This is a genomic window from Micrococcus sp. 63XJN7_6_ISO-PGPR-S23-444 (assembly GCF_058072765.1).
This window is the reverse complement of sequence record NZ_CM176516.1, coordinates 2,309,004-2,364,285: the sequence shown is the minus strand read 5'-3', so window position 1 is coordinate 2,364,285 and position 55,282 is coordinate 2,309,004. Positions and strand designations below refer to the sequence as shown.

The 55,282-nt window shown below is 72.2% G+C and carries 50 protein-coding genes, 1 pseudogene and 1 CRISPR repeat array (1 of these 52 running past the window's edge); of the genes and pseudogenes, 36 read left to right on the top strand and 15 right to left on the bottom strand.

Going from position 1 to position 55,282, the window contains the following annotated elements; translation table 11 throughout:
• Positions 1-143: 143 nt before the first annotated feature.
• A pseudogene (locus AC3RJ9_RS10895) lies at positions 144-428 on the bottom strand (IS481 family transposase); the annotation flags it as partial.
• A 187-nt stretch (positions 429-615) separates the two neighbouring features.
• Here AC3RJ9_RS10895 and AC3RJ9_RS10890 point away from each other — a divergent pair.
• Positions 616-1,290, top strand: coding sequence for a MerR family transcriptional regulator (locus AC3RJ9_RS10890; RefSeq protein ID WP_095346750.1), 675 nt, complete (start codon positions 616-618; stop codon positions 1,288-1,290).
• A 141-nt stretch (positions 1,291-1,431) separates the two neighbouring features.
• Here the strand turns inward: AC3RJ9_RS10890 and AC3RJ9_RS10885 are convergent, their stop codons facing one another.
• Entirely contained in the window at positions 1,432-1,992 is a 561-nt protein-coding gene (locus tag AC3RJ9_RS10885; RefSeq protein ID WP_010079833.1) for a hypothetical protein, read from the bottom strand.
• A 124-nt stretch (positions 1,993-2,116) separates the two neighbouring features.
• Here AC3RJ9_RS10885 and AC3RJ9_RS10880 point away from each other — a divergent pair, with 124 nt between their 5' ends.
• The 3 genes from AC3RJ9_RS10880 to AC3RJ9_RS10870 are packed head-to-tail and all read left to right on the top strand — an operon-like array spanning position 2,117 to position 4,318.
• On the top strand, positions 2,117-3,091 hold the full coding sequence (locus tag AC3RJ9_RS10880) for an asparaginase (protein ID WP_010079834.1): 975 nt from the start codon (positions 2,117-2,119) through the stop codon (positions 3,089-3,091).
• Between the two features lie 20 nt (positions 3,092-3,111).
• Positions 3,112-3,999, top strand: a complete 888-nt coding sequence (locus tag AC3RJ9_RS10875; protein WP_095346752.1) for a polysaccharide deacetylase family protein — start codon at positions 3,112-3,114, stop codon at positions 3,997-3,999.
• 7 nt (positions 4,000-4,006) lie between these two features.
• Positions 4,007-4,318 (top strand): hypothetical protein, encoded by a 312-nt coding sequence (locus AC3RJ9_RS10870; protein ID WP_095346754.1) that lies wholly within the window; start codon positions 4,007-4,009, stop codon positions 4,316-4,318.
• Positions 4,319-4,395: 77 nt separating this feature from the next.
• Here AC3RJ9_RS10870 and AC3RJ9_RS10865 read toward each other — a convergent pair whose 3' ends face one another.
• The gene (locus tag AC3RJ9_RS10865) at positions 4,396-5,118 is read right to left on the bottom strand and encodes a DUF6226 family protein (protein ID WP_158184085.1); all 723 of its coding nucleotides are present in this window, start codon (positions 5,116-5,118) and stop codon (positions 4,396-4,398) included.
• A gap of 42 nt (positions 5,119-5,160) precedes the next feature.
• Positions 5,161-6,663, bottom strand: a complete 1,503-nt coding sequence (locus AC3RJ9_RS10860) for a long-chain-fatty-acid--CoA ligase (protein ID WP_489727666.1) — start codon at positions 6,661-6,663, stop codon at positions 5,161-5,163.
• Between the two features lie 265 nt (positions 6,664-6,928).
• On the opposite strand from AC3RJ9_RS10860, the gene AC3RJ9_RS10855 reads away from it, so the two are divergent.
• From AC3RJ9_RS10855 to AC3RJ9_RS10830, 6 genes are all read left to right on the top strand, one after another.
• Complete coding sequence (locus AC3RJ9_RS10855) at positions 6,929-7,990, top strand: zinc-binding dehydrogenase (protein WP_095346760.1); 1,062 nt, start codon at positions 6,929-6,931, stop codon at positions 7,988-7,990.
• 89 nt (positions 7,991-8,079) lie between these two features.
• Complete coding sequence (locus AC3RJ9_RS10850) at positions 8,080-8,976, top strand: MerR family transcriptional regulator (protein WP_489727665.1); 897 nt, start codon at positions 8,080-8,082, stop codon at positions 8,974-8,976.
• 139 nt (positions 8,977-9,115) lie between these two features.
• Entirely contained in the window at positions 9,116-10,660 is a 1,545-nt protein-coding gene (locus AC3RJ9_RS10845; protein ID WP_489727664.1) for an alanine/glycine:cation symporter family protein, read from the top strand.
• A gap of 98 nt (positions 10,661-10,758) precedes the next feature.
• A complete protein-coding gene (locus AC3RJ9_RS10840; RefSeq protein WP_010079843.1) occupies positions 10,759-11,349 on the top strand; it encodes a DinB family protein in 591 nt (196 codons plus the stop codon).
• A gap of 11 nt (positions 11,350-11,360) precedes the next feature.
• A complete protein-coding gene (locus tag AC3RJ9_RS10835) occupies positions 11,361-11,888 on the top strand; it encodes a hypothetical protein (RefSeq protein ID WP_036315583.1) in 528 nt (175 codons plus the stop codon).
• Positions 11,889-12,076: 188 nt separating this feature from the next.
• Positions 12,077-12,907, top strand: a complete 831-nt coding sequence (locus AC3RJ9_RS10830; RefSeq protein ID WP_123243966.1) for an alpha/beta fold hydrolase — start codon at positions 12,077-12,079, stop codon at positions 12,905-12,907.
• Between the two features lie 7 nt (positions 12,908-12,914).
• Here AC3RJ9_RS10830 and AC3RJ9_RS10825 read toward each other — a convergent pair whose 3' ends face one another.
• Positions 12,915-13,652, bottom strand: a complete 738-nt coding sequence (locus AC3RJ9_RS10825) for a Pr6Pr family membrane protein (protein ID WP_020627044.1) — start codon at positions 13,650-13,652, stop codon at positions 12,915-12,917.
• A gap of 104 nt (positions 13,653-13,756) precedes the next feature.
• Here AC3RJ9_RS10825 and AC3RJ9_RS10820 point away from each other — a divergent pair, with 104 nt between their 5' ends.
• Positions 13,757-14,206, top strand: a complete 450-nt coding sequence (locus AC3RJ9_RS10820; RefSeq protein ID WP_020627043.1) for an SRPBCC family protein — start codon at positions 13,757-13,759, stop codon at positions 14,204-14,206.
• A 45-nt stretch (positions 14,207-14,251) separates the two neighbouring features.
• Here the strand turns inward: AC3RJ9_RS10820 and AC3RJ9_RS10815 are convergent, their stop codons facing one another.
• Positions 14,252-16,000 (bottom strand): ABC-F family ATP-binding cassette domain-containing protein, encoded by a 1,749-nt coding sequence (locus AC3RJ9_RS10815; RefSeq protein WP_036315586.1) that lies wholly within the window; start codon positions 15,998-16,000, stop codon positions 14,252-14,254.
• 61 nt (positions 16,001-16,061) lie between these two features.
• Here AC3RJ9_RS10815 and AC3RJ9_RS10810 point away from each other — a divergent pair, with 61 nt between their 5' ends.
• From AC3RJ9_RS10810 to istB, 11 genes are all read left to right on the top strand, one after another.
• Positions 16,062-17,240 (top strand): cystathionine gamma-lyase, encoded by a 1,179-nt coding sequence (locus tag AC3RJ9_RS10810; RefSeq protein ID WP_020627041.1) that lies wholly within the window; start codon positions 16,062-16,064, stop codon positions 17,238-17,240.
• A gap of 171 nt (positions 17,241-17,411) precedes the next feature.
• Positions 17,412-19,043, top strand: a complete 1,632-nt coding sequence (locus AC3RJ9_RS10805) for an amidohydrolase (RefSeq protein ID WP_123244417.1) — start codon at positions 17,412-17,414, stop codon at positions 19,041-19,043.
• A gap of 211 nt (positions 19,044-19,254) precedes the next feature.
• Positions 19,255-20,175 (top strand): SDR family oxidoreductase, encoded by a 921-nt coding sequence (locus AC3RJ9_RS10800; protein WP_101967771.1) that lies wholly within the window; start codon positions 19,255-19,257, stop codon positions 20,173-20,175.
• Positions 20,176-20,731: 556 nt separating this feature from the next.
• Positions 20,732-21,976: a type I-G CRISPR-associated RAMP protein Csb1/Cas7g gene (gene cas7g, locus AC3RJ9_RS10795; protein ID WP_123244418.1), complete on the top strand. Its 1,245-nt coding sequence runs from the start codon at positions 20,732-20,734 to the stop codon at positions 21,974-21,976.
• A 2-nt stretch (positions 21,977-21,978) separates the two neighbouring features.
• Positions 21,979-23,544, top strand: coding sequence for a type I-G CRISPR-associated protein Csb2 (gene csb2 / locus AC3RJ9_RS10790; protein WP_158604225.1), 1,566 nt, complete (start codon positions 21,979-21,981; stop codon positions 23,542-23,544).
• Complete coding sequence (gene cas3g / locus AC3RJ9_RS10785; RefSeq protein WP_123244420.1) at positions 23,541-26,357, top strand: type I-G CRISPR-associated helicase/endonuclease Cas3g; 2,817 nt, start codon at positions 23,541-23,543, stop codon at positions 26,355-26,357. The genes csb2 and cas3g overlap by 4 nt, the downstream gene beginning before the upstream one ends.
• Before the next feature lie 2 nt (positions 26,358-26,359).
• Entirely contained in the window at positions 26,360-27,373 is a 1,014-nt protein-coding gene (locus AC3RJ9_RS10780; RefSeq protein ID WP_123244421.1) for a hypothetical protein, read from the top strand.
• A gap of 34 nt (positions 27,374-27,407) precedes the next feature.
• Positions 27,408-28,991, top strand: coding sequence for a CRISPR-associated endonuclease Cas1 (gene cas1 / locus AC3RJ9_RS10775; RefSeq protein WP_313958679.1), 1,584 nt, complete (start codon positions 27,408-27,410; stop codon positions 28,989-28,991).
• On the top strand, positions 28,901-29,299 hold the full coding sequence (cas2, locus tag AC3RJ9_RS10770; RefSeq protein WP_489727663.1) for a CRISPR-associated endonuclease Cas2: 399 nt from the start codon (positions 28,901-28,903) through the stop codon (positions 29,297-29,299). The genes cas1 and cas2 overlap by 91 nt, the downstream gene beginning before the upstream one ends.
• A 198-nt stretch (positions 29,300-29,497) precedes the next feature.
• On the top strand, positions 29,498-31,021 hold the full coding sequence (locus AC3RJ9_RS10765; protein WP_031943827.1) for an IS21-like element ISMlu14 family transposase: 1,524 nt from the start codon (positions 29,498-29,500) through the stop codon (positions 31,019-31,021).
• Positions 31,018-31,803 (top strand): IS21-like element helper ATPase IstB, encoded by a 786-nt coding sequence (gene istB / locus AC3RJ9_RS10760; RefSeq protein WP_010078636.1) that lies wholly within the window; start codon positions 31,018-31,020, stop codon positions 31,801-31,803. Before AC3RJ9_RS10765 ends, istB begins: the two co-directional genes overlap by 4 nt.
• A gap of 335 nt (positions 31,804-32,138) precedes the next feature.
• A CRISPR array of direct repeats spans positions 32,139-32,968; the repeat unit is 36 nt; unit sequence GTCTCCGCTCCTTTGGGGAGCGGACTTCGTTGAGGC.
• Between the two features lie 491 nt (positions 32,969-33,459).
• On the opposite strand, the gene AC3RJ9_RS10755 is transcribed toward istB, so the two are convergent.
• Together AC3RJ9_RS10755 and trpB are read right to left on the bottom strand one after the other, a co-directional pair.
• Positions 33,460-34,161 (bottom strand): ZIP family metal transporter, encoded by a 702-nt coding sequence (locus AC3RJ9_RS10755; protein ID WP_165381391.1) that lies wholly within the window; start codon positions 34,159-34,161, stop codon positions 33,460-33,462.
• A gap of 54 nt (positions 34,162-34,215) precedes the next feature.
• Complete coding sequence (trpB, locus tag AC3RJ9_RS10750) at positions 34,216-35,517, bottom strand: tryptophan synthase subunit beta (protein WP_199727643.1); 1,302 nt, start codon at positions 35,515-35,517, stop codon at positions 34,216-34,218.
• Between the two features lie 246 nt (positions 35,518-35,763).
• Between trpB and AC3RJ9_RS10745 the strand changes: the two genes are divergently transcribed.
• From AC3RJ9_RS10745 to AC3RJ9_RS10735, 3 genes are all read left to right on the top strand, one after another.
• Positions 35,764-36,339 (top strand): hypothetical protein, encoded by a 576-nt coding sequence (locus AC3RJ9_RS10745; protein ID WP_069941221.1) that lies wholly within the window; start codon positions 35,764-35,766, stop codon positions 36,337-36,339.
• Between the two features lie 92 nt (positions 36,340-36,431).
• Positions 36,432-36,995, top strand: coding sequence for a GNAT family N-acetyltransferase (locus AC3RJ9_RS10740; protein WP_044659345.1), 564 nt, complete (start codon positions 36,432-36,434; stop codon positions 36,993-36,995).
• 17 nt (positions 36,996-37,012) lie between these two features.
• Positions 37,013-38,044 carry a DMT family transporter gene (locus AC3RJ9_RS10735; protein WP_082067598.1) on the top strand — a complete coding sequence of 344 codons (1,032 nt, stop codon included), beginning with the start codon at positions 37,013-37,015 and terminating at the stop codon, positions 38,042-38,044.
• Between the two features lie 39 nt (positions 38,045-38,083).
• On the opposite strand, the gene AC3RJ9_RS10730 is transcribed toward AC3RJ9_RS10735, so the two are convergent.
• On the bottom strand, positions 38,084-39,319 hold the full coding sequence (locus tag AC3RJ9_RS10730) for an MFS transporter (protein ID WP_123244466.1): 1,236 nt from the start codon (positions 39,317-39,319) through the stop codon (positions 38,084-38,086).
• A 24-nt stretch (positions 39,320-39,343) separates the two neighbouring features.
• On the opposite strand from AC3RJ9_RS10730, the gene AC3RJ9_RS10725 reads away from it, so the two are divergent.
• Positions 39,344-39,853 (top strand): MarR family winged helix-turn-helix transcriptional regulator, encoded by a 510-nt coding sequence (locus AC3RJ9_RS10725; protein ID WP_123244465.1) that lies wholly within the window; start codon positions 39,344-39,346, stop codon positions 39,851-39,853.
• A gap of 15 nt (positions 39,854-39,868) precedes the next feature.
• On the opposite strand, the gene AC3RJ9_RS10720 is transcribed toward AC3RJ9_RS10725, so the two are convergent.
• Positions 39,869-40,687 (bottom strand): spermidine synthase, encoded by an 819-nt coding sequence (locus AC3RJ9_RS10720; RefSeq protein WP_145951564.1) that lies wholly within the window; start codon positions 40,685-40,687, stop codon positions 39,869-39,871.
• A gap of 35 nt (positions 40,688-40,722) precedes the next feature.
• Here AC3RJ9_RS10720 and AC3RJ9_RS10715 point away from each other — a divergent pair, with 35 nt between their 5' ends.
• The 3 genes from AC3RJ9_RS10715 to AC3RJ9_RS10705 all read left to right on the top strand — a co-directional run bounded on the left by AC3RJ9_RS10715 (position 40,723) and on the right by AC3RJ9_RS10705 (position 42,549).
• The gene (locus tag AC3RJ9_RS10715; protein ID WP_160311879.1) at positions 40,723-40,890 is read left to right on the top strand and encodes a hypothetical protein; all 168 of its coding nucleotides are present in this window, start codon (positions 40,723-40,725) and stop codon (positions 40,888-40,890) included.
• A gap of 215 nt (positions 40,891-41,105) precedes the next feature.
• The gene (locus AC3RJ9_RS10710; RefSeq protein ID WP_123244452.1) at positions 41,106-41,990 is read left to right on the top strand and encodes an Ltp family lipoprotein; all 885 of its coding nucleotides are present in this window, start codon (positions 41,106-41,108) and stop codon (positions 41,988-41,990) included.
• A gap of 79 nt (positions 41,991-42,069) precedes the next feature.
• Positions 42,070-42,549: an SRPBCC family protein gene (locus AC3RJ9_RS10705; protein WP_078025646.1), complete on the top strand. Its 480-nt coding sequence runs from the start codon at positions 42,070-42,072 to the stop codon at positions 42,547-42,549.
• Between the two features lie 42 nt (positions 42,550-42,591).
• Here the strand turns inward: AC3RJ9_RS10705 and AC3RJ9_RS10700 are convergent, their stop codons facing one another.
• Both AC3RJ9_RS10700 and AC3RJ9_RS10695 read right to left on the bottom strand, forming a co-directional pair.
• Entirely contained in the window at positions 42,592-43,671 is a 1,080-nt protein-coding gene (locus AC3RJ9_RS10700) for an ABC transporter ATP-binding protein (RefSeq protein WP_020624545.1), read from the bottom strand.
• An 82-nt stretch (positions 43,672-43,753) separates the two neighbouring features.
• Entirely contained in the window at positions 43,754-44,773 is a 1,020-nt protein-coding gene (locus AC3RJ9_RS10695) for a LacI family DNA-binding transcriptional regulator (protein ID WP_049158353.1), read from the bottom strand.
• Between the two features lie 340 nt (positions 44,774-45,113).
• Between AC3RJ9_RS10695 and AC3RJ9_RS10690 the strand changes: the two genes are divergently transcribed.
• From AC3RJ9_RS10690 to AC3RJ9_RS10680, 3 genes are all read left to right on the top strand, one after another.
• Positions 45,114-46,436, top strand: a complete 1,323-nt coding sequence (locus AC3RJ9_RS10690) for a sugar ABC transporter substrate-binding protein (RefSeq protein ID WP_044659341.1) — start codon at positions 45,114-45,116, stop codon at positions 46,434-46,436.
• A 119-nt stretch (positions 46,437-46,555) separates the two neighbouring features.
• Positions 46,556-48,193, top strand: a complete 1,638-nt coding sequence (locus AC3RJ9_RS10685; protein WP_095695106.1) for an ABC transporter permease subunit — start codon at positions 46,556-46,558, stop codon at positions 48,191-48,193.
• Between the two features lie 86 nt (positions 48,194-48,279).
• Entirely contained in the window at positions 48,280-49,176 is an 897-nt protein-coding gene (locus AC3RJ9_RS10680; protein WP_225348928.1) for a sugar ABC transporter permease, read from the top strand.
• A 40-nt stretch (positions 49,177-49,216) separates the two neighbouring features.
• Here AC3RJ9_RS10680 and AC3RJ9_RS10675 read toward each other — a convergent pair whose 3' ends face one another.
• Both AC3RJ9_RS10675 and AC3RJ9_RS10670 read right to left on the bottom strand, forming a co-directional pair.
• The gene (locus AC3RJ9_RS10675; RefSeq protein ID WP_044659333.1) at positions 49,217-50,494 is read right to left on the bottom strand and encodes a fatty acid desaturase family protein; all 1,278 of its coding nucleotides are present in this window, start codon (positions 50,492-50,494) and stop codon (positions 49,217-49,219) included.
• 67 nt (positions 50,495-50,561) lie between these two features.
• Positions 50,562-51,614 (bottom strand): ferredoxin reductase, encoded by a 1,053-nt coding sequence (locus AC3RJ9_RS10670; protein WP_044659332.1) that lies wholly within the window; start codon positions 51,612-51,614, stop codon positions 50,562-50,564.
• A gap of 90 nt (positions 51,615-51,704) precedes the next feature.
• On the opposite strand from AC3RJ9_RS10670, the gene AC3RJ9_RS10665 reads away from it, so the two are divergent.
• From AC3RJ9_RS10665 to AC3RJ9_RS10650, 4 genes are all read left to right on the top strand, one after another.
• Positions 51,705-52,934: a PucR family transcriptional regulator gene (locus AC3RJ9_RS10665; protein WP_020624876.1), complete on the top strand. Its 1,230-nt coding sequence runs from the start codon at positions 51,705-51,707 to the stop codon at positions 52,932-52,934.
• A gap of 99 nt (positions 52,935-53,033) precedes the next feature.
• Positions 53,034-53,378, top strand: coding sequence for a DUF8129 domain-containing protein (locus AC3RJ9_RS10660; RefSeq protein ID WP_041104120.1), 345 nt, complete (start codon positions 53,034-53,036; stop codon positions 53,376-53,378).
• A gap of 267 nt (positions 53,379-53,645) precedes the next feature.
• Entirely contained in the window at positions 53,646-54,761 is a 1,116-nt protein-coding gene (locus tag AC3RJ9_RS10655; protein WP_036314529.1) for a type I restriction endonuclease, read from the top strand.
• 135 nt (positions 54,762-54,896) lie between these two features.
• The gene (locus AC3RJ9_RS10650) at positions 54,897-55,109 is read left to right on the top strand and encodes a hypothetical protein (RefSeq protein WP_010079881.1); all 213 of its coding nucleotides are present in this window, start codon (positions 54,897-54,899) and stop codon (positions 55,107-55,109) included.
• 35 nt (positions 55,110-55,144) lie between these two features.
• On the opposite strand, the gene AC3RJ9_RS10645 is transcribed toward AC3RJ9_RS10650, so the two are convergent.
• Positions 55,145-55,282 carry the final stretch of a GNAT family N-acetyltransferase gene (locus AC3RJ9_RS10645; RefSeq protein ID WP_020624710.1) on the bottom strand. The gene runs 408 nt beyond the window's last position, so the window shows 138 of its 546 coding nt (coding positions 409-546); its start codon lies beyond the right edge, outside the window; it ends in the stop codon at positions 55,145-55,147.

Sequence of the window (55,282 nt, the reverse complement as noted above, 5' to 3'; positions counted from 1 at the left end):
GGGGCCAGGCGAGGGTGCCGGGGGACGTGCTGGGGGAGGGGCGCATCGCACGCCGCCACCGGTGCCGCAGCCTGGTTGGCCCTCACGGGCGGGTTCTCGCCGGCGGACGCCGGCAGGGGACGCACTCGTTGAATCGGGATCGCCGCGTTCACGGCGGCGGGGCGCTCGTCCTCCAACGCTTCGGTGTAGGCCAGCCGGGTGTGCCCATCGATCGCCGAGTGCAGGGAGGTGTACCCCACCTTCGCGCCGGGTCCATGCTTGGCGGCCCGTACGGCCCGTGCGGCCTCGGTGCCCCGCCCGTGGGCGCGCGGGCCGCCCCCGTCGGGGATCTTGCCGATCTTCTTCACGTCCAGGTGCACCATGTGTCCCGGGGCCCGGGCGGTGATCTTCTGCGGTGGCTGGCGCAGGTCTTCCCCGGTGGGGGTCAGGGGTGCGTGAGCGTGGGTCACGAGCGGGCTCTGTTCTCCGTGGATGTGGTAGTTGAGGAACTTCCATCCCGCGGGACGGGGCCCGCTCGTCTCATCTCAGGCCGCTGGTCATGCCAAGAACCTCATGACCCACAACATCTAGACCCGGCCTTGACCCTTCCACCGTGTCACCCCACACGCTGTTGCCATGGTCACGCACACGGACCTCATGACGATCGGCGAGTTCAGCTCGCTCTCCCGCCTCTCCGTGCGGATGCTCCGCCACTACGACGCCCACGGCGTCCTGGTGCCGGAGCACGTCGACGCGCACAGCGGGTACCGCCGCTACGCCCCCGCCCAGCTGCGGGACGCCGCGGACATCCGGAACCTGCGCGACGTCGGCCTCGGCGTCTCGGCCATCACCGCCCTCCTCGCCGCCCGCGGCACCTCGACCTGGACCGATGCGCTCGCCCTGCAGCGGTGCACCCTGGTCGAGGAGCTGCACGCGGCCCGGGAACGGCTTTCCCTCATCGACCGCATGCTCACCCCAGGAGAGATCCCCATGACCATCCAGCTGAACCGCACCGCCGTCCCTGCCATGACCGTCGTCGCCCTGCGCGGCACCGTCCCGTCTTACTCCGACGAGGGCCGCCTGTGGGAGAGGCTCATGCCCGCCCTGCAGCAGCAAGGCATCAGGCCCGTCGGCCGGTACACGCAGATCTCGCAGGCACACGACCTGATCGTCCAGCGCATGGAGGCCGAGGGGCTGGCTGCCCGGCAGGACGGGACCCTGGCCTCCAAGGTATTCAACCGCTATCTCGTGACGCCGGACCAGGCCGCGCCTGAGGATCTCGTGACGGAGGTGTGCAGGCCGCTGGCGTGAGGCCCTGGTGACATGCACCAAGGGCCGCGGGGGGAGACCCCGCGGCCCGTCGATTTGCAACCTGCGAGGGCTCGCAGTCTCTGACGAGCTGGCCCTTTACATGAGCCGGTAAAAATGGGGTGGGGCGCGTCAGGTCACGGCCTACGGCGCGCTGGACTCCCACCTGATCCGCTCGGCTGAGGTCTTGCCCTCAATCCCGTACACTTCAACCGTGTATGAGTCGCCGTCAATAGCTCTGAATGAGAACTCCCAATGGTCAAGTCTCTCAGCCTCTGACCGCAACTTCAGGTCTTTCCGACGATCTGTGGCATATCGGCGGAGAACGGCAGCTTCAGCTCGTCTCCGCGCCGAAAGGCGGTCGTCCAGGGGTGGGTTTTCTCTCCGCAGTTGCTTTAATAACCAGGCAACACTCGGGACCATTTTTGTGACGCCGAGAGCTACGGAGAGAGTGACCGGCCCGTCCGCACCGATGCCGCCTGCTCCCTTGCGGTATTGCTCTTCTATGCCGGTGTACCACTGCTGGTCATCCCGCAGGTGTTCAGTGAGTTCCTCCAGGGCCCCGAGCGACCAGCCCTCCCCCGGGGTGCAGATCAGGATCTCGTCTTCCGGGGTCTGACCCAGATGCCCCAGGTAGATTTGATAATCGAGGAAGGTGTTTGCGAAGTCGTGAACGGATGTCTCGAAGCTCTCTGACATGCCCATGACCGCAGGGTAGGTGTCGGTGTCTGACTTGTCCAGCGTCGTTGCGCAGGGTGGAGACCCCCATCCGTTGACCCACCTCTCCCGCCCTTGTCACGCTGGCACGCATGAGCCCAGGAGCCTCCCGATGACCCGCGTCCACGTCCTCGCCACCGGCGGCACGATCGCCTCGCGCTCCGGCGAGGGCTCCGGCGCCACGGCCGGAGACGCCGCGGAGGCAATTCTCGCGGGCATGGACGCGACCGCCGACGTCGAGATCACCGGCGAGGACGTGATGACGGTCGGCAGCTACCGGCTCGGGCTGCCGGAGCTGGCCACGATCGCCCGCACCGCACGTGAGCGCGCGGCGGACCCCGGCATCGACGGCGTTGTGGTCACGCACGGCACAGACACCATGGAGGAGACCGCGTTCCTCGCGGACCTGCTGAACGGCACGGACACCCCCGTGGTGTTCACGGGCGCGCAGCGCGCCGCCGACCACCCGGACACCGACGGCCCCCGCAACCTGCGCCAGGCCGTCCTCGCCGCCGCCCAACCGGACGCCCGCGGGCTCGGCGTCCTCATCGCCTTCGACGGCGCGCTGCTGTCCGCACGCGGCACCCGCAAGGGGCACACGATGGCCAGCCAGCCGTTCACCGGCGGCACGCTCGTGGGCACGACGCACGGGGACGGGTTCCACCTGCACGCCCGCCCGCATCGCCCCGGCACCCTCGACCTCCCGGACTCCGGACTGGACGGCACGCGCGTGGACCTCGTGACCGCCCACCCCGGCGCCGACCCCGCCGCGCTGACCTGGGCGGCGGACCGGGGCGCCGACGTCGTGGTGCTGGCCGGCACCGGCCTGGGCAACGCGGGCCCCGGGCACGCCGAGGCGGTGGCGGAGCTGGCGGACCGCGGCGTGCCGGTGGTGCTCGCCACCCGCACGCTCGCCGGGCCGGTCCTGGGCGTCTACGGCGACGGCGGCGGAGCGGACATCCTCGCGGCCGGCGCCGTGCCCGCCGGGGAGCTGACCCCCTTCCAGGCCCGGATCCTGGCGGCCACCGTCGCCGCCTCCCACCCCGACCCCCCAGAGTTCAGGGCGCAGTTCGAACGGCTGCGCTGACCCGAGAGGAAGGCAGGACCATGACCAAGAAGATCTACGTGAGTGTGGGCATCGACGTCGACGCGGTCGGCGGCTGGCTCGGCTCCTACGGCGGCGAGGACTCCCCCGGGGACATCTCCCGCGGCATGTTCGCCGGAGAAGTGGGCGTGCCCCGCCTGCTGCAGCTGTTCCAGCGCCGCGACCTGCCCGTCTCCTGGTTCTGGCCCGGGCACTCGATCGAGACGTTCCCCGAGCAGTTCGACGCCGTGGTCGAGGCCGGACACGAGATCGGCGTCCACGGCTACTCCCACGAGAACCCCATCGCCATGACCCGCCAGCAGGAGACCGAGATCCTCGACTACTGCACCGAGCTCATCGAGAAGCGCTCCGGCACCAAGCCGGTGGGCTACGTGGCGCCCTGGTGGGAGTTCTCCAAGGTGACCAACGAGATCCTGCTGGACCGCGGCTTCCTCTACGACCACTCGCTCATGCACGACGACCACACCCCGTACTACGTGCGCAAGGGCGACACCTGGACCAAGATCGACTACGACGCCGACTCCGCCCACGCGTGGATGAAGCCGCTCGAGCGCGGCGAGGAGACCGACCTCATCGAGATCCCCGCGTCCTGGTACCTGGACGACCTGCCGCCCATGATGTTCATCAAGTCCAGCCCCAACAGCCACGGCTTCGTCTCCCCGTGGGACATCGAGCAGCTGTGGAAGGACCAGTTCGACTGGGTGCACCGGGAGATGGACTACGCCGTCTTCCCCATCACCATCCATCCGGACGTGTCCGGGCGCCCGCAGAACCTGCTCATGCTGGAACGGCTCCTCGACCACATCCAGGACCACGACGGCGTCGAGTTCGCCTACATGAAGGACGTCGCCACGGACTTCGCCCGGCGCCGTCCGCGCACCCAGGGCTGACGCGGCGGTGTGCGGAGCCTGCGGCCGCGCCGTCGCCTCCCCGACGACGGCGCGGCTGAACGCGTCCGGGCTCAAGCGGCGCGCCCTGGCCCGACTCCGCGCCGGCCTCGCCCCCGGGTGCCGGCTCAGCCTGGACGGGGACGGCTGGACCCTGACCCGCCGCTCGGGACGCGGTGAGCACCACGCCGACGTCGAGGGGTTGATCGCCAGCCTCGAGGGTGGCGCCGCGGGGGACTGGGCCGGGGCCGAGCCGCCACGGGAGGTTGTCGCGGCTGTGACGGCGGGGATGGTGGCCCGCGCCCGAGACAGGTCGGCCTGACGGCCGCGACACGACCTGGGGTCTGCCGTCAGGTCATGTCGCGATCGACGGGTCATCCCGAATCCACCACCGCCCCCTCACGCCTCCGGGAACCACCCCGCCCGCACGGTTGCCTCGGTCCCGCGCGGCAGCCTTGGGCGGCCGCCGGCGGCCAGGTCCCGGCAGGCGTCCGTGAGCGCCTCGAACGGCCATCCCGGGACCCGGCCCAGCCCCTCGGCCGTGCCGTCCGAGCGCCAGTGCACGTGCCAGTCCCGGCGCCGCAGCCCATGACGGCCCCGCAGGCTCACCCCCGCTCCGACCGCGCGCACGGCCGCCTGGTCCACGGCCTCGAGCAGCTCATCCGACCCGGGGTCGCAGGCGTCGCATCCGCAGTCCGGGAGCACCGCGTGCACCTGCCCCGGGGCGCCGACCGCCACCCGAAGCACCGGCAGGACCCCGCCGTCGTCGTCCTGGGGCACGTCCGTCTCCAGCAGCCACCAGGGGGAGGCGCCGTCGACGCCGGCCGGCGGCGCCACACGCAGCGCTCGGTCCACGGGGACCGCCAGGTCGGCGCGCCCGGCCTCGTCGAGCGGGATGCCACGCACCGGGTCCGGCGCGACGACGGCACCCGCCTCCGCGAGCACCTCGGCCCACACGCGGGCCCGGGCGGCCGCGATCCGATACCGCGGCGGGTCGGTCACCCGGGAGTACTCCTCCTCTCTCGGCGGGGCGCCGTCCGGGTGCGGGGCGGGCCAGGCGGGCAGGTCGAGGCCGGCGTACCGCCGGGCCACCTCCGCCCGCAGGCGCGGCAGGGTCGTCATGGGAGGCTCACCGTGTGCCCGGCCCGGGCGGTCACCCCGAGCTCACTCCGCCGGCGTCAGTTCCCGCTTGAGGATCTTGCCGGTGGCGGTCTTGGGCAGTCCGTCCCGCACGTTCACGGTGCGCGGGTACTTGTAGGGGGCCACCTGGGACTTCACGTGCTGGATCAGCTCCTCCTCCGTGGCGTGCGCGCCGGGGGCGAGCACCACGTGCGCGGCGACCTCCTGGCCGAGCTCCGGGTGGGGCACCCCCACCACGGCGGCCTCCGCGACGGCCGGGTGCTCGTAGAGCACCTCCTCGATCTCGCGCGGGTACACGTTGAGCCCGCCGCGCAGGATCATGTCCTTCGTGCGGTCCACGATGTAGTAGTTGCCCGCGGCATCGCGCCGGGCGAGGTCGCCGGAGCGGAACCAGCCGTCCTCGGTGATGGCCTGGGCGGTGGCCTCCGGCTTGCCCCAGTAGCCCTTCATCACGTTCTCCCCGCGGATCCACACCTCGCCCAGGGTCTCCTCGTCGCCCTCGGGCACGACGGCCCCGTCCGGCGTCACCAGCTGCAGTTCGCACCCGCGGACGGCACGTCCGATCGAGCCCGGCTGGTGCTCCTCACCCGGATGGTTGAAGCACGCCACAGGGGAGGTCTCGGACAGGCCGTAGCCCTCGAGGATCTCGCAGTCGAAGGTGGCCTCGAAGCGGCGCAGCAGCTCCACGGGCAGGGCGGATCCGCCGGAGACGCCCAGGCGCAGGCTGGCCAGGTCCTCCGGACGGTCCTTGGCCGCGGCCAGCACGGCCCCGTACATGGTGGGCACACCGATGAACACGTCCACCGCGCACTCCCGGACGGTCTGCGCGGCCACGGCGGGATCGAAGCGGGGGATCAACGCCAGGCTGGCGCCCATCGTCACGGGCGCCATGAGCGCGCACGTGAGGCCGAACACGTGGAACAGCGGCAGGCAGCCGAGCACGGTCTCCCCGTGCTGGAGCTGGATCAGCGTCTCCGCCGCGGTGTCCGCGTTGGTGCCCATGTTCCGGTGGGTCAGCTGGGCCCCCTTGGGGCGGCCGGTGGTGCCGGAGGTGTAGAGGATGACGGCGTCGTCCTCGAGGTCCCGCTCGACGGTCTCGGTCACCGGGCCGGGGCTCGCCGCGAGGTGCGGGGCGAGGCCGTCCTCGCCGAGGGTGCGCAGCGGCACACCGCGCTCGCGGGCGCCCTCCACGGCTTCCTCGGACGGCACGGACCACAGCATCGACGCGCCCGAGTCCTCCAGGTAGTACTCGATCTCGCGGCGCTTGAACAGCGGGTTCATGGGGACGACGACGGCGCCCAGCTGCAGGGCCGCGAAGAACACCACCGGGAACGCCGGGATGTTCGGCACCATGAGCGCCACGCGGTCCCCGGGGCCGATGCCCTCCTGCCGCATGAGCCCGGCCAGACGCTGGGACTGGTCCTGCAGCTCCGCGTACGTCATGCGGTTCTCGCCGAGGATCAGGGCGGTGGAGTTCGGGTGCCCGGCGGCGGTGCGCTCGAGACGGGCGGGCAGGGTGAGGGTCACGACGGGCCTCCGAGGGGAGTCGGATGTGATGGGAACCACAGCGTAACGCCCGGCGTCGCTCGTTCGCTGTGAGCCGAGCGGGGTGTGTCGGCCGACCTCACCCCAGCGACATCACCGCGGTTCTGCCCTGCGGTGATGTCGCTGGCGCGCGGTCATCCACCGGCCCCGCCTGCGACGCCGATCTGTCGTCTTCACGGCCCAGGGGCGCAAGACTGTTCCCCGCACACCGCCGCCCGGACCGCCGGGCCAGACCGGAGGACAGACCATGACCGCACAGACCCCCGCCACCGCGGCCATCCCCGAGACGATGAAGGCCGTCATCATGCGCGCGCCGGGCGACGTCGTCGTCGAGGAGGTGGACACCCCGCGCGTCACCCAGCCCACGGACGTGGTCCTGAAGCTGGCCGCCGCATGCGTGTGCGGCTCGGACCTGTGGCCCTACCGCGGCCACAACGACGTCGACCACCGGCGCATGGGCCACGAGTACGTCGGCACGATCGTGGAGAAGGGCGAGGACGTCGCCACCCTCGAGGTCGGCGACTTCGTGATCGGCTCCTTCATGCTCTCGGACAACACGTGCGAGATCTGCCAGGCCGGCTACCAGTCCCGCTGCGTCAACGCCGGCGAGTACACGGGCAGCCAGGCGCAGTACATGCGCGTCGAGCTCGCCGACGGCTCCCTCGTGAAGGTGCCCGGCGGCGAGCCCGCGGACCCGGACCGCCTGGCCGACTACCTCGCCGCCTCGGATGTGCTCGGCACCGGCTGGTACGCCGCCGTCGCCGCACAGGCCGGCCCCGGCAAGACCATCGCCGTGGTCGGCGACGGCGCCGTCGGCCTGTGCGCCGTCCTGGCCGCCAAGACCCTCGGGGCGGAGCAGGTCATCGTGTTCTCCCGCCATGAGGACCGGGCCGCGCTCGCCCGGGAGTTCGGCGCGGACGTCGTGATCGCCGAGCGCGGCGAGGAGGGCGCCGCCCAGGTGCGCGAGCTCACCGGCGGCTACGGCGCGCACGGGGTGTGCGAGGCCGTCGGCACCCAGGGCTCCATGGACCAGGCCCTGGCCTCGGTGCGCCCCGGCGGGTACGTCGGGTTCGTGGGCGTCTCCCACGACCAGACCCTCGACGGCTCCGACCTCTTCGGCCGGCAGATCCACCTCGAGGGCGGGCCCGCCCCCGTCCGCCGCTTCCTGCCCGAGCTGATCGAGCGCATCCAGTCCGGTGAGATCCAGCCCGGCCGTGTGTTCACCGCGCGCATGCCGCTCGACGCCGCCGCCGAGGCGTACCGGGCCATGGACGAGCGCCGCGAGATCAAGGTGCTGCTGGAGGTCTGAGGCCGCCGGTCTCGAGCAGGCTGGGCGACGCTTGACCCTCCCCTTGGGGGAACGCCCACGCTGGGATCACCTGAGAGAAAGGTCGCCCCATGAGCCCCCTGATGACCGTCGGCGAGTTCGCCCTCGCCACCGGACTGAGCGCGAAGGCGCTGCGCTTCTACGACGAGCGCAGCCTCCTCGCCCCCGCCGACGTCGACGCCCACTCCGGCTACCGCCGCTACGCACCCGCCCAGATCCGGACGGCCGCACAGATCCGCGTCCTGCGGGCGGCCGGCCTCACGGTCGACGACGTCCGGTCCGTCCTCGCGGACCCCGCCTCCCTGCCGGCGCGGCTCGAGACACACGCGGCCGAGCTGCGACGCCGCCGCGACCTCGAGGACCGCGCGCTCGCGCTCGCGGCCGCCGGTGTCTACGCGGCCCCGGATCCCGACGACGACGGCGGCCCCGCCCGTCCCGGCCCCGTGGCGGAACGCACGGTCGGGCCGACGCCGTGGGCCGGCGTCGTGCAGCGGGTGGCCCTGGACGAGGCCGGTGAGGAGGGGACCACCGAGCGCGCGAACGCCGCCTTCGCGATGCTGTTCCAGGCGCTCGCGGAGGCGGGGCCGGCACCGGCCGGGCCGCTGTGGACGGCGCTGCGTCCGGTGCCGGGCGCCGCCGACGTCGTGGAGACCGTCCTGGCGGTCCCGCTGAGCGGTCCGGCTCCCGCGGGCCTCAGGGTCGACGGGCACGAGGTGGTGACCGGGACACTGCCACGCCGTGTGGAGCGGTACGTGGACGTGCGGGCCGATGCGGGCGACGTCGACCTCCTCGACGACGCCCCCGGCGGCGCGCTGCCCCATCCGGATCTGCTGGGACTCATGGACGCGTTCGACGTGGACGACGCCGGCGCCGCGCCGGAGATCCGCCAGATCCTCGTGGACCCGGAGGCCGGACACGTCGAGTTGGCGGTGACGGTGCGGGAGGAGGCGGGAGCGGGGCAGGGGTGAGCCGGTGCGGGGGCGGCACGGCGTGTCTGGCCGGCCGACCCTGCCGGTCTCACACAGACCCCCCGGGGGCTCAGGGGTGCCCGGGGTGGCCCGAATGTGATGGAGTGCACGGATCCTGTCCGCGACCTGGGAAGAAGCCATGGAGCAGTTCGTCACCGCCGCCAACTCGATCATGTGGAGCCTGCCCATGGTCGTCGGGCTCCTCGCCCTAGGCCTGTACTTCACGATCCGCATGGCGGCTCCCCAGGTGCGGCTGCTCAGGGACATGGTGGGCCAGCTGGTCAGGGGAGGATCGTCGTCGGCGGGGATCAGCTCGTTCCAGTCGTTCGCCATGGCCCTGGGCGGGCGCATCGGTGTCGGCAACATCGCGGGCGTCGCGGCCGCGATCTACCTGGGCGGCCCGGGCGCGCTGTTCTGGATGTGGGTGACGGCGATCCTCGGCGCCCCCGTGGCGCTCGTGGAGAGCTCGCTGGCGCAGCTCTACAAGCACAAGGTCCGCGGCGAGTACCGCGGCGGGCCCGCGTACTACATCCTCGAGGGGCTCGGCCGGAACTGGCGGTGGCTGGCGGTCGCGTACGCCGCGGCCACCGTGTTCGCGACGGTCTTCACCGGCCCGCAGATCCAGGCCAACGCCGTCACCGCCGCCACGACCGAGGCGTGGGGCTGGAACCCGCTGTGGGTGGGTCTCGGGATGGCCGTGCTGTTCTGCGCGATCGTGTTCGGTGGCATGCACCGCCTGGGCCGCACGGTGGGCCTCGTGGTCCCGTTCATGGCCGGCGCGTACATCCTGGTGGGGCTGCTCGTCGTCGGACTCATGTGGCAGCAGGTCCCCGCGATGTTCGGGCTGATCTTCTCCAGCGCGCTGGGCCTGCACTCGGTCTACGGCGGCATCCTCGGCGCCGCCGTCGCGTGGGGCGTGCGCCGTGCCGTGTACTCCACCGAGATCGGCACCGGTTCGGGCGCCCAGGCCTCGGCGGCCGCCCACGTCTCCCACCCCGTGAAGCAGGGCCTGGCCCAGGCGTTCTCCGCCTACGTGGACACCCTGTTCGTCTGCACCATGACCGGCCTGATGATCCTCGCCACGAACAGCTTCAACGTGCTGGGCCCGGACGAGGAGAGCCTCCTCGCGGAGCACGTGCCCGGCGTCGAGGAGGGCCCGGCATGGGTCCAGATCGCCATCGACGAGGCACTGCCCGCCTTCGGACCGTCCTTCGTGGCGATCGCCGTCTTCCTGTTCTCCTTCACCACCCTGCTCTCCTTCGCGTTCTACGCGGAGACGAACGTCGCCTACCTCATCCCCAACAAGACGGCGCAGCGCGCGGTCATCGCGATCGCCCGGCTGCTGCTGGCCGGCTCCATGGTGTTCGGGTCCGTGCAGAGCTCGGCCCTCGTGTGGGCGTTCGCCGACTTCGGCGTCGGCCTCTACACGTGGGTGAACATCTTGGCGCTCATCCTGCTGAGCCCCGTGGCCATCCGGCTGCTCAAGGACTACGACCGCCAGCGCCGCGCCGGCCAGGAACCCGTGCTGGATCCGCACGCGATCGGCGTCCGCAACGCCCGCCTGTGGGAGCAGATCCACGCGGCGTACCAGCAGACCGGCGACCTCGACCGCGCCATGGAGCACGTCGCCGACACCGCCCCGGACACCCGGGCCATCACCGTGGTCCCGCGCCGGGAGGGCTGAGGACCGACGACGGCGGCCCGGGGCGCCGGACGTCCGCGACGACGTCGGGCCACGGGCCAGGGCCGTCCGCGCGGCCTGAATCCCGGCAGGCTCACCCCATGGACCACAAGGAGATCCTCCATCAGGGGCTGCGCCGGCAGCGCGACGCCCTCTTCGCGAAGCTGGACGGCCTGCCCGAGCGGGAGGTCCGCCTGCCCCGCACCCCCACCGGCACCAACCTGCTGGGCCTGCTCAAGCACGCGGCCACGTGCGAGCTCGAGTACTTCGGCGAGGTCTTCGGCCGCCCCGCCGGCATCCCCCTGCCCTGGGACGCGCCGGGGGTGGGCGAGGAGGACGGCGCGGACCTGTTCGCCGCCGAGGACGAGACCCTCGAGGACGTCCTCGACTACGCGCGGCGATGCTTCGCGCACGCGGACGCGACCATCGAGGCCCTCGTCCTCGACGCGCGGGGGCGGGTCCCCTGGTGGCCCGCGCACCTGGCCGAGGTGACTCTGGCGCAGATCCTCTCCCACGTGGCCCTCGACGCGGCCCGCCATGCCGGCCACGCCGACATCCTGCGCGAGGGGATCGACGGGCAGGCCGGCCTGCGCGGCCCCGGGGACAACCTGCCCGGCTGGGACGCCGAGCGGTGGGCCGCGCACGTGCGGCGGCTCGAGGGGATCGCCCGGGGTGCGGGCCCGGTGCGCTAGCGTCCGCGGTGATGACTCCCCGCTCGCTCGCCGGTCTGGCCCTCACCGTCGCCGCCCTGATGTCCGCCTTCGTGCTGATGGCGCCGACGGCGCCGGGGCTGTTCGTCGGCGTGCTCACGGTGGGGACCTTCGGGTTCGGCCCGTTCTACGGGGAGCCCTCGCGGCAGCTCGTGGACCGGCCGTGGAGGCGGGACACGCGCTGGCGCGATCTCGCCCGCCGGGTCCGCACCGACTGGCTCTCCCGGCAGCTGGGCGCCGTCGGCTGGAACGCGGCCATCAGCCGCCGCATCACCGGCCGGGCCGACCTGCGGCGCATCCGCACCGCCGCCGTGGGCTCCCTCGTCAGCCACGCCGCCTCCGCGGGTCTGCACGCGGTGGCGGGCGTGGCGCTGGCGGCCGTCGGGCATCCGGTCTGGGGCGTGGTCGCGGTGGCCCTGGGGCTCGTGGTGCACGCCTGGCCGGCCCTGCTGCAGGTCTCCGTGCTCGGGCGCATCGACGGACTCCAGACGCAGATCCGCGGGGACCAGCTGCTCTGGTGACCGGCCGGCACCGGGCGGCCCGGCCGAGCACTTTGTGGGCCGAATCCGACGGATGAGCCCCTGAATCGGGCACGGGAGCGTCGCATTCGGCCCGCAAAGCGGTGGGGAGGGGGCAGCGGGGAGAGGGCGGCGAGGAGAGGGCGGCGGGGAGAGGGCGGCACCGCGCGCTCAGCCCTACGCTCGGACCCATGACCGAGCACACATCCGAGCACACCCCCGAGAACCCCCACGTCGTCCGCCGCGGCTCCGGCGTCCCGCTGATCGCGGTGCACGGCAACAGCGTGGACCACCGGCTGCTGCTGCCGCTCGACGACGCCCTCGCCGAGGCCGGGGAGGTCGAGCGGATCTACGTGGACCTGCCGGGCTTCGGCCGGACCTCGGCCCTCCAGGACGACGGCGGCCTCCCCGAGCTCGCCGCCTGGCTCGTGGACTGGATCAGCGCGGAGGTCGGCGAGCGGCCGTTCGCGGTGCTCGGCAACTCCCTCGGCGGCCTGCTCGCCCGGCACGTGGCGGCCGAGTTCGGCGCGCAGGTGTTGGGGCTGGGGCTGCTCGCGCCCGTCGTCGACCCGGACGAGGACCGGCGCACCCGCACCGACCTGGTGGTGCGCGAGCGCGACGACGCCTTCATGTCTACCCTCGACCCCGACGACGCCGCCCCGTTCCTCGAGATGTCCCCGCGGCTGACGCGGGACACGTGGGAGCGGTTCCGCGAGCACGCGCTGCCGGGCGTCCGCGCCGTGGACGAGGAGGCGCTGAAGCGCCTGTCCGCGCGCTACGTCCTGGACGCCGTGCCGGAGGAGGCCGCGCCGCCGTTCGAGGGGCCCGCCCTGATCCTCACCGGCCGGGAGGACCACCTCGTCGGCTACCGGGACCAGGCCGGGCTCCTGGAGCATTACCCGCGCGCCACCTACGCGGCGCTCGACGCCGCCGGCCACAACGTGCACCTGGACCAGCAGGAGGTCGCCGAGGCGCTCGTCCGCGCGTGGGCGGTGCAGGTGGGCCGCGCGGCGTCGGACTGAGGCGGGGTCAGGGGGAGGGACGGGCCTCCACCCGGGCCTCCGCCTCGGCGCCCGCCCCCACCCCGACGCCGGCCCGCGCCAGCAGGCCGTCGGCCACCCGCAGCAGGGCGGCGACCGCCACGAAGAACACGAGGATCGCCACCACGTAGACGGCGACGCCGTCGTAGCCCAGCCGCGGGACGTCCAGGATCGTGTACGGGTACCAGTCCAGCCACGGCCCGCGCAGCAGCGTGAACGCCAGCCAGGCGAGCGGGATGAGCGTGGACAACCACACCACCCGCCACGTGATCTGCCGCCGCGGCCCGAAGACCGCCCACAGCACCGGGGTGAGGATCGGCGTGACGATGTGCTGCAGGGTGTCGTTGAACCGCTCGACGGCGGTCATCGGGTCGGCGTCCCGCAGCAGCACGTTGAACACCACGCCCGTGATCACGATGCACACCACCCCCGTCACCCGCAGCACCCGGAACAGCGTGCCCGGCCGGTGCAGGCGCAGCGCCAGCAGCAGGGACGTCAGCCCCACCAGGAAGTTCGAGAGGAACGTGAAGTACGTGGGCTGGTTGAGCATGTGCTCCCAGCCGCCCTCGAGCACGCCCGCGTAGCCCGCGTCGGCCGGCAGGTCCGAGGACTTCCACGAGCCGATCCACAGTGAGAGCAGGTTGCCGCCCAGGGACAGGGCCGCGGCGACGGCGAAGGCAGGCCGCGCCGTCGTCGTCCAGCGGCCGGAGGGGGTGGGGAGGGTCATGCGCCCATCCTGCCGGAGCGCGACGCCGCCCCCGGTGCACTGGCCGAGCCGCTCGGGCCGGCGGGCGTGTCCCGGCCGGCGGTCCGGACCCTACGCTCGGCACCATGATCCGGACCCCCTGGACCCGCACCCCCGCCGGCGCGAGGCGCGCGCGCCGCCCCCGACAGTTCCGCCGCGTGACGACGACCGGGCCCGCCGCCGTGGACGTGGCCTGGGCCCGCTACGCCGACCTGCGCCTGTGGCCGCGGTGGGCTCCGCAGATCCGCGCCGTGGAGGCGCCACGGCGCCGGCTGCGGGCCGGGCTTCGCGGCGTGGTCCACGCGCCCCTGGGGCTGCGCGTCCCGTTCGTGGTCGAGGAGGTCGACGACGACGCCCGCACCTGGCGGTGGACGGTGCGGGTGGCCGGGACGGCGGTCTCCATGACGCACGACCTCACCGCCACCCCCCGCGGCACCCGGGCGGGGCTGACGGTCCACGGGCCCGCCGTCGTCGCCCTGGCCTACCGACTGCCGGCCCGCGTGGCGCTGCGGCGGCTGTGCCGGGCGCACCTCTGAGGGCGGACCGCCGGGCCGGGCCTGTGGCCAGGGGCCCCGCCCGCCTCACACCGCCGCGGCGTCGGTCCGCAGCTCGACGCGCGGCCAGTCGGCGAGGTCGGCGAGCATCTGCCGGTCGTGGGTCACCACGACGACGGCCTGCTCCGTGACCTGCAGGGCCTCGGTCATCTCGTCCACGAGCGCGGGGGAGAGGTGGTTCGTCGGCTCGTCCAGCAGCAGCACGTGGGGGCGCTCGATGAGCACCATCGCCAGGTGCAGACGGGCCTGCTGCCCCTGGGACAGGCGTCCGACCGGGGTGTCCGCGGCCTCGGCGGTGAGCAGCCCGAGCGAGGGCAGCGTGGGGGCCGGCAGGGGACGGCCCAGGTCGTCGACGCCGGCCTCGTCCGCGCCGACGCGGCGCACGTGCTCCTCGAACACGGCGGCGGCGGTGCGCTCCTCGTCCCACGCGGGGGTCTCCTGCGCCACGAGGCGCACGCGCACGTCGGCGCCCACGGTCACCAAGCCGCTCGTGGGCTCCAGGTCCCCGGCGAGCACGCGCAGCAGCGTGGACTTCCCGGCCCCGTTCGGGCCCGTCACCAGCACGCGGCCGCCCGGCACGAGGGCCGCGCCCATCGGCTGCTCGAGCCGCCCGGCCACGCGCACGGCGTCCGCGGTGAGCAGGACGTCGTCGCCCGCCGTGCCCGGCCCGCCCGCCGTGCCCGCCGCCGCGTCCGCGCCGTCCCGCGGGTCGCCGTCGGGCATGTCCGCGAACGGCCAGTCCAGGCGCAGGGGCGGCTCGGGCACGGTGATCCGGTGCGCCTCCAGCTCGTCGAAGCGCCGGTTGAACATCTGCACGATCCCCGCCGACCGGCTCGAGCGCTGGTGCTTGCCGGTGCCCTTCGGGGGCCGCCACGAGCCCTGCATCTGCTCCCGCGCGTCCTCCACGGCCAGCTCCAGCCGCTCGCGCTCGGCGTTCTGCTCGGCGTACTCCTGCTCCCAGGCGGCCCGGGCGCGGCGGCGCCCCTTCGCCCAGCCGGCGTACCCGCCGGAGTACCGCCGCGGCCGCCCGTCCTGGCTGGGATCCAGGTCCACGATGTCGGTGCACACGGCGCGCAGCAGGGCGCGGTCGTGGCTGACGACGGCGACCCCGCCCGGGTGCTCCACCAGCCGGCGGGTGAGGAAGTCCAGGGCGACGTCGTCCAGGTGGTTGGTCGGCTCGTCCAGCAGCAGCAGGTCCGGACGGGAGCCGAGGGTGACGGCCAGGCGCACCCGGTGGCGCTGGCCGACCGAGAGCGATGTGAGGGGGCGCTCGCGGTCCGTGCACGCGTGCAGCCCCTCGAGGTCCATGTCCACGCGCCGGCCGGCGTCCCAGGCGTCGTAGAGGTGGGCCCGCTCCAGCGCGGTGGAGTACCGGTGTCCGGCGCCGGCGTCGTCGGGGGCCTCGGCCAGGGCGGCCGCGGCGGCGTCCAGGGCCTCGAGTGCGGCGTGCGGGCCCGTGAGGGCGTCGCGGACCAGGTCGCCCACCGTGCGGGAGCGCCCGTCGGCCCGCGCCCGCAGCGCCTGCGGGACGAACGCGAGCGTGCCCGCCCGCGTCACGCGGCCGACGTCGGGCGTGATCCGGCCCGTGAGCACGTGGAGCAGCGTGGTCTTGCCGCGCCCGTTCTCACCCACGATCCCGAGCCGCGAGCCGGCGTTGATCCGCACCGTGGCGTCCGTGAGCACGCGGTGCCCGCCGAGCGAGACGGTCAGGTGCTCGCCGCGCAGGTGGGCGGCGGGCCCGGCGGGCAGGGCGGGGGAGGGAGGGCCGGAGGTCATGTCCGCCAGTCTAGGGAGGGGGCGCGCTGCCGCGTCCGGGGTCGGGACTACGCTCGGGGCCATGTCCGCCGCCCCGCCGCCGCCCGCCTTCGGCACCGTCCTGCACCACCGCGCCCACGGGATGGCCCCGGGGGAGTCCATCTCCCCGCCGCTGGTCCACGCGAGCGCGTTCCACCTGCCCGGCGCGGACCCGGACGGCGCCCCCACCGCCCCCGGCGCGGACGTGCCTTTCCAGTACGCGCGCTGGGCCACGCCCACCTGGTCCGCGCTCGAGGCCGCCCTGGGCGCGCTGGAGGACGCCGACGTCGCCGTGGTCCCCTCCGGCATGGCCGCGATCGCCGCCGTCCTGCTGCCCCTGCTGCACCCGGGGGACCGCGCCCTCCTGCCCGCGGACGGCTACGGGCCCACCCGCGCCCTCGCCGCCGAGCACCTCACGCCCCGAGGCGTGCACGTGGACCTGGTCGCCACCCAGGGGCTCGCCCATGCGGACCTGAGCGGCTACGACCTGGTGCTCGTGGAGACCCCCTCCAACCCGGGGCTGCGCGTGGCGGACCTGGCGGACGTCGCCGCCCGCGCCCACGCGAACGGCCGCCGGGACGGCGCGGGGGCCCTCGTGGTGGTGGACAACACGCTGCTGACCCCCCTGGGGCAGCGCCCGCTGGAGCTGGGGGCGGACGTGGTCGTGGCCTCGGACACGAAGGCCGTCAACGGGCACACGGACGCCCTCGGCGGGCACGTGGCCAGCCGGGACCCGCAGGTGATGGCGCGGGTGCGCGGCTGGCGGACCCTGGCCGGCGGGATCCTGGGCACCCACGAGGCCTGGCTCATCCACCGCGGTCTCGAGACCCTCGAGGTCCGCTTCGCCCGGATGTGCGCCTCGGCGCAGGCGGTCGCGGAGCTGGCCGCGGGCCACCCAGCGGTGCGCGCCGTGGTCTACCCGGGGCTGGCGGACCACCCGGACGCGGAGGTCGTGGCGCGTCAGATGACGGCGGCGGGCGGCCTCGTCGGGCTGCGGTTCGCGGACGCGGCGGCGGCCGAGCGGTTCATCGCCGCGGCGCAGTACGTGGTGCCGCAGACCAGCTTCGGCGGCACGCACACGGCGGCCGAGCGCCGCGCCCGCTGGGGCGACGACGTCCCGGACGGTTTCGTGCGTCTGTCCGTGGGCGTGGAGCCCACCGCCGAGCTGCTGGCCGACCTGGAACGCGCGATGACCGCCGCGGGCGGCGGGCCGACCGCCTGACCCGCGCCCTCCGCACTTTGTGGGCCGAATACGACTCTCCCGGGGGCTCTGGGGCCCGGGAGAGTCGTATTCGGCCCTGAAAGTGAGCGCCGCCGAGACCTCACCCTGACCCGCGTCCCGGCTACGCTCGCGAACCAGTCCCCGCCGCCCCACCCCAGGAGACCCGCCCCCATGCAGCTCGACCTGATCGTGGAGAACGCCCGCCTCATCACCGGCGACCCCGCCCGCCCGTCGGCCTCGCGGCTGGGGGTGTGGCGGGGCGTCGTCGTCGGGGTGGACGAGCAGCTGGACGGCCTCGCGACGCGCGAACGTCTCGACGCGCGGGGGCGCACCGTCCTCGCCGGGTTCAACGACGCCCACGCGCACAGCGTCTGGTTCGGCCAGTCCCGGCTGGACGTGGACCTCGAGGGCGCGCGCACCGCGGAGGAGGTCCACCGCCGGGTCTGCGCCCGCGCCGCCGAGCTCGACCCTGGCGCCTGGGTGACGTGCACCGGCTTCGACCCCGGCCACCTCACCGGCCCCCAGCCGGACCGGGACGGCCTCGACGCCGCCGCCTCCGGGCGCCCGGTGCTCATCCGCCACAACACGGGCCACGCCGTCACGGTGTCCGGGGCGGTGCTGGTCCTGGCCGGCGTGGGGGAGCAGGTGCTGCAGCAGCCCGAGGGCGGGCGGATCCTCACGGACGCCGCCGGCCGGCCCACCGGCCTGTTGGAGGAGACCGCCATGAGCCTGGTGACCCGGCTGCTGCAGCCGGAGTCCCACGAGCACATCGGCGCGTGCCTGGCGCGGGCCTCGCAGGAGTACGCGGCCGAGGGCATCACCTCGGTGACGGATGCGGGGGTGGCCGGCGGGTGGATCGGGCACAGCCCGCTCGAGTTCGGCGCGTATCAGCGCGCCCGGGACGCGGGGCTGCTGCGCACCCGCTTCCAGACGATGGTCACCCTGGACGCGCTGCACCCGGTGGACGGCCATCCCGACGACGGCACGCACCTCACCCTCGACGCCGGCGTGCGCACGGGCGTGGGCGACGAGTGGCTGCAGATCGGGCCGGCGAAGGTGTTCACGGACGGGTCGATGCTCGGACAGACCGCCGCGATGACCGAGGACTACTGCGGCCACGGCCACGGCCGCGGCTACCTACAGCAGGACGCGGGGGAGATGCGCCGAGCGTGCCTCGGTGCGGCGGCCGCCGGCTGGGCGCTGGCCCTGCACGCGATCGGCGACGCCGCCCTCGACTTCGCCCTCGACGTGATCGCCGAGGCGCGGGGCCGGTTCGGGCGGCCCGTGATGCCGCACCGCGTGGAGCACGGCGGGGTGGTCCGCGACGACCAGGTGGCCCGCATGGCCGAGCTGGAGGTCGTGATGGCCACCCAGCCGAACTTCATCAGCGCGTTCGGCGGGTCGGTGCGGGAGCGGATCGGGCCGGAGCGGGCCGCGCTCTCGTACCCGGCCGGGCGGCTGCTGCGCGCGGGCCTGGTGCTGCCCGGCAGCTCGGACCGGCCCGTGGCCGGCGGCCGCCCGCTGGAGGTCATCCAGGACTTCGTGCTGCGCCGCACCGAGACCGGCGAGCAGTACGGCCCGGACGCGGAGCGGCTCACGGTGGCCGAAGCCCTGCACGCCTATACGGTCGGCTCCGCGGAGGCGACCGGCTGGGGCGGCCGCAAGGGACGGCTCGTCGCGGGCCAGCTCGCGGACTTCACGGTGCTCAGCGAGGACCCGCGCGCGGTGCCGAGCGATCAGATCGCGGCGATCGACGTCGTCGCCACCGCCGTGGGCGGGGAGTTCGTGCACGGCGGGCTGTGACGCCCGGCCCCGGTGCCCCGCGACGAGCCCTGCGATATGGCCCCTAAACGCGTGGTTTAGGGGCCATATCGCAGGGCTCGTCATCCAGGGGAGCGGGTGGGGCACGTCCGGTGGCCCGGCGGTCAGCCGTGGCTCTGCTGGGGGGTTGCTCCCTACGCTCGGAGGACGGCGCGCAGACCGCGCGTCGCCCCGAGACCATGAGGAGCACCCCGTGGCGCACGACGACGCGAACACCACCACCACCGACCAGCTCACCCTGCAGGACCCCACGAAGCGCTACCCCGTGATCAGCCCGCCGGAGGAGACGCTGCCCGGCACCGGCCTGGACGCGGAGATGACGCCGAAGGCCGACCTGGGTGAGAAGTCCTACCGCGGCACCGGCCGTCTCGAGGGCCGCAAGGCGCTCATCACCGGCGGTGACTCCGGCATCGGCGCGGCCACCGCGATCGCGTTCGCGCGCGAGGGCGCCGACGTCGTGATCACCTACCTGCCCGAGGAGGAGAAGGACGCCCAGCACGTCCTCGAGGTCCTGCAGGCGGAGGGGCGCACCGCCGTCGGGATCCCCGGCGACCTGCGCGACAAGACGTTCTGCGCCGACCTCGTGGCCCAGGCGGTCGAGAAGCTCGGCGGGCTGGACGTGCTGGTGAACAACGGCGGCAAGCAGGTGGCGCAGGACTCGATCGAGGACATCGACGACGAGCAGCTCGAGGCCACCTTCGACATCAACATCCTGGCCCAGTTCCGCCTGGTCAAGGCCGCCCTGCCGCACCTGAAGCCGGGCTCCACGATCATCAACACCACCTCCGTGGTCGCCTACATGGCCCCGGAGCAGCTGGTGGACTACTCCGCCACCAAGGCCGCCATCAACACCTTCACGAAGGCCCTGGGCCAGCAGCTGGCCCCGAAGGGCATCCGCGTGAACGCCGTCGCGCCCGGTCCGATCTGGACCCCGCTGCAGCCCTCCGGCGGCCAGAAGCCGGAGGCCCTGCCCGAGTTCGGCCAGTCCACTCCGCTGGGCCGCGCCGGGCAGCCCACCGAGCTGGCCCCGGCCTACGTGTTCCTGGCCTCGCCGGAGTCCTCCTATGTGGTGGGCGCGACCATTCCGGTGACCGGCGGCATGCCGACGCCGTGAGGTGAGGCCTGTCAGGCGGGGCGTGTACCCCGCGATAGACAAGGTGACGGTCGTGGTCGCCTCCGGACACCGGAAGCGACCACGACCGTCACCTTGTCTGTGGGGTGGGGCTGCAGGCTCCACAGCCTTGTGCGGAATCACCTGATGGAGCCCGGCGGTGTCGCGCGGAGCCGGCTCAGCGAAGACGCGGAGATCCCGCGTGGTGTGCGTCTGGGCGCAGTTCTCAGGCACAGACCTAGCCTCAACGAAGGGGGTGGGTGACTCTGCGCGACGAAGACGACCCTACGTGAGGACGCGCGTGCTGGGGAGGCGTCCCCATGGCGCGCGGGGTGGGCGGGCCAGAAGATGTACCCCTACTAGCTGATATTAGGTATGTGAATGAGAACTTGCTAAGAGGGTTCCATTATTGACCCTGTGCGCCCGCTCTGCCAGAATCTGTGTTATGCCTCACCGAGGCTTCCGACCACTCGATCTTCGCGCGGGAGGCGGACACGTTAAGCGGGGGCAGCGCCCGATCGAATGGGGCGGCCCCGAGACCAGGACGAAAGGCCGCGTCATGTCTGACTTCGACACCCTGTCCCTCGAGGACCTCCTCGCCGCGTGTGCTCCCGGGGGGAGCACCTCACTCCTGTCGGAGACCCCGCTCCAGCCCGCCGGCGGCCCCGGGGCGGTGATCGCGCCGGCCAAGGTGATCGAGGGCCGGGGTGAGCCCACCTACGCCTACGAGCGTCGGATGGAACTCGACGAGGCCGGCCAGCCGCGACCGGTGTGGACCGTCGTCGTGGACAGCAAGCAGTCGGTCTCCAACCGGGACGAGGACGCCATCATCTCCGCTCGGCGGGATCAGGGGACACCGGAGGGAGAGGCGCTGCGCAAGGTGCCGACCATCGAGGTGCGTTACGGAGAGGCTGTCGAGTCGGATCTCTCCCTGCCTCATCGTGCGTTCGACGGACACATTCGGGCGGCCACCCTTGACGGTGCTCCCGTGACGCAGACCGAGGCCTACCGTGCACTGCGAGACGCCACGAAGCTCGACGCCCGGGCTCTGCTGGACGCCGCACCGACGGCCTTGGTCCTCGGCGCATGGGACTCCACTCGGAAGTCGCATCAGGGCCGCTACCAGTCCTGCATGACGGGTGAGATCATCGGCGTTCTGGCCGACCAGGACCAGGAGGGCGGGGCGCCGCGGACCAATCGGCGCGCAGCTGGCCGTGTGGACCCCGTCGCGGCGAGCGTCAAGCCATCGGCCAAGGACGTTGAGGCACTGGTCAAGGCGCAGGCGGGTGAACTGAGTGCCAAACTGCAGGACAAGGTGCTCGCCGAGGCCAAGAAGAAGGGGGAGACCGGATCGTCCATGTCCACGCTCGGCCTGGGCCACATCCCGCCGGTCCTCGGCGAACTGGGCGGTGTCGCGTGCCGTTCCATCATGCGACGACGCCTCCTGTCCTTTTCCGCGCTCCGTCAGCTCCGCTTCGGCGGCACGACGGAGCAGGACGTGGCGTGCCGCGCCCTGCTCGCGGCCTACGCCCTGCTCGGCATGGCCCTCTCGGACCGCGAGCTGCATCTGCGTGCGAACTGCCATCTGGTCGAATCCGATGAGCCGACCGTGACCCTCGACCTCCGGTACGGCAAGTCCCGGGCGCTCGCCCCCATCACGGACGAGGTGGCCGTCCAGGTGTTCGAAGCGGCGCTGGCGCATGCGGAGTCGGTCGCCGGTGTCGAGTGGAACGGGCAGACCATCCAACTGGTGGGCGACCCGGCGATCCTGGGCGCCGCCAGCACCGACGACGCCGAGGTGTGACCGTGGGCGGACTCGTCATCAGCGCGGACTTCCCGCTGGGCGTCTACACGGGCCACGGGTCGGACGGCGGCGCAGAGCGATTCCCTGATGTCGCGAGGCTCTTCTCGGCCCTCGTGCAGGCGGCCGCTGCGGGGACTCTTTCGACGGGGGATCCTGAGGCTCCGTTCACGGCAGAGTCGTTGGCCGCCCTGGACTGGCTCGAGGAGCATCCGCCGGATGCGTTGGTCCTGCCTGGTCACACGCCCGTGGCACCTGGCGTGCGACGCTTCGCGTACCGGAAGGAGGGGGTCTTCCTCAAGGAGGTCGGCAAGACCAACTACAAAGTGACCGGCCGGCCTGTCTCGGACGGAACTGCGCTCGGCGGCCCCGTGCAGTGGGTCTGGGATGACGGGCCCAGCGGGACGGACACACAGGTCTGCTCAACTCTGGAACAACTCTGCGCGGACGTGCCCCATCTCGGAGAGGCGTCGTCGCCCGTACGTCTGACGGTGCACGAGGGGGAGGGCCTTCCGGCGCCCACGCATCGATGTGACCGGAATGCAAGTCTGCGTGCGGTCCCCGGTGCGGTGCGGCAGGCGATGCCGAATCCCGGACGGAGGGCAGAGCTCGACCGTGCTCACGCGGCAACGACGCTGGGGCGGAAGCCCTCGGCTAGCGGCGACAAGCACACGACGTCGGCGGTGCCGCATGCCGCCCTGCCGCCGCGCGACCACCTCCGGAGCGGGATCTTCGCGTCGGTCGAGCAACACGAACCTGACGTTCCCTGGACCCAGGTGCTGGCGGTCCCCGTCATCGGGGCCAACTCCACTGTCCCTGAAGAGCGGTACGTGAGTGTCTGCGTCGCCCTGCACCGCGCGCTCGTGTCGCGCCTGGGACCCGACGCCCCGCCGGAGATCACCGGCCGTTATGCGCCGTCCGATGCCCCACCGGCCAACCGTGTCGCACTCCACCTGGTGCCGGGGGACCTTCCGGCCCTGCCGTTCTCGGACGGACGGGATCGATTCCTCGTCCTCGTGCCGCGAGGGATGCCCGGGCCCGCCCTGGGGATGCTGGCATCAGCCGTGGCCGGCGTCCGCCGTGTCGTCACCTCAGAGCACCAGCTGACCGTCGCCCCCGAGGAGATCGAGGTGTATGACGGGGCGCAATTCTGGAAGGCCCCGCCCGAGGGTGCGGTGCGGACGTGGGACGCCCAGCCGGCCGTGGTCGTAGAACGACGGCTCAAGTCGAAGCCCCCGATCCGGGACGTCGACCTGGCTGCCGCATGGTCTCTGGGCAATGTGCTCCGCGACCTCGAACCGGCGTTCACGACGAAGGACCCTGTTGCTCGACACGCAGCGGTCGTGGAGAGCGGAGCGCAGCTTCGGGGCAGGGCGTTCCGCACGCTCACGCCGACGGCGTACGTCCACCGTACGGACCGCCGCAGCCCCATCGAGCCGTTCCGCCTCACGCTCACTCTCAGCACCGCCGTGCCTGACCGGGCCATCCTCGCGCTCGGTCAGAGCCGTCATCTGGGCTGCGGACTGCTGGTGCCCACGGACATTCCCGGATCGACCCAGGAGCGGTCATGAACGTCAATGACAAGGCGGCCTTGACCGTCGACATCGATGAGTTCGACGAGTTCTTCGCCGCCGTGAACCAGGGCCGTGAGCCCTACGACTGGCAACGTGCTCTGCTGAGGCAGGTCGTGACAACGGGGCGCTGGCCTGACGCCGTCGTTGCTCCCACAGGCGCCGGTAAATCGAGCGTCCTGGAGGTGCACGTCTTCGCAGTGGCCATGACCCACTCGCCCGGGTGGGATGGGGCCCGGGCCCCTCGCCGCCTCTGGCACGTGGTGGGGCGCCGAGCGCTCGTTGACGACATGGCCTCCCGGGCCGAGGCCGTGTTCGGCCAACTTGCCGAGACCACAGACGTCCCGGGCGATGCGCCATTGAGCCGGGTCGCGGCTGTCCTGAGGCGCATCTCGCCGGCCGGGCAACCGGGCTCGGTGACAACGCTCCGCGGCGGGATCGCGCCGGAGCGCGGATGGCAGGACGACCCGGTCTCCTGCCAGGTGATCTGTGCAACGCCGGACATGGCCGGCAGTCGGCTCCTGTTCCGTGGCTATGGCTCCACCGCAGGAATGCGTCCCCGCGAGGCGGGGCTGATCGCATACGACTCCGTGCTGATCCTGGACGAGGCCCATCTCAACCGGCAGCTGCTCACCACGGCTCGTCGTGTCGCGTCGCTCGCCGGTGAGTCACCTCTCGCCGCTCACGTGCCAGTACTGCAGGTCGTCGAGACGACGGCCACTCCGGCGGGACTCGCGCCGGCCCAGACTTCTATCGGCGTCGAGCTTTCGGACATCCGCACGGGTGCCGTGGGGGAGGCGCTCCTGCGCCGTCTGGATCGTCCGAAGCCAGTCCATCTGCACCTGGACGGCCCCTGGCTCGTTGGGGGCACAGCGCGGGAAACGACGCAGGGAGCGCAGGAGATCGCCCGCATGGCGGCGGACGCCGTGCAGGCGGGACACACCCCCGTGGGGGTCGTCATGAACCGCGTCGCGTCGGCCCTGGCCGTGCACCGTGCCCTCCTCGGTCTCAATGGCGGCCTGGATGTCGCGCTCGTCGTGGGGCCGCGCCGCCGCTGGGAGCAGGCCCTCGAACGATCCCGGACCCCGGATGTCTACGTGGCGACCCAGGCGATCGAAGTCGGCCTCGACCTGGACTTCGGGTTCCTCATCACGGACATCGCGTCGGGATCGGCGCTCGCGCAACGGGCAGGCCGACTCAACCGCACCGGGGCCCGGGAGTCCGCGCCCGTGCATGTGCTCTGCCCGTCCGCCGATCCCACGGCAAAGACGGCGGCCCCTTACGAAGTGCAGGACATCACCGACGCGCTCGAGTGGCTCCGGGACCGCGCAGAGGATCCGAAGGGGGTGAGTCCCGCTGCTCTCCTGGAGCACCCGGCCCCGTCCTCCACCCCGGCCAGGCCCGTCCTCAGCGAGATCGAAGCCGCGCGCGCGGCCCTGTTCAGCCGCACGTCCGAGGCACTGGCCGTCGAACCGGACTTGACGCTGTGGCTGAGGGACTCACTGGACGCGGAAACGGACGTTGTCGTCGTGGGCCGCCGGCTTCCCCGTCTCGGCGAAGACGCTGGAGAGGACTGGTCAGGGCTGGACCAGGCGGAGTCCGCGGCGTTGCTGACGACTGCCCCACCTCAGCCGCATGAGGCCTATCCGGTCACGCTCTCCCGGCTACGCCTGCTGCTCGCCGGGGGCCGCCGCGGGCGGGTGACGCCCGCGTTCGTCCGTCGTGGACGCCAGTGGACCCTCGTGGATCCGGATGCCTCGGGTCACGGGATCGTCCCGGGAGATGTCGTCTGCGTCCCTCACGACTGGGCTGCCACACATCATCACGTCCTGGTTGAGGATGGCCGGGAGCCTGTCGGCGACGTCCTCGACCCGCGGTCTCCGGACGGAACGATGCTCTCGCTCGAGCCGGTAAAGGCCAGTCGGCGCAGGGTGGTGTTCATGACCGGCGTCACCTCGCCTGGCGTGCAGGACTACCTTCGATGTTCCCTGTTGGAGGTCTGCGCGGGCCTGCAGGAGGCGGACATTCCGCTGACCCTCCCCAGCGTGCTGGATGCGCTGGATGATCGGGGACAGTCCGCGTGGCTCACCGCTTATCTCGGCCAGTGGGCGGACCCGGATCTGGCCGCGCGATTCGACGTGAAGGTCCACGTGGGTGGCCGGGCTCCCGACTCGCCGCAGCAGGCGGCATGGGTGGTGTTCGAGCTGCTGGACGCGGCCGATCCTGACGACGCCCAGCTGTCTGCGACAACCGGGCGCAGCCCTGTGTCCCTCGCCGATCACCAGAGGGACGTGGCAGACCGGGCCGGCGAGTTCGCCCAAATTCTCGGCCTGCCGGAGAGTCTGAAGCGGACGTTGACCGTGGCGGGGGCACACCACGACAACGGCAAGAGCGACGAGCGTTACCAAGCCTGGTTGACCCAGGGTGTGGCTGGCGTGGACGAGCCGATGGCGAAGAGTCTGCTGAGCGCCCTGCCTTTCCGTCAGTCACGGTTCCTCCCCGCTGGCTGGCGGCACGAGCAACTGTCCGCCGCGATGCTCCGCGCGCATGCGGACGGGGCGGATGCCTTGGCCGTGCGTCTGGTGGGAACGAGCCACGGGCATGGGCGCGGCACGTTCCTGATGGGGGCGGAGAGTCTTGTCCACCCGGAGGCAGCCCCTCACGTCCGCATGGCCGCGGAGGAACTGTTCGACGTCGGAGTCTGGGACGCACTGGTCCTGTCCGTGGAGCAGACGTGGGGGCTATGGGCTGTGGCCTGGCTCGAGGCGGTACTGCGAGCCGCCGACGTGACGATCTCCAAGGAAGGACGATGAACATGGCCCGCACGACTGAGCCCGTGACGCTGGCAGGCACGTGGGACGTGCTGCTGTCCCATACGGCGCTGCTCGGCGCCGCGATGATCGTGGAGGAGGAACTGGGAGCCGGTGCCGTGCGGCTGCGGTGGACCGACGAGCCGGACTCTCGACCGCAGTTGTGTGGGGCAGGGCTTGATGCCGCGGCCCTTGGCGGCCTCATCCACCGGCATGCGACCCGGCATGTCCAAGACCCGAGGGGCTGGCTGTGCTCCACGGACGCAGTGGCCGGATCGTTGTTCTCGGCCCGGACCAAGATGCCGGCGTCCGAGCACGGGTGGGTCGACCTGCTGCACGATCGCATAGAGGTGGCGCGGCCATTGCGCGGGCTCGACTCGGCTCTCGTGGTGGGCTTGGGGGAGCGGGCCTGGTGGCACAGGACGAGCAAGTTGTTCCGGCCGGACCATGGCGCGGCCGCCTGGGAGATGCGCACCAGGAACAAGGGCATGGAGTTCATCGCGCATTCGCTCCTCCCCACGGGAAGGGCTGTGGCCGGCCGAGCGGTGGAGGCAGTGACCTCGGGCCTTCTCGGGACCACGGTGGAGGACGAACCGGGCAAGAACAAGCCGGATTCCCGCACGGCGACGGGCATGGCCCCCCTGGGGCCGGTGGATGCCGCGCGGGCCTGGGTGGGGCTGTGGGCGCTCGCGGCCTTGCCCGTCTGGGCGGACAGCCACGGGCGGTCCGTTTCGTCCGCTCATATCCCAGCCCGCAGGGAGTCGTTGGCGCGGCTGTTGATGCCGGTGCCGACATCCTGGGTGACGGTGGCGCGGATGCAGGCCGCCTTGCGCTCGCGATACCTGCTCGTGGCGGGGGAAGACGCGACAGGGCCCAGCTTGGGCTCAGCCGAGACGACGGCGGCTCAGGCGATCCTGGAGGAGTGGGGGTTCGCTCAGATCCTGAGCTTCCCCGTGAACGTCACCGGCAGTGCGTCAGCCCCGGAGCGGCGCACTCTCGCGGCGAGGGCGCTGAGATGACTGAGCACGACACGGGGAGCCGTATGCTGACTCGCTGCCAATCAGTCTGGTCGCGCACTGGAGTTTCTGCCCGCGTCGGGCATGGCTCGAGGCCATGGACGAGAAAGCGCCGAAGGTGGCGCAGATCCAGCAGGGAGTGGCGGACCATGCGCGGGTGGACGTGCCCACCACACGTGAGGCTCAGACGATGCGCGGCATCGACGTGCGCGACCCGTCTCTCGGCCTCCACGGGCGAGTCGACCGGGTCGAGCGACTCCCGTCGGGGCGTCTTCGCGTCGTCGAGCACAAAGCCACCCCGGTGAAGCGAGCTGTCCGAATCAACGACGCCAATCGTCTGCAGCTGGTACTGCAGACGATGGCGCTCGAATCCCAGGGGAACACGGTGGAGGACGCCGAGGTGTACTTCACCACCCATCATCGGCGAGTCCCGGTCGAGATCTCGGCTGCGGACCGAAAGGCCGCCCGTGATGCAGTGGCATCGGCTCGGTCCGTGGTCAACGGGGAGACCGCTCCGGCACCGTTACTGGGCGACCCGAGGTGCATGCGGTGCTCCCACGCCTCCGTCTGTCTCCCTGAGGAACGGCAGGAAGAAGAAGTGCTGTCCCGAATCGTCCCGCCGGACCCTGCCGGCGAGACCCTGCACCTCACTGTGCCGGGGAGTCGAGCGAGCATGTCGGCCGGGCGGATCACGGTGGTGAAGGGCGATGAGCGGCTGGCCAGCATCCCTTTGGAGCGGGTGTTGGCCGTCGTGGTGCACGGCAACGTCGACCTCTCAGGAGCGTTGCTGCGGGAGCTGATGTGGCGAGGCCTTCCCTGTGTCTGGTGCACGGGGGCGGGGCGCGTCGTCGGGTGGACCAATGGAGTCAAGCCGCCGAATGGCGGCGCACGCTTCCGTCAGTTCGCGGCATCGGCCGAAGGCCGAGTGGACATCGCTCGCGAGTTCGTGGTGGCCAAGGTCGCGAACCAGGCCACGATCCTCCGGCGTTTCGGAGGCATGCCAGCTGTGGTCAAGCGTCTTCGATCGGCGACGCGACAGGCGAGCACGGCGACGTCCACCGGCCAGTTGTTTGGAATCGAGGGCCGGGCCGCCGCAGAGTATTTCGCAGGATTCCCGGGGCTGCTGGCGCCAGGTGTGGACGCGGGCGTGGCTGAGTCCTTCCCCGGTCGGGTCGGGCGAGGGGCCACCGACCCATTGAACATCGCCTTGAACTACGGGTATGGGATGCTCCTGTCCGAGGTGATCCGTGCGGTCCTAGCCTGCGGCCTGGACCCGCATGCCGGGGTGCTGCACTCCAGCGGACGGAACAAGCCGGCCCTGGCGCTGGACCTGATGGAGGAGTTCCGTCCGCCCGTGGTCGATTCCGCCATCCTGGCCGCGTTCAACAATGGCGAGTTGGGGCGACTGTCTTTCACTCATGTGCTCGGCGGCGCGCGGCTCACCCAGACCGGCCGGCGCAAAGTGATCGCGGCGGTGGAACGGCGTCTCGGGACGGAGTTCAAGCACCCCGTCTTCGGATACAGAGTGACGTGGCGCCGCGCGATAGAGGTTCAGGCGAGGATGTTCCTCGGCGTCCTGGACGGCTCGCAGGAGGTCTACAAGGGGGTGCGAGTCCGTTGAGTGCCCGGGATCGTCTCCGGAGGCGGCTCATCGCCTATGACATTCCTGACGACCGCCGCAGATCCCGGGCGGCCCGCGTCCTCGAAGGGTACGGAGATCGAGTCCAATATTCGGTCTTCGTGGTGGATGCCTTGCCCGCCCAGTTCGTCTCCCTCCAGGCAGCCCTCGAAGCGGTGCTGGATCCGGGCGAGGACAGCGTGCTGGTCTGCGACCTCGGCCTGACGGCCACGCTTGGCGCAGAGCAGTTCAGCTTTCTGGGTCGATCACGCGAGATCACTGTGGATGGGCCCATCTGTAAGCGGCCATGAAAAGCTGCCCATAGGTGGCCAGGGAATGACCCGCTGACGGCCATGAGGACTGCCCAGTGATGGCCACGGGAACTGCCCGGTGCTGGCCATCTGGTTTGCCCGCGTTGCTCGTTGCCCGCCGCGTCGTGAGCCGGCGGGGGCCTCCTCCCCGGGTTGGATATCGGTGTCGAATCGAATCCAGCGAGGAAGAGGCCCTGAATGAAGGATGCCGCAGAAACCATGAAAATACTCAGTGCCTATGACCTGACCAAGTCATTGCGGGGCGCCGCCGAGCTGGCCGGTTGCTCCCATCACACCGTGGCCCGGCTGGTGCGGGCCCGCGACGCCGGCCAGACCCCTGGATCCGGAGCCAGCCGCCCGAAGGTCACCGATGTCTGGCTGCCCAAGATCGAGGAATGGGTCGAGGCCTCCACGGGCAGGATCCGCGCCGATGTCGTGCACGCCAAGCTCACCGCAATGGGCTACACCGGCTCTGAGCGCTCCACCCGGCGGGCGGTGGCCGAGGTGAAGGCCGCCTGGCGGGCCGGGAAGCGCCGGGTGCACCGGCCCTGGATCACCGAGCCGGGCGCATGGCTGCAGTACGACTTCGGCGATGGGCCGGCGATCGACGGGGCCAAGACGGTGCTGTTCGTGGCCTGGCTGGCCTGGTCCCGCTACCGGATCGTCATCGCCCTGCGTGATAGGACGGCTCCGAGTGTGTTCGCCGCCCTGGACCGGTGCTTCCGGCTGATCGGGGGCGCGCCGACCTATGTGCTGACGGATAACGAGAAGACAGTGACGGTCTCTCATGTGGCCGGGGTGCCGGTGCGTAACCAGGCCACCGTGGCGTTCGCTCGGCATTACGGCGTGGAGGTGCTGACCTGCCAGCCAGCGGATCCGGCCGCCAAGGGCGGGGTGGAGAACGCGGTGAAGCTGGCCAAGGCCGACCTGGTCCCGAAGGACACCAACCTGCGGGACCAGTACGCCTCGTTCGCTGAGCTCGAGGCCGCCTGCGCGGGGTTCATGGCCATGGTGAACTCCCGGGAGCACCGGGTGACCCGGCGCCGCCCGGACCACATGCTCGCCGAGGAGACCAGCGCGTTGCATCGGATCCCCGCCACGGCGCACACCGTGGCCTACGGGGTGGGACGGAAGGTGCCGGAGAACACGCCGATGGTCTCCTTCGAAAACGCCCAGTACTCGGTGCCCGCGCACCTGCTCGGGGCCGAGGTGTTCGTGCGCCATCACGGCACCGGACCGGACTCGATGGTGGTGATCATGCACGCCGGTGCGCAGGGGCCGGTGGAGGTCGCCCGGCACCGGGTGGCCCGGCCCGGGTCCCCGGCCATCGACGACGCGCACTTCCCCGGCCACGAGACGGACAAGGTGCCCGGGGACTACACCCCGGTGCCCCGTTCGGCGGCGGAGGCCGAGTTCCTGGCCATCGGGGCCGGAGCGAGGACCTGGCTGGTGGAGGCCGCCGCGGCCGGCACCAGCCGGATCGGTCAGAAGATGGCCGAGGCCGTCACCCTGGCCAAGCTCGCCGGCACCGACCAGGTCGACCGCGCCCTCGGGGTGGCCGCGGTGCACCAGCGCTTCGCCCACGGCGACCTGGCCTCCCTGCTCACCGCCGCCGGCCACCGCACCGGGATGCACACCGCCACCGAGGAACGGTCCCTGACCCAGGGCACCGCCGGCTGGGCCGGCCTCGGTACCTCCAACACCGAGGGGGCAGCCCGGTGAGCATCCACACCCCGAACACCGCCGCACCGGCGCTGCCGGCCGATTTGGAGGCGCTGTTGCGGCAGCTGAAGATGCCCCACGCCCGCGGTATCGCCGCCGAGGTACTGGCCACCGCCCGGGCCCAACGCTGGGAGCCGGCCGAGGTCCTCAAGGCCCTGCTGGTCGAGGAGACCACCGGTCGGGCCCGATCCATGCTCGCCGCCCGGCGCAAGGCCGCCGGGTTCCCCACCGGCAAGACCTTCACGACCTGGGATCCGGGCGCCTCCTCGATCCCGGCCCCGACCCAGCAGTCCCTGCGCACCCTGGAATGGCTCTCGCGCAGAGAGAACCTCGTGGTCTGCGGGCCCTCCGGCACCGGCAAGACCTTCTTCCTCGAGGCCCTGGGCCAGCAGGCCGTGGAGGAGGGCAAGCGGGTGGCCTGGTTCACCCTGGAGGACCTCGGGGCGATGATCCGGGCCCACCGGCCCGATGACACCATCACCAAAGCCGTCGCCCGAATCCTGCGCGCCGACCTGATCGTCATCGACGACATCGGCCTGCTGCCGGTCGCCGACGATGCCGCCGAGGGCCTCTACCGCATCGTGGACGCCGCCTACGAGAAACGCTCCGTAGCGATCAGCTCGAACCTGCACCCGGCCGGCTTCGACGAGCTGATGCCCAAGACCCTGGCCACCGCCACCGTGGACCGGCTCCTGCACCACGCCCACGTGTGCCAGACCACCGGAGACTCCGTACGGATGACCCAGGCAATGGCCGGGAAGGGAGTCATGCCACTGAACTGATCCCATCACGGTGGCCAGCACCACCACCCAAACGGGCAAACCAGCTGGCCACCAGTGGGCAGTTCTGATGGCCACCAGCGGGAAGAAACACTGGCCGCCTATGGGCAGAACTCAATGGCCCTTGACACCCATCATCATCTGAAGCGACCCAGGGACCTTCGCGAGGGCTCCGTCGATGTCCGGAATCCGGCGAGCCGTCGCATCAGAAAAGGGCTTGTCAGCCCACGGTTTATGGGCCGAGGCCGATAAGCAGGGCGCTTCACGGATGCCTCTTGAGCCCAGGGCTCGCCGAAGGTCGCGTCTGCCCATGTCAAAGGGCTGTAATCTGAGGTGCTGTCTCCGCTCCTTTGGGGAGCGGACTTCGTTGAGGCTGCAGCGCCGGGTCCACGCACTGCGCCCCATACGCGTCTCCGCTCCTTTGGGGAGCGGACTTCGTTGAGGCGTGTGAGCGCCGCGCGTGCCCCACCGATCCGCGACGTCTCCGCTCCTTTGGGGAGCGGACTTCGTTGAGGCCCGGAGCCGCCTGTGGGTGTGCTCACGGCGGAGTGGCTGTCTCCGCTCCTTTGGGGAGCGGACTTCGTTGAGGCGCCAAACCCGTGGTGTGCCCCGCCGTCGAGCCGCTTGTCTCCGCTCCTTTGGGGAGCGGACTTCGTTGAGGCCCGCGTGGAGCCGTCGTCGCCCACCGTGGGCGCGTGGTCTCCGCTCCTTTGGGGAGCGGACTTCGTTGAGGCTGGCGGGACTACCAGGGCGTCTGGCATCTCGGCCCCCGTCTCCGCTCCTTTGGGGAGCGGACTTCGTTGAGGCAACCCCCACGCCGACCCGTGGTCCCCCCACTACGACGGTCTCCGCTCCTTTGGGGAGCGGACTTCGTTGAGGCCCGTCACGAGTGGAGGTTGACGGAAAGTTCACTGGTCTCCGCTCCTTTGGGGAGCGGACTTCGTTGAGGCACGCCGATGACGACGAGGAGCCCGCCGGTGGGGCCGGTCTCCGCTCCTTTGGGGAGCGGACTTCGTTGAGGCGGGTCGCGGGTGCGGAGCATCACGACGGAGGACGTCCGGTCTCCGCTCCTTTGGGGAGCGGACTTCGTTGAGGCGTGTCCGTCCTCCGCTTCCACATCGACTCCGGGAAGGTCTCCGCTCCTTTGGGGAGCGGACTTCGTTGAGGCGGCGACGGCATGGGTGGCAAGGGGTCCAACGGCGTCAGTCTCAGCTCGGGTCTCCGCTCCTTGGGGAGCGGACTTCGTTAGCGCTCTAGGTCTGAGGCGGGGTAGGACTCAGGCCGCCTGCCTGCCCTGGTCAATTCGCTAGAGCGCGTCGAGGGGCGAGGCGCCTCGGCGGGGTCGACTCGCGGACATGACGTCCCCGAGCGTGGTGACGCGTTCTCGAGGCCTTGGATGTGGCTCCACGGAGTGGGCATCAGCAGCAAATCTGCTGTCTCGAGGCCAAGGCTGTGTGCGAGTCGGGGGACTGCCACGCCCTGGGCCAATGCTCGGCGCATGGCGTTACGTGCTGTCCCGCGTTGAAGTTCATCGGGCATCTCCACTGCCCGCATGCGCGACCGGCGCGCAGCCAGCTGCAACAAATTTTCGGCGACGGGCGCGGTCTATATCAACGGGGCCGTCTAACCCTCGGGAAGCAGTCGGTCCCGTCTCGCCCCTCACACCACCAGGGACAGGAACGCGCCGAGCGCGAAGCCGACCACGGTGAGCAGCCCGGCCTTCTCCCCGCCCTTCTCGCGGGCCTCGGGGATCATCGTGTCGATCAGCATGACCAGCAGGGCGCCGGCCGCGAAGCCCTGGATGCCGCCGGTCAGGGCGGGGGAGGCGCCGTCGGCGATCAGCCCGCCGCCCCACGTCGCCAGGGCGCAGACCACCGTCACGAGCGACCACTGGATCAGCAGGTGGCGGCGCGTCTTGCCGCCGTCGAGGGAGTCGGCCGTGGCGGCGATGGACTCGGGCAGGTTGGACATGAAGATCGCCACGAGCAGCGCGAGGGACACGCCCTCGCCCGCGGCCAGCCCGATGCCCAGCACGATCTGTTCCGGGATGCCGTCCAGCAGCGCGCCCACGGTCAGCGCCGCACCCGAGGACGAGCCCCCGGACCTCGCGGCGGAGCGCTCCACCGCGCGGTCGCCGAGGAAGTAGGCGGCCGCGCCGAGCGTCAGCCCGATGCCGACGGCGGCAGGTCCGGCCGCCTGCACGCCCGCCTCCGCGAGCTCGAAGGGCACGGACGCGATCAGGGCGCCGGCGCCGAAGGCGAGCACGAGTCCGATCGTGCCCATGTGCCAGCGGCGCAGGGTCGCCAGGACGGCGCCCACGAGCAGGGAGGACGCGGCGACGGCGCCCCACATCAGGGTCATCACGCGTGCCAGGCTACGCGCTGACCGGGGGCGACGCCGGGCCGCCGCCTCAGCTCACCGCACGACCTCGTCCGCCTCGCCCGTGAGACCGAGCTTCTCGGCCACGTAGTCCACGTCCTTGTCCCCGCGGCCGGAGAGGTTGACGAGGATCCGCTCGTCCCGGCCCATCTGCGGGGCGAGGCGGATCGCGTGCGCCACGGCGTGCGCGGACTCGAGCGCGGGGATGACGCCCTCGAGCCTCGTGAGCCGCTGGAACGCGTCGAGCACGGCCGCGTCGTCCTCGGCCACGTACCGGACACGGCCGACGCGCGCGAAGTGGGCGTGCTGTGGGCCGACGCCCGGGTAGTCCAGGCCCGAGGCGATCGAGTGCACGGGATCCGGGGTGCCGTCGTCGTCGGCGAGGACGAGGGTGGCCATGCCGTGGAGGACGCCGTCGCGGCCCTGGGTCATGGTCATCGCGTGCTCGCCCTTGGTCGCGGAGCGGCCGCCGGGCTCGACGCCCACGAGCGCGACGTCGGCGTCGTCGAGGAACGCGGTGAACGCGCCCATCGCGTTGGAGCCGCCGCCCACCGCGGCGACGACGGCGCTCGGCAGCGCCCCGAACCGCTCCTGGAATTGGGCGCGGGCCTCGCGGCCGACCACGGACTGGAAGTCGCGGATCATCGTGGGGAACGGGTGCGGGCCCACCACGGAGCCGATCGCGAAGAGGTACTTCTCCGGGTCCGCCGCGTACACCTCGAACGCCGAGTCCACGGCCTCCTTCAGGGAGCGGCCCTCGCGCTCCACCGAGACCACCTTCGTGCCGAGCAGGCGCATGCGCACCACGTTGGGGTGCTGCTTGGCCACGTCGATCGCGCCCATGTGGATCTCGCAGTCGAGGCCGACCATCGCGGCCGCCGTCGCCAGGGCCACGCCGTGCTGGCCGGCGCCGGTCTCCGCGATCAGGCTGCGCTTGCCCATGCGCTTGGCGAGCAGCGCCTCGCCGATCGTGTGGTTGATCTTGTGGGCGCCGGTGTGGTTCAGGTCCTCGCGCTTGAGCACGATCCGTGCGCCGCCGAGCTCGTCGGAGAGGCGGTCCAGCGGGGTCAGGGGGGAGGGACGCCCGACGGCGTCGCGCAGCAGGCGTCGGTATTCAGCGTAGAACTCGGGGTCGGTGCGCGCCTCGGCGTACGCGCGGGCAACCTCGGCCATGGGGCCGGCCAGCTGCGGGGGCAGGTGGGCGCCGCCGTACTGGCCGAACATGCCGTCCGCGGAGACGTCCAGGTCCGGGGTGGTGACGAGGTCGCAGGCCTCGGCGAGGGTGCGGGGCTCGGGGGCGCCTCTCAGGGCGTTGTCCTCGGGGTTGCGGTGGGTCATCGGGGGTCCTCCTGGGATGGGGCCCGCCGGAGCCGCTCATGGCCGAGCCGCCCGGCAGGCGAGCGGCTCGTCGTGTCAGATGCGCATGACCGGGGCCGCCCTCAGGCGGTCCACCACTGCTGCGCGCGCATCTGCATGGGGCCAGCGTACTGCACATCGGGCGGCGTGGGTCTCACCATGTGATTGCAAATCTCAGAATATGGACATCGCTCCCCGTCTCAGTGAATCGCGATTCACCCTGGATCCATGACCATCACCGCCGTCGACACCCCGTCCCTGACCGCCGAGGCCGCCGCTGTGCTCGCCGCCACTCCGGGCATGCGGTACGCCGAGTTCCTCACCGCCGCCCCCGCAGTGCCCGGCATCGTGGCCGTGGTGGCCGAGGAGTCAGCCCGTGCCGCCCTGGGCCTCACCCCCGCCGCCGGTGATGTCCTCGCCGTCGACGTGGCCGACGAGAGCCTGCAGTGCCGCGAGGTGCGCGCCGCCTTCCAGTCCGGTCGTACCGGCGTCTCACCGCTGCGCCAGGCGTTCGCCGCCCTGCTGGCGGGCGAGCTCGGCCTGGATGTGGAGCGCACCAGCCCGGGTGCGGCGGGGGTGGGCTTCGCCCTCACCCCGGAGTCCGAGGAGACGCTCACGGCGTGGATGCGGGAGCACCTGACGCTGCGCGCCTGGGTCGCCCAGGACGCCTCCGCCCTCGAGGGGGTCGCCCGAGAGGTGGCCGCCGATCTCGCCCCGGCCCTGCAGCCGGGCGCTCTGGAGGCCCCTGTGGCGCAGCGGGTCGCGGCCATGAGGGCCTCCGCCCGCCGTTCCGCCACGCTCTGAGCCGGCCGGGCGCCGGAGGCGACGCCCTCGTCCGTGGCGCTCGGTCTCGTCGTGCCGGGAGATCACCCCGAGTCCGCTGACAGGATGGGTGCATGAAGCACGAGATCGTCCTCACCCGCGGGGACCTCACCCTGCGCCCCCTCTCACCCACCGACGGCCCCGCCCTGCGCGAGCTCGTCGACGCGGTCATGTGGGCGGGGAACAGCGCGCCCCTGCCGGTGGACGGTGCGGCCATGTCCGCGCACCTCGCCGAGCTGATCGAGCGGGAGGGCACCTTCGCGTTCGCCGTCGAGCAGGGCGGGGAGCTGGTGGGGCGCACGAGCCTCTATGACCTGGTGCCGGGGCTGCGGGTGGAGGTGGGGCACACGGTCTACGCCCGTCGGGTGTGGGGCACCTCCGTGAACCCCGGCTGCAAGCTGCTGTTGTTCGGGCACGCGTTCGAGGAATGGACGCTGGAGCGGGTGGCCCTGCGCTGCGACCACCGCAACGCCCGTTCGCACGCCGCCATCGCCCGTCTGGGGGCGACGTTCGAGGGCACTCTGCGCCGCTTCCGTCCGGCGGCGGACGGCACGATCGCCGACGTCGACTACTTCAGCGTGGTGCGCGAGGAGTGGCCCGCGGTGCGCGCCGGGCTCGAGGCGCGCCTGGCCGCCTAGGGGTGTAGAACGGGGGGATGCCACCCGCATCCTCTGCCCCGTCCGCAGAGCGCGGACGCTCCCGCCCCCGCCCGGCCGACGTCGCCGCCCGCCCGGACGCCCCCTCCCCGCGGGCGACCGCCCTGCTGTTCGCTCTCGCGGTGGCCGCCGGCTCCGTGATGCCGCTGCAGGGCCGCATCAACTCCCGCCTCGCCCACCTGACGGGCGACCCCGTCCTCGCCGCGCTGTGCTCCTTCGCGGCGGGCCTGGTCGTCATGGTGCTCGTGAGCGTGCTGACGCCGCGGGGCCGCCGGGGCCTGGCCCGCATCCGCCCGGCCCTGGCCGCGGGGTCCGTGCGCCCGTGGTACGCGGTGGCGGGCGTGATCGGCGGGCTCCTGGTGCTCACCCAGTCCGCGACGATCGGCCCCCTCGGCGTGGCCGTGTTCACGGTCGCCGTGGTCACCGGGCAGGTGGTCGGCGGAATGGTCGTGGACCGGTTCGGGCTCAGCCCCGCCGGGGTGCAGCGCCTGACGCCGCGGCGCCTCACGGGGGCGGCGCTCGCCCTGGCCGCGGTCGCCCTCGTGGTGTGGCCCTCGCTCGGCGAGGCCGGCGGCGGGCCCGGCTGGGCGCTGCTGGCCCTGCTGCCCCTGCTGACCGGTCTGGCCACCGCCGGGCAGCAGGTGTTCAACGCCCGTCAGACCACGGCCTACGGCACCGCCATCCCGGCGACCCTGGTCAACTTCACTGCCGGCGTCCTCTTCCTCGGGGTCGTGTGGGGCGGGATCGCCCTGGCCTCCGGCCACGGCATGCCCGCGCTGCCGCACGACTGGCGGCTCTACCTCGGCGGCCCGCTGGGGTGCGTGTTCATCGGGGTGGGCGCCATGGTCGTCCCGCGCCTGGGCGTCTTCGCCGCCACCCTCGGCCTGGTCTCGGGCAACCTCCTGGGCTCCCTCGTGGTGGACCTGGTGGCCCCCACCGACGGATCCACGGTCACCACGACGACGGTGCTGGGCACCCTGGGCGCCCTCGCCGCCGTCATGCTCGCGTCCTGGCCGGCGCGGCGCCGGTAGCGCCGCCCGCGGCGGCAGGCCGCCGTCACCGCGCGGGACTCAGGCGCGGGCCACGGTCCCTCGCCGCCCGTGCCGGCGTCCGTGCATCACGAAGTAGTACCCGGCGGCGACCACCAGCACGCCCGCCAGGGCCTCGTACATGGCGCCGTAGCCGGCCGAGGCCACGAGCCCGCCGAGGAGCACGGGACCCAGGCCCAGCCCCACGTCCGCGAACAGCATGAGGGTGGAGATGCCGGCGCCGAGCTGGTGGGAGGGCACCGCGTTCACGGCGATCGCCTGGGCCGCGGGCATGAGCGTGCCGTAGCCGAGGCCGCTCAGCGCCCCGGCCAGCACCACCTGCCAGTCGCGCGTGGCGAAGGCCAGCACCAGGAGCGCGGCCGTGAAGCAGAGGAGTGCGGGGTAGACGACGGCGTCGTCTCCCCGGCGGTCCTGGAGGGTGCCCAGGGTGAGGCGCATGACGAGCATCGCCGCGGCGTAGGCCAGGAAGAAGAGGCCGGCGCCGGCTGTGAGCCCGCGCTCCACCGAGTAGGCGTTCAGGTAGGTGAGGATCCCGGCGTAGCTCAGGCCCACCAGCAGCATGAAGCCGCTGATCGGCAGCACCGCCGGGTGCAGCACCGAGCGCAGGCGGAAGCCCACCGCGGGGGCGGGGTGCTCCAGGGGGACCTCGCCGGCGGCGCGCTCGCCGTCGACACCCGCCGCGGCGGGTGCCTCGCGCACCAGCAGGCCCAGCACGAGGCTGACCACCGTGATCCCCAGAGTCACCCGGAACAGCCACGCGTAGCCGATGGAGCCGGCGAGGAACAGCCCCAGGGCGGGGCCGATCGCGGTGGCCAGGGTGGTGCCCAGCGCGAGGTGGCCGGTGGCCTCCGCGCGTCGCCCGTCGGGGATGGCCGCCTGGGCCAGGGCCATGACGGCGGTGCTCGCGAAGGCGTAGCTGGCGCCGTGGAGCATGCGCACCGCCACGAGGGCCGGCAGCGAGGAGGCGACGAGGTAGAGCGTGCAGGACAGTGCGACGGCGACCAGGGCCGCCACCAGGACGCGGCGCTTGCCGAAGCGGTCCACCACGTGGCCGGTGACCACGCGGCTGAGGGTGGCGCCGATGACGAAGGCGCTCGAGGCCAGCCCCGCCCCGGCGTCCGAGGCGGCGAACTGCCGGACCGCGTACAGGGCCATGGTGGTGACCAGGGCGTAGAACGCGAGGAACTGGAGGAAGGAGACCACCCAGGCGAGGACGAAGGTGGGGGAGGCGATGCGTTCTCGCTCGGCGATTTGCATGATGCAAAAGGTAGCATCGTTTGCATGATGCAATTACCTGAGGGGGCGTGGGCCGACCCGGTCCGCGGGATCATGTACGAGCACATGCTCCTGCTGCGGGTGGCCGCGCAGGGGGTGGCCCCCTACGGCCGGTCGAGCGCGCTCGAGCGCAGCGCCACCGTGCTGCTCGCCCGCCTGGAGGCGGGCGGGGCCATGAGCGTCGCCGAGCTGGCCGAGGCCTTCGACCTCGACGTCTCCACCGTCCACCGGCAGGTGGCCGCCGCCATGAAGGCCGGCCTCGTCGAGCGGGTGGCGGACCCCGACGGCGGCTCCGCCCGGCTGCACCGTCCCACGGAGGAGGGACGCGCCCGCCTTGCCGCGGAGCTGAGCTCCCGGGCGGACAACGTGGCGCAGATCGTCGCCTCCTGGCCCGCCGAGGACGTCGTCGAGTTCAGCAGGCTCCTGCGGCGTTTCAACGAGGGGGCGGAGGAGCGCCGGGGCCACCCGTGGCCCCGGCCGCAGACGGGCCCCGGTGCGGAGGACCCCCGGCCCTGAGCACCGCTCCCGCCCTCAGGCGCGACGGATGCGGGAGGCCAGCGCGGCCGACTCCGCCGGGTCCAGCACGGCCGCCGGATGCGGCCCCGCCGCGGCGAGGCGTTCCGGGCAGCCGGCCTCTCCCAGCGGCGCCCCCGCGGCCAGCACGACGTTGCCCCAGTCCAGGCGCTCCAGCATCCCCTGGTCCGCGAGCGTCCACGGGCCGGGCACCCCGGCCTCGGCGGCCGCCTCCTCGAGGGCGCCCAGCTCGGCGCCCAGGAAACGCAGGCCGGCGTCGTCGCCGATGTTCACCAGCAGCACCCCGCCCGCCGTCAGCAGCTCGAGCAGCTCCTCGTAGAACACGGCGCCGCGCAGGTGCTCGGCGCCCTCCTCGCCGGTGCCGATGTCCAGCACGACGGCGTCGAACCGCTCCCCGTCCATCGCGAGGTCGACGGCGGCCAGGCGCGCGTCCGCGACCACGGAGACGAGGTCCGTGCCCGCCGGCAGGGGCAGCTCGGCGAGCACGAAGGACACGAGCTCCCGGTCCAGGTCGACCACCGTCTGCTCCGAGCCGGGTCGGGTCGTCTGGAGGTAGCGCGGCAGGGTCAGCGCGCCCGCGCCGAGGTGCAGGACCCGCACCGGCGCGCCCGCCGGAGCGACGCCGTCGAGCACGTGGGCCATGCGGCGCAGGTACTCGTAGCGGATGCGAGCGGGGTCGGCCAGGTCCACGTGGGACTGGACGGCCCCGCCGATCTCCAGGACGAACCCGCCGAACTCGTCGGGGGCGATGCGGGCGTCCACGCCCGACGTGGACAGGTGGACGGTGCGGCCGGAGGGGGAGGGCTGGGCGGGCATGCCCCCAGCATCCCACCCCTCAGTACGCTGGACGGATGAGTCAGAACGTCCTCACCGTCGACGGCGCCGACTGGTGCCGCGACTGCCTGCGCACCCGGCGCCAGAAGGACATCCCCGTGGTCGTGTTCCCCGACGGCGACCACCAGGTGGAGCCGACCAACGAGGAGACCGCGGCCAAGCTCACCGCGCTGGGCCTGATCTGAGGTCGGGGGCCACGCGGCCCCGGCACAGGAACCGCGGCGTGGACGCCAGACCCAGGACCAGACCGCACAGGATCACGGCCGCGCCCATGTCCTGCGCGGGGCGGACACCGTTATCGTGTCCGCTGGGTCGTTACTGTGAGGATGGTGAACACTCGCCGAGTGTTCGCTTCCTATCGCTGGAGGCCGACCGCCTCCCCTCGTCGAAGGAGAGCGCCATGCTCCGTCCTCGTCATGCCCGCCCCACCGCACTCCTGACCGCTGGCCTTGCCGCGCTCGCCCTGCTCACCGGATGCTCCGTCGATGGGGACGCCGCAGCCGGGTCGTCCGCCGGCTCGCCCTCCGCCGCATCGTCCTCGAGTGGGGCGTCCTCGTCTGGCCGGGTCTCCGACGGCGCGGCGCCCTCCTCGTCCCGCGCGGCCGGCTCGTCGTCTGCGGTGGCGAGCGCCAGCCGTGCCGTGGAGTCCTCGCAGGCGGCCGAGGCCAGCCGTGCCGCTGCCGCCTCGAGGGAGGCCGAGAAGTCCGCCGCGGCCGCCGCAGCCGAGGCGTCCCGATCCGCCGAGGCCGAGGCCGAGGCCGTGGCGGAAGCGGAGCGTGAGGCGGAGGCATCGGCCGAAGTCGACGCGGCGGCCGCCGAGGAGGAGTCGGCCGCGTCGGCGGGTGGCGACGGGCTGTCAGCGGAGGGACAGCAGGCCGTGCGACAGGCGCAGTCGTATCTGAGCTTCACCGCCTTCTCCCGGAGCGGCCTGATCGATCAGCTCGAGTTCGAGGGTTTCTCGAACGCCGACGCCACAGCGGCCGTGGACAGCCTGGACGTGGACTACGCGGCGCAGGCTGTGAAGCAAGCCCAGTCGTACCTGACTCACACGGCGTTCTCACGGACCGGTCTGATCGACCAGCTCGAGTTCGAGGGCTACTCGAATGCTGACGCGACGGCCGCCGTCGACGGCCTGGGCATCGACTACAACGAGCAGGCCGCGAAGCAGGCCCAGTCGTACCTGAGCCACTCCGCGTTCTCCCGTGCCGGTCTCATCGACCAGCTCATGTTCGAGGGCTACTCCGCCTCCCAGGCCGAGTACGGCGTCGATGCCGCCGGACTGTGAGTCCGGGTCGGCGGGCCGGGCACCCGGCCCGGTCCGCCGACCCTCTCGACGACGGTGTGGGAAGGTCTAGCGTGACGGCATGGAGCACATCGACGAGACCGCCCTGCCCGCCCCTGAGGACCGCGTCGTGTCCGCGACCCGTCACGTCGACGCGCCGGCTGGCGTCGTCTTCGAGCTGATCGCGGACCCCTCCCGCCAGCCCGAGTGGGACGGCAACGACAACCTGGCCGAGGCCGCCCCCGGGCAGCGGGTGACCGCCGTCGGGGACGTGTTCGTCATGACCCTGCAGAAGGGCGTGGACCGCGCGAACCACGTGGTCGAGTTCGAGGAGGGCCGCCGCATCGCCTGGAAGCCCTCCGAGGTCGGCGGGGAGCCGTTCGGCCAGCTGTGGCGGTGGGAGGTCGAGGGCGACGACGAGGGCGGCTGCCGCGTCACCCACACCTATGACTGGACCGCCCTCACCGACCCGAAGCGCGTCCAGAAGGCGCTGCGGACCGGCGAAGGGCAGCTCCGCGCGTCGATCGACCGGCTCGCGGAGCTGGCCGAGCGCCAGGGCTGAGGGCAGGCGCCGCCCGCCGCCGTCGCGCGCCCCGCGCCGCCGTCAGCGGTTGAGTCGCTCGCCGGTCTCGGCGTGGAACAGGTGCACGCGCTCCGGGTCCGGGACCACGTGCACCACGGACCCCTTCTCCGGCGCCGTGTAGCCCACCGTCCGCAGGGTGATGAGCCGCTCCTCGCCGCCGATCGTCGCGTGACCGTACACGTACGCGTCCGCGCCGAGCTCCTCCACGGTGTCCACCTCCACGGGCAGGCCGGCGGCGTCGTCGCTGACCACCAGGTTCTCGGGGCGCACGCCGAGGTCCACCGCCGTGCCGGCGTCGGCCAGATCCTCCCGCGGCACGGGGATGACCGTCTCGCCCCAGTGCACGCCCTCGTGCGTGGCGGGCATGCGGAAGATGTTCATGGCGGGGGAGCCGATGAACCCGGCGACGAACACGTTCATCGGGCGCTCGTAGAGGTTGCGCGGCGTGTCCACCTGCTGGAGGCGGCCCTCCTTGAGGACCGCCACCCGGTCGCCCATGGTCATGGCCTCGGTCTGGTCATGGGTCACGTACACGGTGGTGGTGCCCAGACGGCGGGTCAGGTTGGCGATCTGGGCGCGGGTCTGCACGCGCAGCTTCGCGTCCAGGTTGGAGAGCGGCTCGTCCATGAGGAACACCTGCGGGTCGCGCACGATCGCCCGGCCCATGGCCACGCGCTGACGCTGGCCCCCGGAGAGGGCCTTCGGCTTGCGGTCCAGGTACTCGGTCAGGTCCAGCAGCTTCGCGGCGTCCTCGACGCGGCGGCGCCGCTCGTCCGCGGGGACGCCGGCGATCTTCAGGGCGAAGCCCATGTTGTCCGCCACGGTCATGTGCGGGTACAGGGCGTAGTTCTGGAACACCATCGCGATGTCCCGGTCCTTGGGGTCCACGTCGGTGACGTCCCGGTCGCCGATCAGGATGCTGCCGTGGGAGAGCTCCTCGAGACCGGCGAGCATGCGCAGGGAGGTGGACTTGCCGCAGCCGGAGGGGCCCACGAGCACGAGGAACTCGCCGTCGGCGATCTCCAGGTCGAGGGAGTCGACGGCGGGGCGGGGGGAGCCGGGGTACTGGCGGCTGGCGGAGCGGAAGGTCACGGAGGCCATGGTGGGGTTCCTTTCACGGGCAGGTACGTGCCCGACGATCCAAGGTGAAGGAGAGGGGTGGGTGAGGGTCGGAGCTGACGGTCTACGGCGGCGCGGTGCTCGCTCTCGGCCGCAGGGCCAGGTGGTGCATGATCCGGTGGGGGTGGGCGGCGCCGTCGAGGGCGCCGAGCGCCAGGCGGACGGCGCGGCGGCCCTGCTCGAGCGGGTTCTGGTCCACGGTGCTGATGCCCAGGCGGGCGGCCTCGGGGTGGCCGTCCAGGCCCATCACGGACACGTCCTCGGGCACACGCAGCCCCAGGGAGTGGGCTGCCATCCAGGTGCCCATGGCCATCTCGTCCGAGATGCACATGACCGCCGTCGGCCGGCGCCGCGGGTCGGCGAGGAGGGCGCGCGCCTGGTGGTAGGTGCCGCCGATGGTGAAGTCCGCGGGCACCATCCAGTCGGCCGGCGTGCGCACCCCGGTGGCGGCGAGGGCGTGCAGGAACCCGCGGGTGCGCTCGGTGCTGACCTGGAACTCGATGTCCTCGTCCACGCGGCCCACGTAGGCGATGTCCCGGTGTCCGAGCTCCAGCAGGTGCTCGGTGGCCATCCGGGCGGCGCGGGCGTGGTCCACCTGGACCGCGGTGAACCAGTCGGGCAGGGTCTCGCCCGCCGGCAGGCGGCCACCGATGGCGATCACGGGCCGGCCGAGGCGTTCGAGTCCGGCGAACTCGAACACGCTCAGCCGGAACGAGAGGGTGATCAGGGCGTCCAGCCGCCGTCGGGGCAGCAGGTCGGAGATGACCGTGGATCGACGCTCCGGGTCCTGGCCGACGTCGTAGAGCGTCAGGTCGTACCCGTGCCGCACGAGCTCGTCCGCGGCGCCCTCGAGCACGGCGGCGAAGAACCACCGGTGGACGGAGGGGGTCACCAGCCCGATGTTGCGGGTGCGGCCCGAGGCGAGCGAAGAAGCGGCGGAGTCCGCCACGTAGCCGAGCGTGGCGACGGCCTCCTGGACTCGGGTGCGCGTGGCGGCCGCCACGGGGCCGGAGCCGGTGAGGGCGCGGGAGGCGGTGGCGGTGGAGACCCCGGCCATGCGGGCGACGTCCTTGATGCCGACCATCGGCGGTCCTCCTCCCGGTTCATGGGGTTCTGCGGCGGGGCGGGTGCACGACGGCGGCGGGCCGGGGGTCGATGCGTGGCACCAGAGTACGGCACGGCAGGCGCGGTGGTGGAAGCGCTTCCATTCCGGTTTCAGCCGGTCTTGACCTCCGCCCCCACTCCCGCATGCCCGTGTTCATGCGGGAGCGCACCTCTGTGTGGCATATCACAGTGGAAGCGTTTACACTCCTGGGGACTGACTCCTTCAGCCGCCGGGGGCAGGCGCCGTCTCACCGCGGGGCCCACGTCGGCGACGCAACGGCCGGCGCATGCCGCGGGCCACCCCTCGTGAAAGGCACATCATGCAGTCGACGACGACCGGCGGCCTCTTCCGCCGCCCGCTCAGCCTGACCCTCACCGCGGCGTTCTCCGCCCTCGCGCTCACCGCGTGCGGCGGCGGCTCCTCCGCCCCGGCGTCCTCCTCCCCGGCCGGCGCCACCGAGCAGGGCACGGCCACCGCGTCCCCGAGCCAGGACCTCTCCGAGGCCGGCGCCAGCACCATCACCATGTGGGTGGACCAGAACCGCCAGGAGCCGCTGCAGGCCGTGGCGGAGGACTTCAAGGAGGACACCGGGATCACGGTGGAGCTCGTGGTCAAGGACAACTCCACGATGAAGGACGACTTCATCACCCAGAACCCCACGGGCGAGGGCCCGGACGTGATCGTCGGCGCCCACGACTGGATCGGCTCGCTCGTGCAGAACGGCACCATCGAGCCCCTTGAGCTGGGCGAGAGAGCCGGCGACTTCGTGGAGTCCTCCGTGCAGGCCGTCACCTATGAGGGTCAGACCTGGGGCGTGCCGTACTCCGTGGAGAACATCGCCATCCTGCGCAACACCGAGCTGGCCGAGTCCACCCCGGCCTCCTTCGACGAGATGATCGCGGAGGGCCGGAAGGCCGTCGACGCCGGCGAGGCCGAGTACCCGTTCGTGGTGGGCCTGGACGCCGTCAACGGCGACCCGTACCACTTGTACCCGTTCCAGACCTCCATGGGCGCCCCCGTGTTCAAGCAGGCCGAGGACGGCTCGTACGACACCGGCTCGCTGGCCATGGGCGGGCCCGAGGGTGAGGCCTTCGCCGAGAAGCTGGCCGAGTACGGCGAGTCCGGGGTGCTGAACCCGAACATGACCGCGGACATCGCCAAGGAGCAGTTCAACTCCGGCAACGCGGCCTACTTCATCACCGGCCCGTGGAACATCGAGGAGGCCGAGGCGGCCGGCGTCGACTTCGAGGTCGAGGCCATCCCGTCCATGGGCGACCAGCCGGCGCAGCCGTTCGTGGGCGTCAACGCCTTCTTCGTCTCCTCAGAGTCCGAGAACCAGCTGGCCGCGAATGAGTTCGTGGTCAACTACCTCTCCACCGAGGCGGCCCAGGACGCGCTCTTCGCCGAGGGCAAGCGTCCCCCGGCGCTGACCGCCTCCTTCGACAAGGCGGCCTCGGACGAGACCGTGAAGGCGTTCGGCGAGATCGGCGAGAACGGCGTCCCCATGCCGGCGGCCCCCGAGATGGGCGCGGTGTTCGAGTTCTGGGGCGGCGCCGAGATGAGCATCATCAAGGGCGAGGGCGACCCGGTCCAGACCTGGCAGAAGATGATCTCCGACATCGAGGGCCGCATCGGCCAGTGATCCGGCGCGGTCCACCTCCGGCGTCCCCGCGGGGACGCCGGAGGCGGACCGTGGCCCTGCGCCCTCGGGGCGCGCATCCCCCCCCTTCCACGGCAGGCCCTCGGGCCGGATGAGGAACCATGAGCCCGTCTTCCACCGCGTCGGACCGGTCCGACGCCGCCACCGCCGCCCTCGACGACGCCGCGCGCCGCACCGGCCCGGGCCGCCGTCGTCGTGCGGACGCCCGGGGTACCGAGGGCCTCGGCGGCACGCTGGCCAAGATCGTCCTGCTGGGCCTCGTGGACGCCTTCGCGGCGTTCCTGCTGTTCCAGCTCGCGGCCGCGGGGGACTGGGTGGTGTTCGCGCTGACCCTGGCGGTCACGATCGGCATCAACTGGATCTACCTGCGCCGCGGCGGCCTGCCGGCCAAGTACCTCGCCCCCGGCCTGTTCTTCCTGATGCTGTTCCAGGTGTTCGTGGTGGTCTACTCCTCCTACGTCGCCTTCACGAACTACGGCGCCGGGCACAACTCGGACAAGGCCGCGGCGATCGAGATCATCCAGCGCTCCTCCTCCATCCGCGTGCCGGACTCCCCGGTGTACGACATCACGGTGCTGGAGGAGGGCGGCGACCTCTACCTGCTGACCCTGCGGGACGGGGAGCCCGTCCTCGGCGGCGCGGACCAGGCGCTGGAGCCGGTCGAGGCCCAGATGCAGGACGGGGAGCCGGTGGGGGTGGAGGGGTACACCACCCTGCGGTTCGGCGACCTGCTGCAGCGTCAGGACCAGGTCGCCCGCCTGAAGGTCCCGCTGAGCGACGACGCCGCGGACGGCACCCTGGAGACGCGCGACGGCTCCCGCGGGTACGTGTACGCGCCGCGTCTGGAGTACGACGAGGCCCGGGACACCTTCACGGACCTCGAGAGCGGCGTGGAGTACCGGGACAACGGCGAGGGCCAGTTCCAGGCGGACGACGGCAGCACGCTGCAGACCGGCTGGCGGGTGTTCGTCGGCCTGGACAACTTCACGCGCGCGTTCACCGACCCCGAGCTGCGCGACCCGCTCGTGCGGGTCACCGTGTGGACCTTCGCCTTCGCGTTCCTGAGCGTGGCCACGACGTTCGCCGTCGGGCTGCTGCTGGCGATCGCCTTCAACCGCTCGGACATGCGCGGCAAGAAGGTCTACCGGGTGATGATGATCCTGCCGTACGCGTTCCCGGCGTTCCTGTCCGGCCTCGTGTGGGCCGGCCTGCTCAACCCGGAGTTCGGCTTCGTCAACACCGTGTTCTTCGGCGGCGCGGACATCCCGTGGCTCACCGACCCGTGGCTGGCCCGGCTGTCGGTGCTCGTGGTGAACCTGTGGCTGGGCTTCCCCTACATGTTCCTGGTGACCACGGGCGCCCTGCAGTCCCTGCCCGAGGACGTGGACGAGGCCGCCCGCATGGACGGCGCCGGCCCGTGGCGCATCTTCCGCTCCATCAAGCTGCCCCTGCTGCTGGTCTCGGTGGCGCCGCTGCTGATCTCCTCGTTCGCGTTCAACTTCAACAACTTCAACATCATCTACATGCTGACCGGCGGCGGACCGCGGTTCCCCGACGCGGGCTCGAACATCGGCGCCACAGACCTGCTGATCACGGTCGTCTACAAGACGGCGTTCAGCGGGGTGGGGCGCGACTACGGCCTGGCCTCCGCCCTGTCCATCGTGATCTTCCTGATCGTGGCGACCATCTCGGCGATCAGCTTCCGGCAGACCAAGGCGCTCGAGGAGATCGACAAGTGAGCATCCCCCAGGATTCCGGACGGCCCCGGCCGGACGCCCCGACCTCGCCCCTCGCCGCCGCCCTGGCGCAGCAGGAGACGGACCCGCTGCGCTGGGAGGAGGACCCGGCCCCGCCACGACGCCGCCGCTCGTTCGGCCGCTGGATGCGGGAGCTGGGCTGGCGCCACGCGGTGGGCGTGCTGGCCAGCGCGTTCGCACTGTTCCCGCTGCTGTACGTGCTGTCCGCGTCGCTCGACCCGACTGGCACGATGGCGAGCTCGAACCGGCTGTTCTCCTCGTTCAGCGGCCAGAACTACGTGGACCTGTTCAGCAACCCGAACCGGCCCTTCGGCCGCTGGTTCCTCAACACGATGGTCATCGGCGTCATCACGTCCGTGATGACGGTGTTCCTCGGTGCCCTGGCCGCCTACGCGTTCTCCCGGATGCGGTTCACGGGCCGCCGCGTGGGGCTGCTGACGCTGCTGCTGGTGCAGATGTTCCCGCAGCTGCTCGCGGTGGTGGCGATCTTCCTGCTGCTGACCTACATCGGCAACCTGGTGCCCGTCCTGGGCATCGGCTCGCAGCTCGGCCTCATCCTCGTGTATCTGGGCGGCGCGCTCGGGGTGAACACGTACCTGATGTACGGGTTCTTCAACACCATCCCGCCGTCGCTGGACGAGGCTGCCAAGCTCGACGGTGCCTCGCACGCGCGGATCTTCTTCTCGATCATCCTGCGCCTGGTGACCCCCATCCTCGCGGTGGTGGCCCTGCTGTCCTTCATCACCACGGTCTCGGAGTTCGTGATCGCCTCCGTGGTGCTCACGGACCCGTCCGCGCAGACGCTCGCGGTGGGCCTCTACGGCTACGTCTCGGAGACCCGCTCCGAGAACTGGGGCGTGTTCGCGGCCGGCGCCGTGCTGGCGGCCCTGCCCGTGATGGCGCTGTTCCTGTTCCTGCAGCGGTACATCGTCTCCGGCCTCACGGCCGGCGGCGTGAAGGGCTGAGCCGACGACGGCGGTGGGAGGGGCGCCCGCCCCTCCCGCCTCACGGCAGCGCCAGCCGGAACACCTTCTTCCACGCGGAGCCCACCTGCCGCAGCAGCGGGCCGGTCGTGTAGGGCAGGCCGTAGCGGGCGCAGATCTCCCGGACCCTGGGCGCCACCTCGGCGTACCGGCTGGACGGCAGGTCCGGGAACAGGTGGTGCTCCACCTGGTGGGAGAGGTTGCCGGTCATGAAGTGCATCAGCTTCGAACCGGAGATGTTCGCGGAGCCGATCATCTGCCGCACGTACCAGTCGCCGCGGGTCTCGCCGTCCACCATCTCCTCGGAGAACGTCTCCGCACCCTCCGGGAAGTGCCCGCAGAAGATGACCGCGTGCGCCCAGATGTTGCGCAGGCCGTTGGCGAGCAGCGTGCCCACGAGCGCGGCCTTGCCCGAGCCGGTCAGCACCTCGGCGACGGCCGGCGTGGCCACGTAGTCCTTCGCGAACTGCCGTGCGGCCTTGACGCCCACGGAGCGCAGATCCGTCATCAGTTCCTCGCGGGACTTCTCGCCGCTCTGCACGCGGTCCAGCTCGAGGTCGTAGAGCGCGATGCCCCACTCGAAGATCGGCGCCAGCCCCGCATTGATCACGGGGTTGAGCAGGTGGCGGGGCCGCCACGGCTCGGACTCGTCCATGCGCAGGACGTTGTAGCCCACGTCGCGGTCCTTGCCCACCACGTTGGTCCAGCGGTGGTGCAGGTCGTTGTGGGTGTTCTGCCACGCCCGCGACGGCGTCACGAAGTCCCACTCCCACGTGGTGGAGTGGATGTCCGGGTCGCGCATCCAGTCCCACTGGCCGTGGAGCACGTTGTGCCCGATCTCCATGTTCTCCACGATCTTCGCGACCGTGAGCATGGCTGTTCCCGCCACGAACGCGGCGGGGTGGCGTGCGTTGAGCAGGAGGGCGCGGCCGCCGAGCTCGAGCCGGCGCTGCCAGCGGATGACGCGGCGGATGTAGGCCGCGTCGGAGGCGCCGCGGCGGGCGAGCACGTCGTCGCGGATCGCGTCCAGCTCCCGGCCCAGCTCGGCCACCTGCGCGTCCGTCAGGTGGGCGGCGCCGGGCGGGCGCACCGCCGGGCTCCCGACGACGCCCGGCAGCCCCGGCGTCGTGGCGGCGGCACGGGACTCGGCGGTGCGGGGAGCCCAGCTCGTGGTGTCGGGGCGGTCCTGCGGCAGGACCCGGGCGGCGCGGCCGCGCACGGTGGTGCCGGGGATGGCCAGGGCCAGATCGTCCGGGGCGGTGGCGCCGGTGCGGTCGGGGGCGGTGGGGGTCTGGGTCATGTGATGCTCCTGGGGGCGGGAGGCGGGGATGGTCGGGGAGGCCCGGGTCGCGGGCCGGGCGTCAGGTTCACAGGCTGAGGCTCAGCGGGCCGGCGGCGGCGCTCACGCAGGTCTGGACCAGCTCGCCGGGCTCGCCGTGGACCTGCCCGGTCCGCAGGTCCGTGACCCGGCCCGAGCGCAGCGGCGTGAGGCACGCGTGGCAGATGCCCATGCGGCAGCCGGCGGGCGCGGCGACGCCGGCCTCCTCGGCCACCACGAGCAGCGGCACGTCGCCGGGAGCGTCCACCTCCACGTCGGCGTGCTCGAACACCACGCGGCCGCCGGCCCCCGCCACGCCCGGGGCGAAGTCGGCCTGGAACCGCTCGATGGTGAGGTCCGCGGCCGCCTCGCGCCGCCACAGGGCCTCGGCGTCGTCGAGGAACCCGGCCGGCCCGCACGCGTAGCCGGCGCGCTCGCGCCAGTCCGGGCAGAGGCCCTCGAGCTGTGCGGGGGAGGAGAGGTCGAGGCGGCCCGTCTCCGCGGTGTGGTGGTGCACCACGCGCAGGCCCGGGAACTGGTCGGCCAGCTCGGCCAGCTCCTCGCGGAACAGGGCGTCCTCGGGGGTGCGGGAGGAGTGGATGAGCACGACGTCGGCATCCCGGCGCGTCGGCACGAGCGTGCGGATCATGGACATCACCGGGGTCAGGCCCGAGCCGGCGGTGAGCATGAGCAGTGGGCGCGGCTCGTCCGGCAGGGTGAAGTCGCCCTCGGGGATGTCGAGGAAGAGGACGTCGCCGGGCTTCGTGTGGCGCACGAGCGTGCCGGAGACGAGGCCGATGTCGGACACCGTGATCTCGGGGTCGGCGCCCGCGGGAGCGGAGAGCGAGTAGGAGCGCCACTGGCGCACGCCGTCCACGTCCACCCCGATGCGGGCCCACTGGCCGGCGTCGTGGGCCCGCCAGCCCGGGCCCGGGCGGAAGGCGATGGTGGCGGTGCCGGGCGTCTCGCGCGTCACGGAGGTGACCACGCCGCGCAGCTGCCGCGAGGAGTGCACGGGGTCGAGCAGGCTGAGGACGTCCTGCGGGGCGAGCGGGTGCAGGAGCGTCGACGCCAGACGGGAGAACAGAGACGGGCCGACCATGGCTCCAGTCTATGGCTCGGCATGCCGCAGTTCTTCGTCTTCAGCGTACGATCTGGGCCATCACTTCATCGCGAGGAGACAAGATTGAGTGTGACGCAGACCACCCCCGCCCCCGACTGGCGCCCGCCCTGGCAGTCCCTCCCCGACGACCTCGCGGAGCGCCTGGCCCCGGCGATCCCCGGGATCATGGAGCGCATCATCGAGACGGTCCCGGACCAGATCCCCGCCTACGCGGCGGCGCGCGACGGCCACTACGGCAAGAACCTCACCGCCGGCGTGACCACCGCCCTCGAGCAGCTGATGAGCCTGCCCGGCACCACCCGCCCGGCCCTGAACAGCGAGTCCCGCGTCCTCATGGCCCGCCTGGGGGCCGGCGAGTTCCGCGAGGGGCGCTCCATGGACGCCCTGCTCGGCGCGTACCGCACCTCCGCGCGGATCGTGTTCCGCGAGCTCTCCGCCGAGTGCGCGCGCCTGGGCCTGGAGATGTCCGTGGTGATCGAGCTGGGCGAGTCCATCTGGGCGTACATCGACGAGCTCTCCTCCGTCAGCGCCCAGGCGTACGCGGAGGCGCAGTCCGCCCAGGCGGGCGTGCTCGAGCTGCACCGCGCCGCCCTCGCCACCGCCCTGGTCCGGGGCGGGACCGAGGAGAAGGAGGTGCAACGGCTGGCCGCGCTCGCGGACTGGCGGCTGCCGCGCCGGCTGGCGGTGGTGGTGCTGCCCGCGGACGCCGGCGTCGCCGTCCGGGAGAGGCTGGGCCGGGCCGGGCTCGTGGTGGAGCGGGACTCGGAGGTGGTCGCCGTGATCGACGCGACGCCCTCCCAGGGCCGCCGCGAGCGCATGCTGCGCCTGCTGGCGGGGACGGCCGCCGTCGTCGGGCCGGCCGTGGACTGGCCGCTCGTGCCCCACTCCTACCGGGTGGCCCGCACGCTGGCCGTCCAGGAGGCGGCGGGCCGGACGGCGGAGCCCGCGCAGGGGGAGGACGACGACGGCGCCCCGTCCCCGATCCTCGCCGCGGACCACCTGGCGCGCGTGGTGCTGGGGGCCGAGCCGCGCGTCGTGACGCAGCTGGCCGAACGCGTGCTGGCGCCCCTGGACGAGGTGAGCGAGGCGAAGCGGGCGGTGCTGGAGGAGACCCTGCTCGCCTGGCTCACGCACTGGGGCCAGCGGGCGCCGATCGCCGCGGAGCTCGGCGTGCACCCCCAGACCGTGGGGTACCGGGTGGGCCGGCTGCGCGAGCTGTTCGGGGAGGCCCTCGAGGACCCCGACGCGCGGTTCGACCTGGAGATCGTGCTGCGGGCGCGGCGGGACGGGGTCGGGTGAGCGGGGCGGCAGGGGGTGCCGTCTGACGGGGGCCTTCACTAGCGTGGGTGGACCACGCATCCCGACGAGGGACCCCGACGAGAGAAGAGGGACAGTGCCATGACGAACGCCCCGAACCGCGACGAGCTCCCCCTGCCGGACTACGACCACATCCCCAACGGCACGCTGTCGACCCGGATCACCGGCCTCGACGAGTCGCAGGTGGAGCAGCTGCTCGCCTACGAGCGCGCCCACGGCGACCGCCTGCCCGTGGTGCAGGTCCTCGAGACGCGGCTCGAGGCGCTGCGCTCCGGCGCCCAGCCCTCCGGCGATCAGGTGCCGGACACCCCGGAGGTCGGCGGCTCCCGCACCGGCTCGCCCGTGACCCCGGAGACGAGCGGCCCGCCCGTGGAGCCCCTGAGCCGCGGCATCCCGGCCGACCCGCAGCACCCCGGCAACCGCTGAGCCGGCCGGGCGTCGCCTGACAGGGCGGCCCCCCGCGGAACGCGGCCACGACGCCCCGTCTCCTTCCTGTGAGAGGCGACGCGTCGTGGCCGCCTCGCGTTCCGGGCGATCCCGCGGTCCGGCCACGGAGCGCCTGCGAGGGTCCCCGTAGCGTGTTTGTGAGCTGGGTTATATTTCGACACAGCTGCGGCGGGCCTTCGGGCGCTGACGTGCGAGGCTGCCGGATTCCCGGCTGTCCGGCTCCTACTCACGGATGGGTGAAACGGCATGACTGAATTCGAGGACAAGCTTGCGCAAGTGGCTCGGCGAGCCCGCGACTACGCAAGCTCCCTGGACACGGAAGAGGCGACGAAGAACGCGCTCGTCATGCCATTCATCTCGCAGGTGTTGGGCTACGACGTGTTCGATCCCCAGGAGGTCGTCCCGGAGTTCGTCGCAGATCTGGGCCTGAAGAAGGGGGAGAAGATCGACTACGCCATCATGCGGGAGGGGAAGGTCAACATCCTCGTGGAGGCCAAGAAGGTCGGCTCGGAGCTGTCCCTGGCGCACGCGAGCCAGCTGGTGCGCTACTTCCACACCAGTGAAGCGCGGATCGGCGTGCTCACCAACGGGCGGGTGTGGAACTTCTACACGGACCTCGACAAGGCCAACATCCTCGACGAGCGTCCGTTCCTCGTCCTCGATCTTCTGGACATCGACCCGGTCACCGTGCCGAAGCTCGAGCAGCTGGCGAAGGGATCCTTCGATCTCGACTCGGTCATCGCCGCAGCCGAGGAGCTGAAGTACGTATCGGCCATCAAGCGCGAGATTTCTGCCGAGATGGCTGCGCCGAGCGATGAGTTGGTGAAGGTCCTCGCCAAGCGCGTGTACTCCGGGTACATGAACGCCAAGGCGGTGGAGACCTTCACCCGGCTCACCGAGGAGGCTGCGCGCCAGTACATCAACGATCGCGTCAACGCGCGGCTGAAGACTGCCCTGGGCGACCAGGTCGCTCCGGTACTGGCGGCTCCCGCTGAGCCCGTGGCCACCGGCGATCAGACGGTCCTGTCCGACGAGGAGAACGGTCAGGAGGGCCAGCTCAAGCCGGGCGTGGTGACGACCGAAGAGGAGATCGAGGGTTTCCGCATCATCAAGGCGATTCTCGCCGGAATCGTGCCGATGAACCGCGTCTACATGCGCGACGCAGCCTCGTACTGCAGCGTCATCCTGGACGACAACAATCGGAAGCCGATCGCGCGCCTTCACTTCGACGGGAAGGTGAAATATCTGGTGCTGTTCGATGCGGACAAGAACAGGACGCGGGCCGACCTCGAGAACTTGGAGGACATCTACGAATCCGCCGAGGCACTGCGGAGCGTCGTCAGCTCCTACGTCGGGGCCTGAGCGGACTCTGACCCGCCTACTGACCGGATCCGGCCCGCGGGCGGGCAGGACTGTGCCCCGCCGCCGTCGATGCGCCACCCTGGTGCGCACGCCCCGGTGGGACAGACCCGCCGGGCGCCGACCCGAGAGGACGTCATGACCCATCACGAGCGCGACGACCGCCAGGCCCTGGCCGCCGGCGAGACCTACCTGATCCACGTGCTGGAGACCTCCGACCCGCCCGGCAACCCGGACCACTACCGGATCACGGACGCGGTCGAGGCCCACCACGCGTCCACCGGCTCCTACGACGTCGAGGCCGGCGGCCTGGACGCCGCCCGCGAGCTGCTCGCCCGCCACGCCAAGTGAGCGACCGGGGCTGAGACGTCCGGCCGGGCCGCGCCTCACGCGCCCGGCCGGAGCCTCATCCCCAGCACGGTGCGCGCCTCGAGCCCCAGAGCCGCGCGGGCCTCGGGCGCGCCGGTGCGGTCCTCGCCCACCACGGTCATCCCGATCCGCTCGGCCACCCGGCGCGAGGCCGT

Excerpts from the sequence above, each read along its gene's own strand:
- AC3RJ9_RS10890 (WP_095346750.1), top strand. The coding sequence starts at position 616 with ATGGTCACGCACACGGACCTCATGACGATCGGCGAGTTCAGCTCGCTC.
- AC3RJ9_RS10825 (WP_020627044.1), bottom strand. The coding sequence starts at position 13,652 with ATGACCCTCCCCACCCCCTCCGGCCGCTGGACGACGACGGCGCGGCCT.
- AC3RJ9_RS10805 (WP_123244417.1), top strand. The coding sequence starts at position 17,412 with ATGCAGCTCGACCTGATCGTGGAGAACGCCCGCCTCATCACCGGCGAC.
- AC3RJ9_RS10715 (WP_160311879.1), top strand. The coding sequence starts at position 40,723 with ATGAGTCAGAACGTCCTCACCGTCGACGGCGCCGACTGGTGCCGCGAC.
- AC3RJ9_RS10720 (WP_145951564.1), bottom strand. The coding sequence starts at position 40,687 with ATGCCCGCCCAGCCCTCCCCCTCCGGCCGCACCGTCCACCTGTCCACG.
- AC3RJ9_RS10670 (WP_044659332.1), bottom strand. The coding sequence starts at position 51,614 with ATGGTCGGCCCGTCTCTGTTCTCCCGTCTGGCGTCGACGCTCCTGCAC.
- AC3RJ9_RS10735 (WP_082067598.1), top strand. The coding sequence starts at position 37,013 with ATGCCACCCGCATCCTCTGCCCCGTCCGCAGAGCGCGGACGCTCCCGC.
- AC3RJ9_RS10780 (WP_123244421.1), top strand. The coding sequence starts at position 26,360 with ATGGCCCGCACGACTGAGCCCGTGACGCTGGCAGGCACGTGGGACGTG.
- AC3RJ9_RS10885 (WP_010079833.1), bottom strand. The coding sequence starts at position 1,992 with ATGGGCATGTCAGAGAGCTTCGAGACATCCGTTCACGACTTCGCAAAC.
- AC3RJ9_RS10875 (WP_095346752.1), top strand. The coding sequence starts at position 3,112 with ATGACCAAGAAGATCTACGTGAGTGTGGGCATCGACGTCGACGCGGTC.
- AC3RJ9_RS10855 (WP_095346760.1), top strand. The coding sequence starts at position 6,929 with ATGACCGCACAGACCCCCGCCACCGCGGCCATCCCCGAGACGATGAAG.
- AC3RJ9_RS10685 (WP_095695106.1), top strand. The coding sequence starts at position 46,556 with ATGAGCCCGTCTTCCACCGCGTCGGACCGGTCCGACGCCGCCACCGCC.
- AC3RJ9_RS10865 (WP_158184085.1), bottom strand. The coding sequence starts at position 5,118 with ATGACGACCCTGCCGCGCCTGCGGGCGGAGGTGGCCCGGCGGTACGCC.
- AC3RJ9_RS10675 (WP_044659333.1), bottom strand. The coding sequence starts at position 50,494 with ATGACCCAGACCCCCACCGCCCCCGACCGCACCGGCGCCACCGCCCCG.
- AC3RJ9_RS10740 (WP_044659345.1), top strand. The coding sequence starts at position 36,432 with ATGAAGCACGAGATCGTCCTCACCCGCGGGGACCTCACCCTGCGCCCC.
- AC3RJ9_RS10840 (WP_010079843.1), top strand. The coding sequence starts at position 10,759 with ATGGACCACAAGGAGATCCTCCATCAGGGGCTGCGCCGGCAGCGCGAC.
- AC3RJ9_RS10845 (WP_489727664.1), top strand. The coding sequence starts at position 9,116 with ATGGAGCAGTTCGTCACCGCCGCCAACTCGATCATGTGGAGCCTGCCC.
- AC3RJ9_RS10815 (WP_036315586.1), bottom strand. The coding sequence starts at position 16,000 with ATGACCTCCGGCCCTCCCTCCCCCGCCCTGCCCGCCGGGCCCGCCGCC.
- AC3RJ9_RS10700 (WP_020624545.1), bottom strand. The coding sequence starts at position 43,671 with ATGGCCTCCGTGACCTTCCGCTCCGCCAGCCGCCAGTACCCCGGCTCC.
- AC3RJ9_RS10655 (WP_036314529.1), top strand. The coding sequence starts at position 53,646 with ATGACTGAATTCGAGGACAAGCTTGCGCAAGTGGCTCGGCGAGCCCGC.
- AC3RJ9_RS10730 (WP_123244466.1), bottom strand. The coding sequence starts at position 39,319 with ATGCAAATCGCCGAGCGAGAACGCATCGCCTCCCCCACCTTCGTCCTC.
- AC3RJ9_RS10880 (WP_010079834.1), top strand. The coding sequence starts at position 2,117 with ATGACCCGCGTCCACGTCCTCGCCACCGGCGGCACGATCGCCTCGCGC.
- trpB (WP_199727643.1), bottom strand. The coding sequence starts at position 35,517 with ATGACCCACCGCAACCCCGAGGACAACGCCCTGAGAGGCGCCCCCGAG.
- AC3RJ9_RS10755 (WP_165381391.1), bottom strand. The coding sequence starts at position 34,161 with ATGACCCTGATGTGGGGCGCCGTCGCCGCGTCCTCCCTGCTCGTGGGC.
- AC3RJ9_RS10850 (WP_489727665.1), top strand. The coding sequence starts at position 8,080 with ATGAGCCCCCTGATGACCGTCGGCGAGTTCGCCCTCGCCACCGGACTG.
- AC3RJ9_RS10705 (WP_078025646.1), top strand. The coding sequence starts at position 42,070 with ATGGAGCACATCGACGAGACCGCCCTGCCCGCCCCTGAGGACCGCGTC.
- AC3RJ9_RS10695 (WP_049158353.1), bottom strand. The coding sequence starts at position 44,773 with ATGGTCGGCATCAAGGACGTCGCCCGCATGGCCGGGGTCTCCACCGCC.
- AC3RJ9_RS10745 (WP_069941221.1), top strand. The coding sequence starts at position 35,764 with ATGACCATCACCGCCGTCGACACCCCGTCCCTGACCGCCGAGGCCGCC.
- AC3RJ9_RS10710 (WP_123244452.1), top strand. The coding sequence starts at position 41,106 with ATGCTCCGTCCTCGTCATGCCCGCCCCACCGCACTCCTGACCGCTGGC.
- AC3RJ9_RS10765 (WP_031943827.1), top strand. The coding sequence starts at position 29,498 with ATGAAGGATGCCGCAGAAACCATGAAAATACTCAGTGCCTATGACCTG.
- AC3RJ9_RS10725 (WP_123244465.1), top strand. The coding sequence starts at position 39,344 with ATGATGCAATTACCTGAGGGGGCGTGGGCCGACCCGGTCCGCGGGATC.
- cas3g (WP_123244420.1), top strand. The coding sequence starts at position 23,541 with ATGAACGTCAATGACAAGGCGGCCTTGACCGTCGACATCGATGAGTTC.
- cas7g (WP_123244418.1), top strand. The coding sequence starts at position 20,732 with ATGTCTGACTTCGACACCCTGTCCCTCGAGGACCTCCTCGCCGCGTGT.
- AC3RJ9_RS10650 (WP_010079881.1), top strand. The coding sequence starts at position 54,897 with ATGACCCATCACGAGCGCGACGACCGCCAGGCCCTGGCCGCCGGCGAG.
- AC3RJ9_RS10835 (WP_036315583.1), top strand. The coding sequence starts at position 11,361 with ATGACTCCCCGCTCGCTCGCCGGTCTGGCCCTCACCGTCGCCGCCCTG.
- AC3RJ9_RS10830 (WP_123243966.1), top strand. The coding sequence starts at position 12,077 with ATGACCGAGCACACATCCGAGCACACCCCCGAGAACCCCCACGTCGTC.
- AC3RJ9_RS10810 (WP_020627041.1), top strand. The coding sequence starts at position 16,062 with ATGTCCGCCGCCCCGCCGCCGCCCGCCTTCGGCACCGTCCTGCACCAC.
- AC3RJ9_RS10820 (WP_020627043.1), top strand. The coding sequence starts at position 13,757 with ATGATCCGGACCCCCTGGACCCGCACCCCCGCCGGCGCGAGGCGCGCG.
- AC3RJ9_RS10690 (WP_044659341.1), top strand. The coding sequence starts at position 45,114 with ATGCAGTCGACGACGACCGGCGGCCTCTTCCGCCGCCCGCTCAGCCTG.
- AC3RJ9_RS10660 (WP_041104120.1), top strand. The coding sequence starts at position 53,034 with ATGACGAACGCCCCGAACCGCGACGAGCTCCCCCTGCCGGACTACGAC.